Source organism: Methylobacter sp. (assembly GCF_004322395.1).
In the GTDB taxonomy this organism is placed as follows: Bacteria; Pseudomonadota; Gammaproteobacteria; order Methylococcales; family Methylomonadaceae; genus Methylobacter_A.
Genome location: NZ_SCTW01000101.1, coordinates 1 through 57,671, shown reverse-complemented (window position 1 = coordinate 57,671; position 57,671 = coordinate 1). Strand labels below are relative to the sequence as shown.

Sequence of the window (57,671 nt, the reverse complement as noted above, 5' to 3'; positions counted from 1 at the left end):
CCCCAGTCGTAACCTGCCCTTCTTCGGCTGTTACTGAAAATAAACCCATACAAGATATTGCATCCACTGAACATAAATTCGAGATCAGCCCCGACATCTTTAACATCGAGAATAACTCAACAGAAAATAATATTCTTTCCAATCCTCCGGAAATTAAAAGCGCAACTGAAACCGCACCCAATGCTGCGCCCAACCTAATTAACGCCCAGCAGGCAGAAGACAAGCCAGCGGATGAAAATATGTTGCAACAACAGCTGGCAAAAACAATCGATGAGTTCGGCCTTAATAAGGCTGTCAATATAAAAGTCACTCAAGGCTATGCTCAGCTTGAGATTCAGGATAGCGTATTATTTAAATCTTCGGAGGCAGATCTAACGGCTTCTGGAGGTGTCTTACTCAAACGCCTTATTCCTTTGCTAAAGCAAGCGGTCGGCCTAATTCTGATTGAAGGGCATACTGACAACATCCCTATTAAAACTGCCCGGTTTACTTCTAACTGGGAACTGGGAGCATCCAGAGCCACAAGCGTTTTACACTTCCTGGTCTTGCAGCAGTTGGACAGCAACCGTTTACGAGCCATCACTTATGCAGATACGATGCCTATTGCCGACAATTCAACACCGGAAGGAAGAGAGAAAAATCGGCGCGTTAATATTTTAATAAAACTCTCAGAACAATGAGATTCGTTCGTTTCGAAAAATTTGTTACCTGACCGTAAATTGCCGCAATAAGTCGAGCATGGCTGCCGCCTTGTCAAAACTTTCCTGGTATTCGTCTTCTGCTACGGAATCATTAACGATGCCGCCGCCCGCCCAGAAACGGATGGTACCTTCAGAATGTACCAGCGTTCTGATAGCAATATTAGTGTCCATATTGCCGTTAAAACCGATGTAACCGATAGCCCCGCAATAAACGCCGCGCCGGTTGGGTTCGAGTTCTTCTATGATTTCCATGGATCTAATCTTCGGTGCACCGGTAATCGACCCGCCCGGAAAGCAACTTTTTAATAAATCCAGAGCATGCCGATTATCCGCCAGTATGCCGGTTACCGTGCTAACCAGGTGATGTACCGTGGCGTAGCTTTCCACGTCGAATAGCACCGGCACCTTGACTGAACCGCTTTTGCAGGTTTTACTGATGTCGTTACGGAGCAAATCGACAATCATCAGGTTTTCCGCCCGGTCTTTATTGCTGGCTTGCAGGTTTTTTATTTGTTGCTGATCTTCCGCATAATCCTGTTTTCTTGGCCGCGTTCCTTTAATTGGCTTGGTCTCGACAATGTGATCAGTCAATTTTAAAAAACGCTCTGGAGATGAGCTTAAAATTTGCACTTCGGGCAAGTTAAGATAACAACCGAACGGAGCGGCATTTAATTTGCGCAAGGTTTGATAGGCCGTCCACGGATCGCCCTCGCAATCGGCTACAAACCTCTGAGCTAAATTCACCTGATAACAATCGCCTTCCTTGAGGTACTGTTTGATCCGGTTAAAGGCATGAACATAAGTATCCTTGTCCATGTTGGAGTTAATCTCGCTGACGACTCTAAACGATTGATAATCAGACCTTGCCGGCAATTGGCTGAACTGTTTGATTAAGTCTTGCCATTTTTGCTGAGTACAATGCCCTATCAGGTAACTTTTTTGCCGACGATGGTCTACGATGACTGCCCACTCGTAAATCCCTACCGCCATCTCGGCGATATGCTCTGCATCTTCGGCCATAGCCGGTAGAACTTCCAGTCGACGGGCTAAATCATAGGCAAAATAGCCGATAGCTCCTCCGTTAAAGGGCAATTCATCAAAATCTTCCAATTTAAAGCTTGGGATCGAACAAAGCTGTTGCTTGACCAAATCAAACGGATTTTCAGTTGATGTGATTGTCATGCCGTTACTGGTAATCTCGGTAATCTCGCCATGCGTGACAAGGGTACACAAAGGCTCAGCCGCAATAATATCGTATCGGCCCTGATTGCTTTCGGGAAAACCGCTATCCAGAAAAACGGCCCAAGGCTTATCTGCACACACCGAAAACAATTCTGCACTATCGGGAAAATAAGGTAGAGGAGCGATAAGTTGAGTCGGTGACGGCATTTTTGTGAAGGGGCTTGAAGCGTTTTGTATTAACAATCCAAAGTAAATCAGGATTGTCCAAATAACTAGGCTGTAGAGGGGGCTATCCTTTCGTATCAGGCAGCCCTTCTACAAAATTATATTAATGACTCATAATCATTTGCCCATAAACTGCCCAAATGCACGGCTGCCTTCGCCGGTTTGAATGGTATCGATCACTTTCAGGGTTCGGGCATCGATCACTGAAACATTGCCATCGAACCAGTTAGCTACGTAGACATGCCGATCATCCGGATGGGTACTGATACCTTCTGGCTTGGTACCCACGGTAATCAGGGCAATTTCCTTTAAGGTTTCGGTATCGACAACAGAAACCGAACCATCATCCTGATTAGTCACTAGCAGGCGGCTATCGTTAAGCGCCAGCGCTGTTGCATAAGGCAACATATTGACCTTTACTGTAGCAATTGGCTTCATCCTTGCTGTTTCCACAACCGTTACATCGTCACTTTTTACGTTGGCGACATAAATGCGTTCACCTCTGGCATCGATGGTAAGTCCAAAGGGATGTGTTCCAACCTGCGCAGTTTTCTTGACGGTCAGTGTCTTCAAGTCGATCTGGGAAACTGAATTACTGATCCGGTTGGCGACATATAACCAACGATTATCAGGACTGACCACTAAACCTGAAGGCGATTCACCGACGCCAATCGTTTTAATTATCTGCAGACTGTCTGCATCAATAGCCGAAACGGTATTTTTATACCAATCCGCCACATAAATCCGCTTGCCATCCGGCCCCACGGCAATACCTAGTGTGCCGTCATTTACAGCAACGCTGGCAATAACTTCGCGTTTTTTTGTATCGACAACAGCGAAGCCTTTGGCCTCCGGCGTACTGACATAAACTCTATTGCCGTCAGGTGCAACTGCAATCCCGGCCGGTTTACCGGCAACAGCAATCGTATCGATTACGCCGCCCGTTGCTGTATCGATAACAGACACGCTATCGCCCAATTGATTGCTAATATAGGCAAAAGGCTCGGCCGCAAGCGGTGCAGATAAAAAGGCTGTAGCGATGCAAATCGCTACAGCCTTATCGCCAAGGATGGTGTGTATGCCGCAAACCAGCCGGGAGCTGGTGCGGCGGTAGTTCACTGGGAACACTTGCTAAGCCTTACTTTTCAGCCAATTTTTTCAGGTTAATCAATCCTGTTTCCAAAACGGCCTTCACTGCTGTATTAGCCGCTTCTTCGTTCATTTCTTCAGGCGGATTATTGTTCATGTAAGCGCGGTAATAACCGGCTTTCCAGGAAACTTCAGTTTTACCGCCTTTGTCGGCCAATTCGATGCTTGCTGCGTAATCATTTACCGGTAACACAGGGACTTTTTCTTCGGCACCGGCATGAGTGATCGTTTTAGAAGAACTCATTTCAGTGATTTTGTAAGCATAAGACATTTTCTTGTCGTCATACTTTTTTAATTCTTCGGTAATCGTACCGCCGTCTTTTAAGGTCAGAACACGGATTGCGCCTTTTGTGTTATCGCCTTTAACTGTTGTATTAAAAATATCCGGATGCCAAGACATATCGCCGTAGTTCTTAACAAGAGCCCAAACTTTTTCTGCAGGTGCGTCGATAGTGATTTTCTCTTCGGCTTTTTGACGCACTGGGCCGTGAGCGCTGACTATTGAAGTAAAAAAGAACAGCAAAACTGAAACGAACAAAATGATTTTCTTCATATTAACTTTCCTTCTGGGAACATAAAAAACTAAAACATGTATTATATGATAACCAGCCGCCGCAAGCATCTGCTTAGCGTTTTAAAACACAATATTAGAAAACAAGTCCGATAAATCTCTGCGTCGGCTTTTATTTCGCGCCGTTATTTTTGTTCTTACTATGAACTACGGCTAGTGGAGGTTATTCAAAAAAATTAGGAAGGAGAGCTGAATTTTAGATTCTCTCGCAGCCTTATATCATGGCTGCAAGAGAACTTTAGATGATAGTTATTTCAAATCAGGACAATCGGCATAAGTAGGATGAACGGTAACCATAGATACTACCCGATGATTCTGATTACGAGTATTATCTGGTCCTTGCGCTTCACCCAGAGTTTTTATATGCAGTTGATCCTTTCTGGCGCCATGCTTGACCAGCATGTTGCTGACAAAGGATGCTCTTCTTTCAGATAGATTTTGATTGCTTGATGCGCCGCCAACGGTATCGGTATAAGCGGTAACTTCGGCAGTAACTTCGGGATGGGTTTCCAGATATGTGCCTAAAATAGCAATTTCATGTTGCTCGGACTTGTAAGGTATCGCACTACCATCCGCGAAAAATACGGCGGTATGTTGAGCCGAAACAGGCCCATCCTGAAGATGGTTTTGACTATGAACCTGTGTTAGCCACTGACATAGTTCTTTTTCCGATGCAAGCCGATGATCGGCTGCTGATTGAGCGGCATCTTTGGCTTTTTGCTGATCGTTAATATTCCAATAATGATTGTTTTTCCAATGCGCTAAAGCTTTATCGGCTTCGGCTAATTTTTTCTCGGCTTCCTGCTCATGCATGATAGATTGGCGGTAGTGACCGGCATTTGCTGCGTCTATTCCCGAACTTAACCCAGAAATATCTTTCTCTGGTGTCGCACTACAGGCTGCAAGAGTCGCAACTAATACGGCAAAGGGCACGTAAGTATATTGTTTGTTCATAAATTTATCCTTTTTCAATCCTAATCACACGCCAATTTCTGGCGAATGAATGCAACGATTATTTAATGGGTCGAAAGGGCTTATTCGCCGTCATCTAACGGTCCGTAAGTAGTCCAATATCCTGGCAGATGACGACCAAAATAACGGCTATCCTCACTAAAACGATCCCATACATAAGCCGGCGTAATAAAATCACTGGTCGGGATAGGAGCAGTAATAAGCTCTGCCGCGCCTACAGTTGTTCGGCTGACAGTTTCCAAAACTCCACGTAGTAACCCCCACGACATTCCAACAAAAATATTTTGCTCATGAGTGATGTTAATAATATTTTTCGGTATTTCAACAACACCAGTCGCTGCATTAGCAAATCCCTGGCTTAATTTAGAGCCTACACCGGATAGATAGCTGCGCTCACCCGCATAAACCGATCCAGTTGACAACAATGCGCTGCAAAGTACACAGGCAGTAAAGAGGTTCTTCTTATTCATTATTGATTCCTCATTAAATGTTTAATCTGCTGAGCTGCTTATAATTCAAATCAATTTGATTATAAATCCGACCCAAAGCACTAGCTAAGAGACCGCAAATCTTAAAATTCCCTTAACGAATTAACATTAACTTAACAAATATATATTGTCAAACATCTACCGTTTTCAATTTACATATTTGAAATACACCGCATAATAATTGGTATTCAATCACAATTTTTAATTATTAATCCATTGCAGGTAATACCCGATTTAGACCGGTTTAATTAGCAAGCTTGTGCCAAAGATTTATTTTCAATAATAGCCAGTTTGTCAGATTCAATCCCGAGTAATAATTCTCCTTTTAATAATCCTACCAATTCCCTGCCAGCCATTTTAAAACGCCATCCGTGCAATAGAGGACACTCGTCATCGTCATTAAACAACAACACTTCCAAATCCTTACGCGTTGCAAGAATAACTGGATTTAATGAGTTCTCTTCGGCGCGTATTCTGACCAGTGCCGTTAGAATGTCCAGTATTGCTTCCTGTTGCTGTGTTTTTTTAGCGGGCCGGCCTTTTTCGTTCAAGGGTATCGGAGTGCGATTTTTGGCAGCAGTAATTAATTGACATAGCTCTGCGCCATAACGATTAACCACACGTTCATTAATACCGCGAACATTCGCTAATTCAATCACTGTTTCCGGCTGCAGCTTGGCTATATCGAACAGCAGCTCATCACGCAACAGCCAGCTCTTGGGACGATCCTCAGACTGCGCAGTTTTTTCCCGCCATTCGGCCAAGGCTTGAACTATTGATAATTGCCTACCGGTCAGCTTATTTTTACCCTTAATTTTCAGCCAGGCTTTTTCGGGCTTTACCTCATATAAATCAGGGCTTGCCAGTTCAGTGAAGTCGCGCTCCAACCAATCAGCCCGGCCCAATTCGGCTAATTTCCGCAACATCATTTGATAAATCTTGCATAAATAAATTACATCATCTGCCGCATATTGAATTTCCGCATCTATCAACGGACGTTTGCTCCAATCCGCACGGGTGTGCGCTTTGTTTAAGCTCACATTTAACATGCTGGAAACAAGCATTGCATAGCCCGGATTCTCCTGAAAACCCAATAACGGTGCGGCGATTTGAGTATCAAACAGCGGCTCGGGAATTTTTCCGGTTAATTGATAAAAAATTTCTAAATCCTGCCTGCAGGAATGAAATACTTTAACGATTGATGGATTGTAGATGACCTCAAAAAGGCAATCCAAAGAAGGTAATGCTATAGGATCAATACAAGCCACCCATTCCGGTGTCGCTATCTGCAACAGGCAAAACTTCGGATAATAGGTTTTCTCCCGCAAAAACTCCGTATCAAGAGCCAGCCACGGTTCTTTTTTTATTTGTTCACACAGATCAGCCAGCTGATCGGGGGTGTTTATGTACTGGATTTTTGTCATATTAAGTTAAACGAACAGTCATTAAAATTAACCTTAAAACTTATGCGCTTTGCGGTTAATGGTGGTTTTTCATTTTAGTGATAAAATTGATCTTTTGTCTTTACTTGCACATGCGATTTTGTATTATTACCAGTTACAGCCTATCAACAGAATTGTTCCTTGCTGATTTGCGAGCAGTCCAACAAAGCGGCTATCGTTGATCCTGGCGGCGATGTTGACATAATCCTAAAAACTATCGACAAGGAAAATGTGTCGCCTGAATCGATATTGATCACCCATGGACATCTTGATCATATCGGCGCTACTGCTGAATTAGCGGCCCGGCTTTCCCTTCCTGTTATAGGTCCTCATCAAGACGATCAATTTTGGATTGACGCCATTCCCGAACAGTGCCGAACTTTTCGTTTTCCGGCCAGCGATTCATTTACACCATCACGTTGGTTAAGTCAGGGCGATATTGTTAAGGTTGGCGAAGAGGTGCTGGATGTTTTTCACTGCCCGGGCCATACACCGGGACATGTGGTTTTTGTTCATCGAAACACAAAACTAGCCATAGTCGGCGATGTGTTATTTAAGGGTTCAATCGGTCGAACCGATTTGCCAAAAGGAGATTTCAATACCTTAATTAATTCAATCAAAAATAATCTATGGCCTTTGGGTGAAAAATTTAGTTTTATTCCCGGTCATGGCCCGATGTCCACTTTTGGAGAGGAAATGCGTAGCAATCCCTTCGTTAGTGCTTAATCCTTGTATCTGTTCGATTAGACTAGCCGCCGCTGACTTGATTAGGCCCGCCATTATCAGGCCGCGGAGTGCGCTGCCTTCCGCGTCGATTATGGCTGTTGCCACGTTTTTTATTACGTACCTTTACCCGCTTTATATCCAGTTTATGTTGCTTAATTTCTACCGATTTTAAATGCAGAAATATATCTTGCGGCATTTCATCGGGTAACTCAACCAGAGTGTAGTCCCCTTGGATATTTATATTATTAACATTGTTTTTATCGACTCCGGACTCTTCAATCAGCACTTTTTTAAGTTCTTCTGGAGTAATTTGATGTTTACAGCCCACGTCCAGGCGATAACGAACCATTTTAATGCCCGGTTGAGCTATCACTGTTCCTGCTGATTTTACATCCATGCCGCCGTGTTTATTTTTGCTCATCCCAACCCTCCATCTTGAAAGGCTAACAGCGCCGCTTTAAAGTCTGTCCTGATATATTTCCACAAACGCCTCATCGCGCAATCTGCGCACCCAAAGCTCTGTCTCTTCTTCAATTTTCCGCTTACGAATAGCATCCCGCACCAAGTTCTTTTTAAACTCCCTACTATCATCCTTATTTTCCCGGCCCAAAACCTGAATGATGTGCCAACCAAACTGGGTCTGTACAGGCTCACTCACTTCATTAATGCCGAGGTTTGCCATGGCCTCTTCAAACGGTTTAACCAAATCACCAGGACCTACCCAATCAAGCGAACCTCCTTTCAATGCCGAACCTTTATCATCGGAATGCGCCCGTGCCAATGAGGCAAAATCATCACCATCGGCAATGCGGCCTTTTAGTGCCACCAGCCGTTTTTTTGCTTCGGCATCATCAACCAACTCATTGGTTTTGACTAAAATATGCCTAACTTTGGTTTTGGTAATCGTATGATTATCCATGCCTTTCAGCTCTAACATTTTAATGATGTGAAAACCGCTCGGACTGCGTATAGGCTCTGATATATCGCCCTGCTTCATTTGATGGACTTCATTAACAAATAGTGTAGGTATTTCACTTGGAGTACGCCAACCCAAATCACCACCTTTTAGAGCATTTGCATCATCTGAATCGCTAATCGCTGTTTGGTTAAAATCCTGCCCCCCCCGCAATTTCATGACCAGATCATCGGCTTTGCTCATCGCTTTTTGTATCTCTGCCGATGACGCGCCTTCTTTAACCGCAATCAAAATATGACCCAGATGATACTGCGTAGCCTCTTCGCCGATTTTATCCTGAGTTTCCAGGTAGTGATCAACCTCCCTGTCAGTCACTTTAATGCGGCCGCCTATCTCTCTACCGCGTAATTGATTAATAATAATTTCATTACGCATATTATCTAAAAAGCTTTGGTAGCTAATGCCCTGTCCTTCCAACTCTATTCTGAATTGTTCGACATCCATATTGTTTCTCCGGGCTATATCTGCGGCCGAACTGTTGAGCATTTCTTCACTGACAGTAATCCCGGCTTTTTCCGCTAACTGCCTCTGGAGCTTATCAACTATCATTTTTTCCAGCACTTGTTTACGCAGCACATAAGTAGGCGGAAGCGTGGCGTTACCTTGTTGTATTCTTTGCTCAATAACGGCTACTTCTCTTTGTAATTCCCGCTCAAGGATAACGTCATCTTCAACCACAGCAACAATGGAATCAAGAATTTCAGCATGCACTAAAAAGCTGCCGAATAACAAATTACATAGCAACAAAACTAAAATGAATCTTTTAGTATTTTCTTGTTTAATCATTTTTGAGATGCCCGATAACCATAAATTTGCTTTTCAAAAAACTGATCCAGTTTTTCCCCGACACCGGTTAATCCTTTAAGTTCCACCTCAACAAATACACCTGTCTGGGGTATACCTGTGGCTGTAGTATCGATAGCAAGGGAATTTTGAATATTTGGGTTTGTATTAAGGTTTACACTGTTAATCCAACGCCGTCCAATAAAACGAAAAGTCCAGCAACAATTTTCTTTTTCCACGCCCAAAAAGCTTTCCTGAGTCGAATTATTCAGCAATGAGTATGTCCAGCGCCCAACCGCAGACCAATCATTATAAACCGGCCAGTGAAAAGAAGCGTCGCTTTGAATAATGTCATAAAGTCTCTGTCCCGATGTATCTGGAATTATTGTGTTCTTTCTATAGCGATAGCCAAGATTAACAATCTCACCCGGCCTATTAATATCAGGCTTATTAAGATAATGCAGCCCGCCGGCGTACCTGACAATATCGTTCAGATGAGGGTTCCATTGCATCCCTGAGCTAAGCGATATATGATCCGTCAAGCCGGCATTGAGTTCAGCCACCAAATTTGAAAACCTATCGGTATTTGGGAAATAGCCCGGCAAAGGTTCCTGATAGCCCGGCAAAATAACTTCTCTATCCTGAAAATAAACAGTTTGTCCTACACTAAGTTTTAGCTTTTCTTTGCCGGATTTAGTTTCAACCAAACGCGTTGTTATAGCTGCCGTAAGTTGATTAGCATCCCCTACTCGATCCGAACCACTAAAGCGGTTTTCCAAAAACAAACTATTGAATGAAGGATCGTAGAACGAGGTATCGAATATCGGAAAATTGTTCTGATTTACCGTGGGTATATACACATAAAACAATCTGGGCTCAAGAGTATGCAGATAAGATCTATTGGAAAGGATCAGGTCTTTTTCCAAAAACAAACCGGTATCCGTAGAAAAAATCGGCAAGGTTCTTGACAAGCTATCGGAGGTTAGTGGTGCTGTGCCTTTTGGATCGCTTAACGAATATTGAGTATGCTGCAAAGAAATTTTGGGCGTTAAAAAAGCGCTCGCTGTTTGCAGCGGTAAACTAACCGACGGCTTAACATTGGTGCGTTGCCCATTCACTAATGTATTATGCTGAAAAAACACATATTCTGCATCCATTAATGTGTTTAACGGCATAAAATTGAATGAGTGGTTCAAATTCAGATTAACTTGAGGCAACCTTCGATACGGTAATCCTGCCGAGGTTATCGCCGGATCGATCGATTGATAATTGTCAACATGGCCTCTTAAAGAAACCCCAGTGTTTTTATAAGTGTTTGCATAAATAAGATTAGCCTGACTTAAAAGATAACTACTGTAGGTAGATGTACTGAGCGCATTGCCTAAATCAGAAAAATAATATTTATCCGATACATAATTTAAATCCAGATTTGAACTGATATGAGGCGAAAATTGGGTGATATTTTTAACTCCTGCCAAATACCGGGTCTTGTTAAAAAGACTGTCATGGGGCACAAATTCCAGATTTGTAGATCCAGATGACCTCTCAGTCAAATAACGGAAACTTCCTCCTAATATAATGCCCCTATCTGAAAGATACCGTGGACGAAGGGTGGCATCATAATTGGGGGCTATATTCCAGTAATAAGGCGTCGACAGGCTAATCCCCCCTCGCTGGGTACTACCAAATGACGGCGCAAGAAAACCGGAAAGCCGTCTATCGTCTATCGGAAAAGAAAGGTAAGGCGAATAAAACACCGGCGTACCTTTAAACTCAAGCCAGGCATTTTTAGCGGCGCCTTGACCGGTAGTTTTATTCATCTTCAGCTCTGTTGCATGCACAACCCAGTCCTGATTACCGGGACGGCAACTGGTATAAGCAACATCTTTATACCGGGACAAAGTGTTACTCTCCCGATAAATCGTTTGCGCACGGCCTCTAAGCGGCGCAGCCGGAGAAATAAACAACGCATCCCTCAACCTGGCTCTATCTGTGGCCAAGTTAAGAGACGCTGATTCACTGTGTAACGCTAATTCATCTTCGTTATAATAAACACTACCCTGTAAATCCAGTGTCTCCGAAACAGTGTCATAACTCGCTTTATTAGAGACTGAATGCTGATCTGCGCGGACCATTTCAACATTACCGGTATAACTATATATTTCATTATCGAATATTTCTGCATAATCGGAATTAATATCCAGAGGCGACACTTCTCTCAAATCCTTCTCAGGCACAAAGCCAGGCTTTGTGCCGCTGGGCGCTGCGCAGTTTTGCCAGGGATCGTATTTTAGCTGCGATTTAAGATTGCTAAAGGTTTGCTCTTCATTTTGGTCAAATGCCGGAGTGAGTAAGCTAATGCCGGATTCATATGTTTCAATAACCCGCGCCTGCCCTTTAGGATCGTTTCCCACCAGTTTACAATTCCAATTTTTATCTGCCGCCTTGGAATCGCAGGTCCAGCCTGGATGATTGGCTTCAGTTTGAAGTAGTTTTGTTTGGGTGGAATCAACCGGCACTGAAGGAGCGGGTTGCTTAGGCTCAACATTCGCTTGCTGGATGTCTTTATCAGTCTTAGTGCTGACAGGGAGCTTAGGCGCAATTGGCTCCACCTCGGCATTTTCAACAGGAGCCGGGGAAGGTTTGGCAGTCTCAGGCTCTGCTACATTGGGTTGAGTGCTTTCAACAGCCTCGACGGGCGCCGGCAGCACTTCTTTAACAGGCTCAGCAGTAGCAGAAGCCTTTATCTCACCGGTTTTATCTACAGGTTTTTTTTCGCCTACGCAAACCCACTCTTTGCTATCCTTATTTTGTGAACAATTCCAAAGCGCCTCATTGGCAATACTGACAGGTACATAAACACAAGGTAAAAAAAGCAGAAATAAACGGCGGCGCATAGAGGGTATAAGTTTAGTAGCGTAATAGATCATAAATCGAATAGAATGCCGGACGCTTATTTTACCCCACTACTACAGTATTATACTAATCTATCCTGATCATCATGATACCTGAAGACTTAAGAACAATATCCATGTTCGATTGGCTTGAAAATGATTTATTACTCACTATCACCCATTGCGAGCCCGCTTCCAGTGATGCCAGTTTTCGACGTTACTTTAGAGTCCATGCATCGGACGACTGTATAAGAGCAGGAGGTATCATAGCAACGCAGGGAGCAGTTGCCGAACAACAATTTATAGTCATGGATGCGCCGCCTACTAAAGAAAATATTGAACCTTTCATTAGAATTGCCAAACTGCTGGCACAGTCCGATATCAACGTCCCGACTATTTTTCAGCAAAACCTGGCTGACGGTTTTTTATTACTGGAGGATTTTGGCAGCCAGTGTTTTCTGGATCGGCTCAATGCATCGACTGCTGACGATTTATATCAAACCGCTTTCGACAGCTTATTTAAGCTGCAAACCCAAACACCTGAGCAAAACTCCGGATTGCCCAATTACGATGAGCCGCTCCTGCAAAGAGAATTAACTATTTTCGAGGAATGGTTTTTAGGCCAGTTTTTGGACATTGAAATCTCCACCTCTGTTTGGGAGACAGTTAGCGCCATTCTCATGGCATCGGCGCTGGAGCAACCCCGTACTTTCGTGCACCGGGACTATCATTCCCGCAACCTGATGGTTTTAGATAACGACTCCCCCGGAGTCATCGATTTTCAGGATGCCGTCATTGGCCCAATTACTTACGATCTAGTGTCACTATTGCGCGACTGTTATATAGCATGGCCCGAACAACAGGTTCGGCAATGGCGGCTTAACTATTTTGAACGACTCCAGCAAGCAGGCCTGATTAATTGCAGCTCGGCCCAATTTAACCGTTGGTTTGACCTGATGGGATTACAGCGTCACCTTAAAGCTATCGGCATTTTTTCCCGCCTGTACTTGAGAGACGGAAAGCCCAATTATTTAAATGACATACCGCGCACCTTAAACTACGTCACCACTGTTTGCTCGGCTTACCCTGAGCTTACCAAGTTCAATGATTTCCTGCACCAGCAAGTGCTACCTGCCCTTCGGCTACGCTCAGGGCAAGTACCGAACAAAGTCGAAGTATGAAAGCGATGATCTTAGCAGCAGGGCGCGGCGAAAGAATGCGCCCTTTAACCGACTACACCCCCAAACCTTTGCTTTTAGCCTTCGGCAAACCGCTGATCGAATATACAATTACGCAACTGGTTTCAGCCGGTTTTAACGATATAGTTATTAATCATGCCCACCTGGGTTTGCAAATAGAAACTCGGCTAGGGAACGGCAATCAGTTTGGTGCAAACATAAGCTATTCGCCGGAAGGCGAACAGGCGCTGGAAACGGCAGGCGGCATTATTAACGCCATGCATCTATTAGGTAACGAAGTGTTTTTGGTAGTCAATGGCGACATCGCCACAGACTTTCCTTTTGCCGAGCTCAAAAACCGGACTGTCGATTTAGCTCATTTGGTTTTGGTCGATAATCCGGCGCATAATACACAGGGTGACTTCGGCCTGGATAGTACCGGCTTGGTGGTTTCAAACAGCAACGAACAACTTACCTTCAGCGGCATCGGACTGTATCGTCCTGAACTATTCCGCGATGTACCGGCCGGACCCAGCAAATTGGCCCCTTTATTGCGCAAAGCCATCGCAGAGCGTCGGGTCACAGGGCAGAAAATGAACAGCTTTTGGATGGATATAGGCACACCGGAACGGCTGCAAGAACTGGATTCTTATTACTCACACCAGAGGTAAAGATCATGACTGACCATGTTTATAAAAAAGTAGAGATAACCGGATCATCAACCGTTGGCATGCAACAGGCTATTGAAAATGCTGTCAATAAAGCCGCGAAAAGTATCGACAACATGCGTTGGTTTGAAGTTATCGAGACACGCGGACATATAGAAAACAACAAAATTGCACACTGGCAGGTTACTGTAAAAATTGGCTTTACACTGGCGGAATAAAACATTGCCATTCAAAACTAGCGCAATCATATGAATAAACAACCGGACAAAAGCCCCGATACTGTATGGCACCGCGCCACTGTCACACGGCAACGACGCGAACAAAAAAATACGCATAAGTCGGTAGTTCTCTGGTTTACGGGCCTGTCCGGTTCCGGAAAATCCACACTGGCCCATGCTGTAGAAGAACAACTACATCAGAATGGTTTAAATACGTTTGTTTTGGACGGCGACAATGTGCGCCACGGTTTGTGCAGCGATTTGGGATTTAGCGATAAAGACCGGAAAGAAAACATCCGCCGCATCAGCGAAACCGCCAAACTGCTGCTTGAAGCCGGTATAATTACGCTTACCGCGTTTATCTCGCCGTTTAAAGCGGAGCGCGCAGCAGCAAGAAGCTTGATGCCGCACGGTGATTTTATTGAAATTCACTGTTTTTGCCCGTTAACAGTTTGTGAGCAACGGGATGTCAAAGGACTGTATAAAAGAGCGCGGCTGGGCGAAATAAAAGATTTTACCGGAATATCCTCGCCTTACGAAGAGCCGGACAACCCCGAGTTAAGAATCGACACCAGCCGACTTTCGCTCGAAGAAAGCGTACAGTTGGTTATCTCAATATTGCGCGCCAGAAACATTCTGTCTGTCTAGGAATAAAAATCATGTATTTTGATGTCTTCAATGGCGATGCCGACGGAATCTGCGCATTGATTCAACTGCGTCTGGATCAACCGCTGACAGCGAAGCTGATTACCGGTATTAAACGCGATATACAATTATTGGATAAATTTACCGTAAGCTCCGGCGATCACATTACGGTGCTGGATATTTCTTTGCAAAAAAACAGTGCTAAGGTTAATGAGTTTCTAAGCCAAGGAGCTCATATTTTTTATGTAGACCACCACCAGCCCGGCGACATCCCAAATCATCCTCACCTAAAAGCGCTGATTAACACCGACAGCGCGATCTGCACCAGCCTACTCGTTAATCAGTACCTGAACGGCAAATACCCGTTATGGGCGATTACCGCTGCTTTTGGCGACAATATAAACCACAGCGCCGAACAGCTGGCCGCTTTCCTAAATCTAAGCCAAACAGATATTGAAACGTTGAAAGATCTGGGCATCTACATCAATTATAACGGCTACGGCAGTTGCATTGATGACCTGCATTTTGCCCCTGATAAACTCTATAAGGAAATGGCGGAGTTCCAATCCCCTTTTGACTTTATCAAATACAACCATGAAATTTTTGAGCAACTGAAACAGGGCTATGAAGAAGATATGGCGAATGCCCAACGTATTGAGCCGGAATATCAAAGCAACGCCGTCGCCGTGTTCATCCTGCCTGATACCGCTTGGGCAAGACGCGTTAACGGTGTCTTCGGAAATTTTCTGGCCAACCTTAATCCAAACAGGGCTCATGCTGTCATTACCCATAACAAGGATAACGATTACCAGGTTGGCGTCAGAGCGCCGCTATCCAACAAAACCGGCGCTGACGAGCTATGCTCCGCCTTTCCAACCGGCGGCGGACGTAAAGCTGCGGCAGGCATCAATCATTTGCCCGGCGACCAACTGAATATTTTCATCAAAAAGTTTGAGGATTTTTATTCGTGAGTAGCTGATACAATAAAAGCTTATATAACTCCTCTTTTTCAAAGAGGGATTAACAAAACTTATACACTATTACATAAACCTTTGCCCTAGCCGCCAACCAAGACTGCCGGAACCCACACGCATGAGCTCATTTACCAACCAATCCCCCCTTAATCCAACCAATTCGAAACGACTGGAAGAATTGCAACACATCAACCTGCAACTGGCGGCGCTCAGCCAACCAACTTGTGAAGTGGAAGACGACCCGCAATACCTTAAGATTGCAGGAGGTTTATTAAAAAACTATTCCCAACAGCGTCGTTTGCTGGCATTAACTAAATACCGTTGTCCGGCCGATCAACGCATACAGGATTTTCTTAACAGTTACTTGAATGAAAACGGTATAGACGTGGCTGTCAGCTTACCGGGCGAAACCTTCGTGCTAGAACAAAAAGGACTAGCAAGGGAGTTATCCTTGCCTTTCCAGCATAATGAATTTCATTCGGCTTATGTCGATTCTTACCGGATACAGCAAGGTGTGTTGCATAATCCGAAAAATGACCGGCGTACTACCAAAGGCGTGTTTCACATTGCCGCGGGCGGTCTTCCGGTTCCGGCTGATAAAAACGAAGTACCGGTAGAGGCTTATGCGGCGTTGCTGCGTACAGCCCTGACGCCTCCCGACGACCTGTTGTCCCTACCTTTTACCAGCGCCCAACCGAACAGCGCAAAACTTTGGGTATCATCGCTGATGAGACCTATCGTATGTCCGGAAGTTTCCGACACTATGCCGGTCAAAACCATGGAAGTCCGGTTTTTCGCCCCAGGCGGACTGGTCGCCAACCTGGATTTTGTCGAATCTATTTTCGGCAACGCGGGCGACCCGTTCCTGCCGGAAAACGACGCCGCATTGGATATTGACCATTGGACCGGTCATACCGGCTGCATTATTCTTGCCTCGCACCTGGTTCATTGCCGGAAAAAGGATCTCGGCCTGCCGCATTTTGACGATGCGACCGAGCGCCAACGCAAGGACGGCATGTGCTGGCAACAGGAAGACGAACTCTACAATAACGGCCAACCCTTTAAACTGGTATGCCGCAATATGCAAGGAGTGATTGTTACGATCATTGCCGATAACTATTTCGGCTACAGCAAAAAGGAAATAAAATCCCATATCAGCTATTCAGCCAATTTATATGGCGGTGCTGAAGAAGAACATTCAGGAGGCGCGCTGGCTTTCCCGAGAGTCATCCTCGGAGAAATCTTTTTGCCGCATACTTCTTATATCAGCGAGCATTATTCTTTCGACAAAGTCTGCCGTCAGTTGGCTCCTGTAATAGAGCCTAAAGACGAAGGCTATGCTGTTGATAAGCACTATCCCGACATTATTTATATCCCCAACTCGGCGAAGTTCAACATTCAACAGCAGCAAATCAGCTGGACGCATAACAGGCAGACGCATACACTTAAATTGCTGTTCGGCCACACTTATATTTATCCTAACGGCTTTAAAATCCATATGGAACGCCACCCTCATGCGCCCAGCTGGCGCTTAATCGGCACTCATCAGGAAGGCACTTTCTGCCACAAGCCGAGCACAGTATCAGGAGGCGGCAAATCGGAAATTTCCAAATCGATTGCCGGAGCTATTATTTCCGGCGCTATCTTTGTCGATGATTTCGACAAAGATATGGATATAGTCACCGATATATTCGAACGCGATTATTCCACTCGGTTTCGCAATCCGGCCCTGCATGGACTCGACCAACGCCGCCTACTCAGCAATGAACGCACCTTGGGCTCGGTTATCAAACTACTGACTCCATCTGAAACCGAATTTTCGGATACCCACAACCAGTGGCTGGCAACAATACCCCAGCATATATTGGCTGTGGCGCTGATGATTAAACGTTTTTACAAGGAAGAATGGGGGCAGGATTGGAGGAAACATTTTTCCGTCGATATGGTCAACAGTTATCCTGGTAACGAATTGAAGTTTCAAGGCCGCAAACTGATAGCCAGTTATCTGCGCGTAGGCTTTGATGAAAAAGGCGCGTGGCGGGTTTTTAAACTACGCCAGGATTTTATCGCCTCAGCAAAAATTCAGTTGGAAGACGATATTTCCGCATCCACCGTCGTGCCGGTGCATTACCTGACCGGGCTTAATCCCGATTATAAAAATCCCAGCGTTAAATTGGTCGATAACTGCGAGCAAAGCTTTTTTCAACGTCCTGACGATGCGGTTCACCGAGGCACCGATTTACAGACCGAGCTGGATTTTTCGCGCACGGACAACTTTATCTCCAATTTCCAGCCGCTTAACGCACAAGACGCTCGCGAATTCATTGAAGATGTCATTCACTTCGACGAATTCAGCGAGCCGATGCAAAACGTCATCCATCAAGCAGTCAACGGCAAGGATGGCGAGTACTTCGTCTCATCGGCTCATCCCCGTCTGGTTGACGGAAAACCCAGCCTCAATGTCCGCTACCTGCAACTTCGCCCTGATATAGCCAACCCCAAAATGCGCTATATTGCTGAACAGTCCACCCGTTTAGCCCGTGGACTTAATGCCGATCAAACCGTTTATTTTCCGGTTAACGAAGTATTAACAGGACGGCGCAACAATCCGGCCGATCTTGAAGCAAATATCCGGCCGCTGGCTATCTATAATCCGATCCACTATCAGGAGTTGCCTGAACTGTTTATGGATTTTATTTGCAGCCTAACCGGAAAATCGCCCTCCACAACCGGTGCCGGTTCCGAAGGCGCACTGACCAAAGGCCCGTTCAATGCAGTATCCGCCACCGCCGACCTGAATACCGCGCTGGTTTCCTTTATCCTGTGCGGCTACGACGGTTTTTCCACGGCCGCGGGTTTCATCGGCTCTAAACGTCGAATCGATCATGACATCAGCCTGCTAATCCCTGAGATATGGTCGCGCTTGCCGGTAGCCCAGCGCGACCCGCAATATTTGATTGAAAAAGGACAACTGGAAAAACTGGAAGATTTCGAATACGAAGGCCGTACCGTATTTCAAAGCCGCTTGGGTTATCGCATTACCGAGCGGTTTGTACATACCAATTTCGGCAAGATGTTCGATTACCCAACGGCGGTATTTGACGAAGCTATGTTGAGACCGGAAACGCAAGATCTGCCCAGCTATGTTGACGGTATCGACAATGTTTATGAAGCACAGCAACGAGTAGCGCTGCTGTATTTTCAGGACGGTTCCATTGATGATGCCTGCCCGCCTTTAAAAGCGCTGCTACACATTATGGCCCACGGCCAGTATGAAGGCAAAACCGCCAGCGCTCCTGATATTCGCGCCATGTTCACCCGCGACTACTTACTCCAAAGCGACTGGTATCAACAGCGTCTTGAAATCAAACAGCAACGCGACAGTGAGCTTTGGCAACAACACAAAGCTTATATTCAACAGCAATTGAGTAAAACGGAACAGAATGATTCCGCTAACCGCGCCGAATTAAGCCAGAAACTTGAAGCGGTTGGGCGTAAACTGGTCGAAATCAATGATCCGGCCTATCTGCACCTGCTGCAAGGCACTTTAGGGGCGGATTGGGTGCATCAATAGGCTTGACTAAACGTTTGCGAAAACGGGCGCTACTTCAGCGTCCCCAGCGACCGGAAGCGAGTAACCTGCATCGCTGACTTTCAAAAAGTCAGCGATGCAGCGTTAAAAAAATAATCTGTACTTTGAATATTTCCCCAATCTCTTCAGACTGGACCTGAAGGGGGTGCTTTGGCGAGATTATTTTAAGGCCCGCCTGGATTCGGCGTTACAATAGTATTTATGAATACTAATCTCACTCCTTTTTCAGCGCTGACTCCCGACATTATCTTGAATGCGCTCGACCATATGGGCCTGCACGGTGATGGTCGGCTACTAGCGCTCAATAGTTATGAAAACCGCGTTTATCAAGTTGGCATGGCGGATGCGTCTTTTGTAGTTACAAAATTCTACAGGCCCAATCGCTGGACTACAGCCGCCATTCTTGAAGAGCACGCATTTACTCAAGAATTATCAAAGTCTGAAATTCCCGTTGTACCTCCAATACCGTTTGGCGATAACCAGACCTTAATCCATTTCAATGGCTTCCGTTTTTCTGTATTTCCAAGGCAAGGCGGCCGAGTACCTGAGCTTGTAGGGCGAGAAAAGCTGGAATGGATGGGCCGATTTATCGCACGCATTCATGCGATCGGCGCACTAAAGCCTTTCAAAGAGCGCCCAACGCTTGATATTGAGGCATTTGGCGATGAACCGAGAGCTTATCTGCTGGCCAATCATTTCATACCCGCTGACCTTATAGAGGCTTACAGTAGTGTAACTGAACATGCGCTGGATGGCGTAAGGCGCTGTTTTGAATTTGCCGGAAAGATAAAAAGCCTGCGCCTGCACGGCGATTGTTATCCCGGCAATATTTTATGGACGGATGACGGTCCGCATTTTGTCGATTTCGATGACAGCCGAATGGGGCCTGCAATACAGGACTTATGGATGCTGCTTTCCGGAGATCGCGCCGAAATGACCGTCCAGTTAAATCATCTACTGAACGGCTATCGGACTTTTTACGATTTCGACAGCAGAGAACTATATCTTATTGAAGCCCTGCGAACTCTGCGTTTAATTCATTATTCTGCCTGGATAGCGCGTCGCTGGGATGATCCTGCGTTTCCAATGGCGTTCCCATGGTTTAATACGCCGCGTTATTGGCAAGATAGGATTATTGAACTTCGAGAGCAGATCGCATTAATGAATGAAGGGCCGCTTGAGTTGGGTTAATTATTTCGTCCACGAAAAACACGAAAAGCACGAAAATTTTCAAAAGGGTAGCAAACCGTAGACCGTTACCCAAAGAGTGAATAGCTAAATTTCGTGTCTTTCGTGCTTTTCGTGGACAAGATTAATATCTTCCCAGCCGCATCAGCATGGACTTTACCGGGTTGAATGTTCTTCGGTGTATGTCCAAAAAACCGAACCGCTCGATTTCGGCCAAATGCTGTTTGGTACCGTAGCCTTTATGCACATGAAACGAAAACTCAGGATAGAGTTGATGATAGTCGACCATCAGTTTATCCCGCTCGACTTTTGCCAATATAGACGCAGCACTGATCGCCTGCACTTTACTGTCGCCTTTAACGATAGCCTGGGCAGGCATGGACAGATCGGGAAGGCGGTTGCCATCCACTAAAACCTCGTCCGGCTGGATAGGCAAGCCTTTTACAGCCCGTTGCATTGCCAGTAGCGTTGCTTTAAGGATATTAAGTTCATCAATCTCTTCAACACTGGCTTGAGCAATCGACCAGCTTAAAGCGGTTTCTTTGATGAGACTGTAAAGACTATCCCGCTTGCTTTCGCTAAGGGTTTTTGAGTCGGCCAATCCGGCTATCGGCCGTATTGGATCCAGGATAACTGCGGCAGCGAAAACCGGGCCTGCGAGTGGTCCGCGACCGGCTTCGTCAACGCCTGCAAGCATTAATCCTTGTGAGATTTTTATTGAAAATTCGTCATCCATAACTGCATCGCTCCTAACGATTTAAGCCGTAATTAACGCAATATACCCCGGCTTACATTGCGCAAAAAGCTGACCATATCAGACAATTCTTTACTTTCACCTGCTAAATCTTCCATTTGATCAATGGCATCTTCCAGACGCAGATTAGTCTTGTAAATTATCTTGTAAGCTTTCCTGATTAACCTGATGTCTTCAGGAGAAATGCCGTTGCGCTCCATGCCGACTGAATTGATGCCGTGCGGTCTGGTAGGCTTACCGCCGACCATAACAAACGGAGGGATGTCCTGGGTAATTGCGCTACCCATAGCAGCAAAGCTGTACTGCCCTATTTGCGTGAACTGATGCACCAGGGTAAATCCGCCCAAAATAGCGTGACTATGCAAATGCACATGCCCGGCCAATGAAGCCCCGTTTGCCATAATCACATGATTGCCGATAATGCAGTCATGCGCCACATGGGTGTACGCCATAAACAGGTTGTCATTGCCAATCTTGGTAAGGCTGCGATCCTGTTTGGTTCCCCGGTGCATGGAAGTATATTCGCGTATCGTATTTCTATCGCCGATTTCCAGCTGGGTTATCTCTGCGGCGTATTTTTTGTCTTGGGGATCTTCGCCGATCGAAGTGAATTGATAGATGCGATTATCTTTGCCTATGGTAGTAGGCCCCTTAATAACAACATGGGATCCTACTACCGTACCGGCGCCGATTTTTACACCCGCACCGATAACGGAATAAGGGCCGATAGATACGTCATCGGCCAGCTCAGCCTTACTATCGATTATCGCTGTTGGATCGATCAAATTAATTTACCACGGCCGCACATCTGATTTCAGCACTCGCGACGAACTCACCGTCAACTTCCGCTTGACATTCAAATGCCCAGATATTGCGCTTGCTTTTAAGAAATTTTGCTTCCAGCATCAACTGATCCCCGGGCACAACGGGTCTTTTAAACTTGACTTTGTCGATACCGACCAAATAATAAATCATTCCGGCCAGCTCATCGCCTGCTGTTTCCGATGCCAATAATCCTGTGGATTGAGCCAAGGCCTCTAAAATCAGCACGCCTGGCATAATGGGTTTTTGTGGGAAATGTCCTTGGAAAAACGGTTCGTTATAAGTTACGTTTTTCACCCCTAATAATCTAACGCCAGGTTCGCACTCAATAACCTTATCAACCAATAAAAAAGGGTAACGATGCGGCAAGAATTCTTGTATTTGTAAAATATCTAATTTAATGGACATATTTGAGATGCTTTTCTTAAAAGTTGATGACTATGCGATTAAATAAAAACCCGTATGTAATTATTCCGGCATGGCTGACAACTTTTGTTGAACTTGACTGGTTACGTCGATTTTTTCACTGGCATAAATAACACCGTCAGTCAGTAATAAGTCAAAATTTTGGTCTTTAGCAATTTCCCGTATAGCTTCAACAATACGCCGTTGTAATTTTCCTAATTCTTCATTACGACGCGCATTAAAATCCTCGCTAAACTCCTGTTGCGCTCTTTTTGCATCTCTTTTCTTATTTAAAATGTCTTTTTCCAAATTTGCTCTTGCCGACTCACCCATTACGGCGGCATCTTTAGTCATTTTTTCATCCATGTTTTGAATTTCTTTTTGCTGAGCGACTAATTGCTTATCACGCGGTGAAAACTCCTGCTCCAGGCGTTTTTTGGCTTTTTCTGCCTGGGGCGCTTTCTCAAGAACGGCTGGTATATTGACAAAGCCAATCTTTAAATCAGCATAGCTCACATTAGCAGCAAGCAACAATCCTAAGAATAAAGCAATTTTTGTTTTCATTGTTAAACAGATCTCTGGTGGAGTTAAAATAAATAATAATTAAAATACGGCTATTTTGTTGAATTATAAACGTAGGGACTACCTGCCCGGTAGCCCCTACAATAAAAACAACTTCTTCTAGAAATTCTGACCGAAGTTGAATTGAAACATCTGTTTTTGATCCCCTGTAATAGTGCCGTCTGCTGCCGTGGTTGTAGATTTAGCATTTAATGGCAATGCGGCACTAACGGATAAAGCGCCGAACGGCGACAACCATTCGCCTGAAATCCCGGCAGAATATTTCATATTATCCACTTTAAAGCCATTGTTGATTGCTCCAGCATCAAAAAAAGTGCCTAACCTGACTGATTTTGTCTCCGGCATAAAAGGCACCGGGAAAAACACCTCGGCATTACCGATAATTTTGCTGGAACCGCCAAGCGGATTGCCAAAGGGGGTATCTCTCGGTCCAACGGTATTATTTTTATAACCGCGAATAGACCCTGTCCCTCCGCCGAAATAGTTTTCAAAGAACGGTAAGCCATCCGTTTTTCCATAACCGTCCCCGTAACCTACTTCACCCTGCAGTCTGAACGTAAAGTCTTTAGCCAACGGAAAATAAAGTTGATGTTTATAGCTGATTTTATAATATTCCAGGTCGCTACCAGGAACTGTCGCCAATGCAGAAAAGCGCTGTTGTTGTCCCTTGTTAGGAAAGATTGCCCTGTTAAGCGTATCGTGAGTCCAGCCCACTGCCGGAGACAGGGTTAAATAACTATTGCCTTCCTTATTAATAAAAGCCTGAATTTCATTGGATGTAAAGTCAGTTTTGGTCAACTCAGTATGTTTCACATCAACATCAAAACGCAAACTGTCGAACTCATTCAACGGTATGCCGAAATTCATCCCCGCATTCATCACATTGGTTGAATAATTGGCGATATTCACTCGTCCGGCATTTCGTTTGGTATAGCCCAAATTGTAACCCTGGCTTACTCCGTCCACTGTGAAATAAGGATTAAAAAAACCGAACTGGTAACTGGTCGCATAATCGCTATTATTGAAGGCAATATTCACTCGTTTGCCAGAACCGAAAACGTTATCCTGAGCAATATTGGCATTCAACACTATCCCTTGGGTTTGAGAAAAACCGATACCTGCCGACAAGTTGCCGGAGGGTTTTTCTACTACCGTATAATTGACGTCAATCTGGTCGGCAGTACCTGCAACCGGAGGTGTCTCAACATTCACCTCTTCGAAATAGCCCAAGCGTTCAAGACGCGTTTTCGACCGTTCTATCTTTGAACTCGAAGCCCAACTGGACTCCATTTGCCGCATTTCCCGACGCAGCACTTCATCACGGGTTTTGTTGTTGCCTTTCATGTTAATGCGTCTGACATAAACGCGTTTGCCAGGATCGACAAAAAAAGTCATATCAACGGTTTTTTTAGCTTCGTTGATCTCCGGTACCATGTTGACGTTAGCAAAAGCATAACCGTCATCGCCCAAACGGTCAGAAATTGCTTTAGATGTTTCAGTAGCATTTTTTCTGGAAAAAATCTCTCCCGGGCCGACCTTCACCAGCTTAATAAGTTCTGGAGGGGCGACCACCAGATTACCGGCTAGTTTGACTTTTTCCAGCGTATAAACATCACCCTCTTTAACGTTAATAGTGACATAAATATCTTTTTTATCCGGGGTGATAGCTACCTGCGTGGACTCGATATTAAAGTTGATATAACCGCGATCCAGGTAATAGGAACGCAAGGTCTCCAAGTCCGCTTGCAATTTTTGTTTGGAATACTGGTCGTCCTTGGTATAAAACGACAACAGATTAGAGGTGTTCAGTTCAAGATTACGCAACAGCGTTTTATCATCGAAAACATTATTACCGACAATATTGATCTGCTTGATCTTGGCTACCCTGCCCTCTGAAATCTTGATATGAATACCGACCCGGTTGCGTGTCAGATTGGACACATCCGTAGTGATCTTCAAGCCGTATTTGCCGTGACTGAAATATTGACGACTTAATTCTTGCTCGACTTTATCCAGCACCTGCTGGTCGAATACCTTGCCTTCAGCCAATCCGATTTTCTTTAAGGCTTTAGTCAAATCGTCCTTACTTAAATCTTTATTGCCTTCAAAAATGATTTTCGCAATAGAGGGACGCTCTACCACATTAACAATCAGTGTTGATCCTTCTCTTTCCAGAGAAATATCTTTAAAAAAACCGGTTTTAAATAGCGCCTTGATTGCCGGGCCAACATTATCCAATGAAAACCTTTCTCCCACATTAATAGGAAGATAGTTATAAACGGTACCTACGGAGATACGTTGCAAGCCTTTGACTTGAATGTCCTCAACAATAAACTCTTCATCGCCTTTAGCCACCTGGGAAACAAGCAGAAACAGCAATAGCAAGCGAGAAAAATTATTTAATTTCATGTAGGAGTCTAAAAATAAAACAGCATTGCCTAATGTTTAAAAACTGCCGGATTATATCACAGTAAATATTTAAACGAGCTTAAGCGCTACGAATAGAAAAACTAAGCACATTATCAATGGAAGCGCTATCAGACAATAGCATCAACAAACGATCCAAACCTACAGCCACGCCCGAACATTCCGGCAATCCCGATTGCAGAGCTGCAATAAGACGTTGGTCTTTAACGGCAGACGGCTGTTTATGTAAGTGCCTGATAGCCAATTCTTTATCAAAGCGCCTACTCTGCTCTTCTGCATCGGTCAGCTCGTAATAGCCATTGCCAAGCTCAATGCCATTAATAAATAGTTCAACCCGCTCAACGATCTGCGGATTATCTTCATTGATTTTTGCTAACGACGACTGACAAGCGGGGTAACCATAAACCATGCACAAAGCATTTTCGCCCAAATGCGGCTGGACTTTATGGCTGAATATAAAATCCAGCCACAAGGCATGGTCTTGTCCGCAAATACCTACTGCCTCAGATAATTCGCATTCCCTGGCAAAAGCGCAGTAATCCTGATACGAAAATATCAGGGGATCTAAACCGGTAAACGAAACAAATACGTCCTGGTAACTGACTCGTCGTGTTTCTTTTAACGGCTTACCACTGAATAGTCCTTCGATCAGCTCAGCGATTTCATCCATTAACTGGGGCAAGGTAAAGCCGACCCGATACCATTCAAGCATGGTAAATTCAGGATTGTGGAAACGCCCCGACTCGCCGTTCCTGAATGCCTTGCCTATCTGATAGATGGAACCGCTGCCGGCTGCAAGCAGCCGTTTCATTGCAAACTCAGGCGATGTTTGCAAAAACAGCGTTTGCCGCCGTGGCGGCAACCAATAGTCAGCAGTAAAAAAATCCAACTGCGGATCTGTTCCGATACAGTGTCCAAGTAAAGGCGTCTCCACTTCCAATACCGATCTATCAGCAAAAAACTTACGTATCTCGGCAAGCATCTGCGCTCTTAAGCGCATCAGCTCTAAAGAGCATGTTGGTCGCCAGTCTTGCAGCACTATTCTTTTACGCGCGAAACGTATTCGCCGGTACGGGTATCGACCCTGATCAATTCACCAATTTGCACAAACAAAGGCACTCTGACTACCGCACCAGTCTCCAAAACCGCCGGTTTGCCGCCGCCGCCCGAGGTATCGCCACGAACACCGGGATCGGTTTCAGTAATAGCCAAATCGACAAAATTGGACGGTGAAATCGCAAGAGGCACATCATTCCATAAGGTTACAGTGCAAGAGTCTTGGTCTTTAAGCCATTTACCCGCATCGCCGACAATTTTTTCATCAGTTTGATACTGCTCGAAAGTGTCCGGCACCATAAAATGCCTGAATTGACCGTCGTTATAGAGATATTGCATCTCGACATCGACAACATCGGCGCCTTCCAGAGACTCGCCCGATTTAAAGGTTCTTTCAATCACCCGGCCGGTTTTTAAATTCCTGATTTTTACCCGGTTAAAAGCCTGACCTTTTCCGGGTTTTACAAATTCATTTTCAATAATTGCACAGGGATCGTTATCTAACATAACTTTTAACCCGGCTTTAAACTCATTAGTGCTATAGACAGCCATTTTATCCTCAAATATGACAAACAATGTAAACTCAGCCATTATAATAGAGGCAACAACTGATAGAAACTTTAATAATTCCTGATGCTCGAGCCACAATCCGAAATACAGCACTTTACTAAAAACTGGCAACAACAACTTGCTGAAGCTTTTAATAACATTGAAGTCCTTTGCCGTTACCTGAATTTATCACAAGACGATTTGCCGATCTCAGCCGCGGCAGCTGAAAACTTCTCTTTACGCGTTCCTTTAAGTTTTGCGGCCTGCATCGAAAAAGGCAATCCGCATGATCCTTTATTGCGCCAAGTATTGCCTATTAATGATGAATTGTCGGCCTATCCGGGTTTTAGCAATGATCCGGTAGGCGATCTTGCATCAGCTACCCAAAGTGGTATTTTGCACAAGTACCATGGCCGGGTTTTGCTTATCAACACCGGCAGTTGCGCTATCAACTGCCGATACTGTTTCCGCCGTAATTTTCCATATGCTGATTTACAAATTAATAGACAAAAAGAAAATGCGGCCATCCAAACCATACAGAACGACACTGATATTTCGGAAGTTATTTTAAGCGGAGGGGATCCATTGCTATTAAGCGACTCAAGATTATCGTCGCTCATTCAGCAATTGAACAATATCGAGCACGTGCAACGCATTCGAATTCACAGTCGACTGCCTATCGTCCTGCCCTCCCGAATAACTGATGCCTTTATTAACATCCTTAAACAAAGTCCCAAACAAATTATCATCATCACGCATTGCAACCATGCTAATGAAATCAACAACCGTGTTATTGCAGCCTGCAACTCGCTGAAAAACAGTGGAATTACCTTGTTTAATCAAGCAGTACTTTTAAAGGGTGTAAATGATAATGTGGAAGTCCTATACGAACTGAGCGAACAACTATTCAGACACGGCATTATTCCTTATTACCTGCATTTACTGGATAAAGCGACGGGAACGGGACATTTTGAAGTTCCTGAGGCAGAAGCTCTGGCGCTTATCCGACAAGTTCAAGCCATCCTACCCGGCTATTTGGTGCCAAAGTTAGTCAAAGAACAGGCGGGAGCTTCATCAAAACAGACTATTTTATAGCTTAATCTTTCCGGTTAATTATACCGTGTGGCACATGCGCAGCAGCGACATGCCGGGCAGCAGATTCACAATGGCCTTTTTGATCGTCAAAGAAAATATCTGCGCCGAATGCTCTCAAAAAAGCGCCCTTGTCTATGCCTCCCAGAAATAGCGCTTCATCAATGCGGATCCCCCAGGCTCTTAGCGTGCGGACTACCCGCTCATGAGCCGGAGCCGAGCGAGCGGTCACCAATGCGGTTCTTATCGGTGACGCTTGCGGGTCAAACTGCGTTTGAATGTAATGCAGAGCACTCAAAAAATCCTTAAACGGCCCGCCGGATAAGGGCTTTTTGGCTTCGTTACGCTCATTTTCGCTGAACACATCCAGGCCGCGCTGTTGGTAAATCCGTTCAGACTCATCCGAAAACAGCACCGAATCACCATCAAAAGCAATACGCAGCTGTTTGGAATGATAGGTTATGGAAGGACCGCAAAGAATAGTTGCCGCCGCAAACCCCGCATCCAAAGCCTTAGCGACATCATCGGCATTGGCCGATAAAAACAGATGCGCACCGAATGCAGGAATATAACCGTATGGAGATGCGCCGCTGGTAAACGCCGCTCGGATAATCTTCAACTGATGATGGGCAATAGAATTAAAGATTCTTAAACCCGTATCTGCACTATTTTGTGATAACAGAATAATTTCAACCAGCGGATCATCGGGGCAACTGTCATTCAAGCTCAGAAACTTCTCAACCAGGGCAAAACCGTACCCCGGCTCCAAAACTTCATCTTCATGCTCTATTTGATAGCGGCAGAAAGCTTCCCTGCCCTGTGTTTCAAATATCGTATGCGATTCATCCAGATTGAATAACGCTCTGGATGATACCGCTACAACCAGTTTTTTCTCTCTCATCGACAAAGTTCTAGTTATCGCTCACCCAAACCGAATCCAGATTAAGCGCTTGTTTGATTTTAGCCGTATTTGCATTCGCTTCTGCTTTGCTCTTGAACCCTCCGACTCGCAACCGGTACATTGTCATATTCTTTTCATGGACGGGTATTACTTCGGCAAAAACACCAAGGCGCGCAAATTCAGCGGCTTTGCTTTTGGCAAACCATTCCTGTTTAAACGCAACCAAATTTATCCCCCATTTTCCGATAACGGCTTGTTTGATTGCCTTTACTGGTTTCTCTTCGACAATAACTTGTTCGGGAACTACCGGTTTAGCCGCTGCCACTTCAGGTTGAGGTTTCGATTTGACAGGAGCCGTCTCATGCTTAGTTTTCTCTTTGGTTGGAGTTTGCTCATGTACAGCTTCTTCTTTGGTTGATGCAGGCTCATGCACCGCTACTTCTGCTACTTCTTTTGCATAATTATGTGCAGATGCCTCTTTAGGATCGTGAAGATCGTGCTTATCTATGCTTTTACCATGCTCATGCTCTGGCGTAATTTTAGCTGACGCAATCTCATGTACATTTTCTTCTTTTATAGGCGCAGGTCCAGGGGCTACTTCGACCTTAGGTGGTTCAACAACGGATGGCGCGGAGGGCGTTGAAGATACTTTCTCTTCCAAATTACCTACTTTGACCTGCAACATATCAAGCGCCTTGCTCACCATATCCTGCTTTGCCACAATATTAGGGACTTTGTTATTTAACAAATCGACGGGAAACTGAGAATTTCCTTTCAGCTCGGTTATAAAACCATCGACCTGCTTATTCAACAATACAACCGAATTTCTCATAGCATTAACTTCTTCGCTAGGGCTGTTTGCAGCGCTTTTTGCCAAGTTAGCCTCAAGAGTTGTAACTGCTTCGGTTAATCTTGAAACCTCCGTTTTCGCCCCATAAGTCATCACACCTAATCCGGCGGCCGTACTTAAGGCAACAGCTCCAAAGCCCATCGCCAAATAGCTGTAACGCTTAGCCTTTTTAACTTTATTTTCAGCATCTTCCAGTTGTTTTTTTAAATCTTCATACTCAAAATTAAATGGGCTTAACTTTACATTTTCAATATCTTCTGTCGCTGTATCGGCCGCTTGTGCCGGAGTGGGCTCGGCAACTGTGTCTTTAGCTTCCGGTTTCAGCGCCGGAGTTTCCGGCTCGAAAGTTTGCACAGCTTCATTTTCGTTCAAGAAGTTACTGCTATCAAAAGCGTCGGAGAACTCACGTTCTTCAATTTTCGCATCAGCAAGCGTATCGGAAATTTCTGTATCGGCAGTAATATCAAAATCAGGTAAAAGAAAATCATCTTCTTGTTCATCCTGAGTTGATGTTTTTCCGCTCTTTGTTAACTGCGCATCTTCAGTCTGTCTGGAAAAAATGTCGTTATCATCATTCGATTTAAAAAAATCATTAATTTCGTTTAAATCTGTATCGTCACCAAACTCTTGTTCTTTCCCTTCCACTTGTTCTAACGCATTCTCTTCACCGAAATCGGCATCCGCAAATAAAGCATTAAAGCTACTTTCGTCATCCTGCACATCATTGACTGATTCTTCAATTACCGCCCCCAACTCTTCATTAGCTGCAGCTGAATCCGCCGAAGTTTCAACTTCATTATCCTGAATCAGATCTGATTCATTAAAATTGTCGCTAAAGCCGGAAAAATCATCAACCTCATCCGGCAGACCTGCATCATCAATGAGTGCATCGTCCTTCTCGTCTGCCTGTTCCAATATATCCTCTACATCAGAATCGGCGTATGCAAATAGAGCGTTAAAGCTGCTTTCGTCATCCTGAACATTATTAACTGATTCTTCAACTGCTATCGGCAGCTCTTCATCAGCTACAACTAAATCTGCCGTAGACCCAATCTCATCGTCTTGGATCAGGTCTGACTTATCAAATTCATCGGCTTCGTCAACAATTTCGACTGTTTGTTCTAAAGCATCCTGTGCATCCAAACCGTCATTCGGAGACAAGCTGTCGATGTCGACAGTGTTGTTATCGTCGAATGATTGCTCAATTACTGCTTTCTGGTCTTTATCGGCTTCGACCAAATTCGCCGAAGCCTCAACGTCATCATCCTGAATTATATCCGATTCGTTAAAATCCACGCCAAAGCCGCCAACATCTGAAACATCATCAAACTCTTCCGGCAGATTGCCATCATTTGCAAGTGAGGATGAATTATCCATAACCAGCTCTGGTTCCTCGATTTCGACTTCAGAAATTATGTCCGGCTCATCGAAATCACTAAAATCAGAAAAACCATCCAGCTCTTCAACTGCATCAACATCCTTTTCTTCACCTAAGGCGTCTTCTGCGGACACGTTTAAATCTAGTGCAGCCGGAACTGATGCTTCATCTTTATCGTCTTGAATTAGATCCGATTCACCTAGATCATCATCGAATCCGTTAAAGCCGGAAAAGTCATCGATCTCGTCCGACAGGCCGGTATTGTTAATTGTTGAGGATAGGTTCTCTTTGGGCTGTTCAGGTTTCACGACTTCTTCGACTGCCGGAATGATGTCCGGTTCATAGAAATCGCTAAAATCCGAGAATTTGTCCAACTCTTCAACCCCATCTACATCTTCTTCCTTATCTGATTCTTCAACTATTACTGGCGTAATTAATTTCGCCTCAGCTGAAATCGAAGCATCGACCTTATCATCTTGAATCATATCCAATTCATCAAAATTATTGATCAAGCTGAAATAGTCATCCAGTTCTTCCCGTGGCGCCGTATCACCCTGCTCATGTTCATCGGCTTTGACTCTCGAAACTATTTCCGACTCATCGAAATCACTAAAGTCAGATAGGCTGTCCAACTCTTCAGGCATCTCAACATCACCAGCCGCTTGCTCCGGCTCATAGTCTGCATCAAGAGCAGCGTTCATCACTAATCTGTCAAGGTCATCTTCATCATACTGCGCTTCATTTAACGAAGTAAAAGTTGAATTTCCAGCAGTTTGCTCTAACCCTGCAACGGCCGACTGTGCCTTTTCCGGCTTGTTAAAATTCTTCTCAAAGCCGTCAAAATTTAAAAAATCATCCAGCTCATCATGCAGTCCAACATCTTTTTTCATTAACGCATCATCTGCATCAAAATCGGCATTCATCAGCAACCTATCAATAGCATCTTCTTCATCCTGAAGCTCATTGATCGGAATAAAAGAAGACTCCGCCTCGTCCAGCATAGCATCCAGATCGACAGCGAGATTATCGCTCTTTTCTTTTGATTTTTTATCTGTTGAGTCAGTCATATTCAGGCTCAGTAATGAGAATTAAAATAACCACAAAGTTTAAATGTAGTGTTTGGTATTTATTGGAAAAAAGCGAATTTTTTATCATTTTAGTACCAAATAAACTTAATGTTCATAAAGTTTCGCCTGTTTGATGCTAAACTCTCAAAAAAACTTTTAAGAGACAAAATGCAACTAGCTATCACTGCCTTAGGCAATCATCAGATTAATTTTATTGCCGAAATATTACCCGCCATACGCGACTGTAAATGTACTATTTTGGAAATAAGGCTGTCCCGTCTCGCTCAGTCTACTGCCGCATACCTACTTATTTCCGGCAACTGGAATCAAATTGCCAAATTTGAAAGTACTCTGGACATTATACAAAGAAGACTGGATATCAAAGTTCACACCTTACGCCCCGAACAAAAAGACAAGCCCAAGGAGTGCGTCCCTTATTCATTGGAAACCATTTCTCTGGATCGCGATAATGTCACAGAATCAATTACTTCTTTTCTGTTTGACAGGGAAATAGACATTGAGGAAATAACCGGCAGCTGTTATCAGGCGCCCTATATTCAAACCTCAGTCTTCTCGACCAAATTTGTAATTTTGATCCCGCCGCAACTTCATCTTCTGTCGCTACGTGAGGAGTTTTTGGATTTTTGCGACCGATTAAATATAGATGCCATTCTTGAACCTATAAAACGGTAACCTTGATAATGATAACTCTTGGCAGCCCCATACCCGATTTTGAAGCCCTATCTACTGGCGATAAAACAATAAGATTAAGTGACTATCAAGGTAAATATCTTGTTATTTATTTTTACCCTAAAGATAACACGCCAGGCTGTATTCAGGAAGGTCAAAGTTTTCGCGATAACATTGAAAAATTTACTGCGTTCAATACCGTTATAGTAGGCATATCCCGTGACACTATTCGCGTTCATGAAGGCTTTAAATGTAAACAGGAATTTCCCTTTGATTTATTGTCAGACCCCGATGAAAAACTGTGTCAGCTGTTCGACGTCATCAAAATGAAAAACATGTACGGCAAGCAGGTTCGAGGAATCGAACGTAGCACCTTTTTGGTCAATCCTCAAGGTGTGCTGGTTCGCGAATGGCGTAAAGTAAAAGTCAAAAGCCATTGTGACGAGGTCCTGCAATTCTTACATGAGCTCGCAGGCGCTTAACTATGAATATTCAAACGTCGTCGGATAAAAAGCTGTTTGTCTTGGACACCAATGTGCTGATGCACGATCCAACCTCGATCTTCCGCTTCAAGGAACATGACATCTTTATCCCGATGATTGTTCTGGAAGAACTTGATCATGCAAAAAAAGGCCTAACCGAACTGGCGCGCAATGTAAGGCAGGTCAGCCGATTTCTTGATGAATTAATTTGCGACGCTAACCAGCAAACCATTAATGACGGCCTACCGCTGTCGAGCATAAAACACAGGCCGAATACCGATACAACTGACGCCGGACGTTTATATTTCCAGACCAGCGCTATGACTGCGCTGCTACCGGAAAGCATGCCCGGCAATATTGCCGATAATTCAATACTCCGCATCGTGTTGGCGTTGACCAAAGAACTGCCCGATACCACTGTTATTCTGGTATCGAAAGATATCAACATGCGCATCAAGGCTGCAACCTTGGAGTTGCTTGCGGAAGACTATCATAATGACCAAACCCTTGATGACATCGACTTGCTATACAGCGGCGCAATGGCGCTGGAAAAGGATTTCTGGGAAGTACACGGCACCAAAATGGAGTCTTGGCAGGAAAAAAACCGCACTTTTTACAAACTGGACGATCCGCTAGTCGCCGAATGGTATCCCAACCAGTATTTGTACATAGAAGACGAAACCAATTTTGAAGCCATCGTCAGATCTTGCGACGGACAGATTGCGGTATTGGAACTGGCAAAGGATTACCGTGCAAAACATAACAATGTCTGGGGCATAACGGCAAAAAATCGGGAGCAGAACTTTGCGCTCAATGTCTTGCTAGATCCCAACATTGATTTTGTTACTTTATTAGGCACGGCAGGTACCGGCAAAACCCTACTGGCGCTGGCTGCAGGACTTACATTAACCCTGGAAAACAAAGCCTACCAGGAAATTATCATGACCCGCGAAACCGTGCCGGTCGGTGAAGATATAGGCTTTCTGCCCGGAACGGAAGAAGAAAAAATGGCGCCGTGGATGGGCGCATTAATTGATAACCTTGAACTGCTGGGCCAAAATGCGGAACACGGCGAATGGGAACAAAGCGCTACCAGCAATATTATTATGAACCGGGTCAAAATCAGGTCGCTTAACTTTATGCGCGGACGGACGTTCCTCAACCGCTACCTGATCATTGACGAAGCTCAAAACCTGACTTCAAAACAAATGAAAACCCTGATAACCCGTGCAGGGCCTGGAACCAAAATCATCTGTATCGGCAATCTTTCGCAAATAGACACGCCTTATTTAACCGCGACTACGTCCGGATTGACTTATGTTGTAGACCGTTTTAAAACTTGGCCCCATGGAGCGCATATCACCTTGCGGCGCGGCGAGCGCTCACGCTTGGCTGATTACGCCTCAGATACTTTGTAGATGAACTCGTTATGTTTTTCGTGAAGAGCGTGCCGAACCATGAACGTTTTAGCCAGATCATCTAATCAAAGAGTAGATCTGGCTTTCAATGGACTCTAAATTTCCTTAGCTAACTTTTTAGCGTAACCGATATAACTACGCGGAGTCAGCTCCAGCAAAACTGCTTTGGCATCAGCGGGGATTTCCAGTTTTTCAATAAACGCCTGCATTTGTTCGGTAGTAATGCGCTGACCGCGGGTGAGCTCTTTCAATTTCTCGTAAGGTTTTTCAATCCCGTAACGACGCATCACGGTTTGAATCGGTTCAGCCAACACTTCCCAATTGGCGTTAAGATCGGCCTCAATCGCTTCAATATTGATCTGTAATTTGGATATACCTTTCAAACTGGCCTGGATAGCGATAGAAGTGTGAGCAATACCGACACCGATATTTCTCAACACCGTTGAATCGGTTAAATCCCTCTGCCAGCGCGATACTGGCAATTTTTCCGCTAAAAAGCCGAATATCGCATTGGCTAATCCTAAATTACCTTCCGAGTTTTCAAAATCAATCGGATTGACTTTGTGCGGCATGGTAGATGAACCGACTTCACCGGCGATGGTTTTCTGCTTGAAGTAGCCTAAGGAAATATAGCCCCAAATATCACGGTCAAAATCCAGCAAAATGGTATTGAAGCGGGATAGAGCATGGAAATACTCGGCAATATAATCGTGCGGTTCAATCTGGATGGTGTAGGGGTTAAATTGCAGCCCCAGGGATTCGACAAAGCTTTGCGCAAATTCCGCCCAATCCACATCGGGATAAGCTACGCAGTGCGCATTGTAATTACCCACTGCTCCGTTTATTTTGCCCAATAATGCGACAGCTTGCAGTTGATCTTTCTGGCGCTGCATTCGAGCGGCGACGTTAGCGAACTCCTTGCCGGTTGTGGTAGGCGTAGCGGATTGCCCGTGGGTGCGCGATAACATCGGTTGATCCGCAGTTTCTACGGCAATGGTTTTGATCGCCGCAATGATGTCATTGATTTGAGCCAATATCACTTCACGGCCTTCTTTGAGCATTAACGCATAAGACAGATTGTTAATGTCTTCTGAAGTACAGGCAAAATGAATGAACTCACTGACTTTTTCCAGTTCAACGCAACCGGCAATTTTTTCTTTCAGTAAATATTCAACAGCTTTAACGTCGTGATTCGTGGTTTTTTCAATGTCTTTAACGCGCTGCGCATCGGCCTCTGAAAAATCGCCGACGATATTATTTAACAGTTGCGTCGCCGCGTCGCTAAACAGGCTGACTTCGGTAATTAACGGATGATTAGCCAAGGCTTGCAGCCAGCGGACTTCAACAAGCACACGAAAACGAATCAGGCCGTATTCACTGAAGATAGGACGCAATGCAGCCACTTTATCAGCATAGCGGCCGTCGATAGGAGAAATAGCGGTAAGAGCAAAATTAGTCATGGAGTTATCCGAGTATTTTAGTGTTTGTTGTTATTCGTTAGCTTTGCCTACAAGACAAAAGCTTTGGATTCAATAATCCCGCCGCCCAAGCATATTTCACCCTCGTAAAAAACGACGGATTGACCAGGTGTAATGGCTCTTTGCGGTTCGTCGAAAACAGCTTTGCATCTATCTTCGCCTACCGGTTCTAAATAGCAGGGCTGGTCCGCCTGACGATAACGGGTTTTAGCGCTACAGCGTATTGGTTTAGTCAACGGCCTATTGTTGCACCAATCCAGTTGACTGGCTTCGAGCATGTTATGCAACATCAGCGGGTGATCGTGGCCTTGGCCGACAATCAAAACATTATTTTCCAAATCTTTTTCCAGTACATACCACGGCTCATCCGGCGCATTTTTAACGCCGCCTATGCCCAAGCCTTGGCGTTGACCCAACGTGTAGTACATCAAGCCGTGATGTTTGCCGATATACTGCCCTTCTGGGGTTCGCATTTCACCCGGCTGAGTAGGCAGATAGCGTTGCAAAAATTCGGTGAATTTGCGCTCGCCGATAAAGCAGATGCCGGTGCTGTCTTTTTTACGGCTATTGGCAAAACCGGCTTTATCGGCCATGGCCCGGATTTCCGGTTTATGTAAATGACCTATCGGAAACAGCGTGCGCGACAATTGTTTTTGTCCAAGCGTATAAAGAAAATAACTTTGCTCTTTATTCGGGTCCAGGCCTTTTAACAAAAAGAACTCTCCATCTCTTTCGTCCACACGCGCATAATGCCCCGTAGCTATATATTCCGCCCCCAAGTCTTCAATCGCATAATTCAGAAAGGCTTTGAACTTAACATGTTTGTTGCACAAAATGTCCGGATTAGGCGTGCGCCCTGCTTTGAATTCAGACAAGAAAACTTCAAAGACCTCATCCCAATATTCGGCGGCAAAATTCACGGTTTTTAATTCTATGCCTAATTTATCGCAGACTTGCTGGGCATCAGCGAGATCTTCCATTGCGGTGCAATACTCGGTACCATCGTCTTCTTCCCAGTTCTTCATAAACAAACCGGTAACTTGATGACCTTGCTCCAAAAGCAGCAAAGCAGTTACCGAAGAATCGACACCGCCGGACATACCGACGATTACTTTTTTACTCATGGTCAAGATCGATAAATGATTTAAGCAAAGATAAGGGGTGGCGTTGCCCGCTGAGATAGTCGTCTATACTAATAAGCACCAGCGGACTACGCAAGCGATGCCGCTCAGTTTCGATTTCATCGCGCGTTAACCAGTGAGTTGCAACTATGCCTTCATCCAGCTGCTGCATCGGGTTATGAGAATGACAGTGACCGGAAAAACACACTCTGACAAAACTGGGGGAATCAGGACTTTTTCGCCAAAGCTGGATGGAAACGATGTACTCAGGTTCAAACTGCCAACCGGTTTCTTCCTGCACTTCACGCTTAATCGCGGTAATTAGATCTTCGCCCTCTTCAAGATGCCCTGCTGGCTGATTGAATTGAAGCCCGTAGGAAGTTTCTTCTTCTACAACTAAAAAACGTTTGCCTTGTTCAATAACTGCGGCAACTGTAACATGCGGTTTCCAAACCATTACTGAGTTCCAACTATGAAAGCTGATATTTTACTAGATTTGACAATGTTATGTTGGTAAAAAGACACTATAAGAAAGAGCCTCGTGAATCTTTCGCACACACTTTGTTTATTTTGTTGCAAACATAAGAGTTGAAATTCGCCAGAATTGGCACTATGTTAAGGCTAAATATTTCACTACTTTAAAACTATGTCCGATTCCGATCCCTTTAAAGACAAAGATGGTGGTTTGGCTATTCAAGAAGCTAAGCCAAAATTAAAGAGACCGCCTTTATACAAGGTTATCTTGTTAAACGACGACTTCACGCCTATGGATTTTGTGATTGAAATTTTAATGGATTTTTTTGACATGTCTGAAGAAAAAGCAACTCAGGTGATGCTGCAAATACATATACAGGGGATTGGGGTGTGCGGGATGTATTCTAAAGACGTTGCTGAAACCAAAGTATATATAGTTAACGACTATTCCCGAGAGCATCAACACCCGCTGATGTGTTCGATGGAAGAAGTTTAGGTTGGAGAGTTTATGTTAAGTAAAGAACTTGAAATTACGTTAAATAACGCCTTTAAAAATGCTCATGATAAACGCCATGAATTTATTACGGTTGAGCATTTGTTACTGGCCTTGCTCGAAAATGCTTCGGCACAGCCGATTTTGATAGCATGCGGTTGCGATATTAAGGCGTTACGCGGCCAGTTAACGCAATTTATCGATGAAACCACTTCGCTAATTCCGATAGGTATCCAGCGGGAAACCCAGCCTACTTTGGGATTTCAGCGAGTGCTTCAACGCGCGGTTTTCCATGTGCAGGCATCCGACAAAAAAGAAGTTTCCGGCGCCAATTTATTTGTAGCCTTATTCAGCGAACAGGATTCCCATGCTGTTTATCTGTTAAATAAACAGGATATTTCAAGATTGGATGTGGTTAATTACTTAGCTCATGGCATTTCAAAAATCGACCCTGAAAATGACTCTTCAAGTAACCGTTCGCCGGAATCCAGCAATGGGGACTCTGAAGCTGCCGGCAGTCCACTGGATAAATACGCCACCAATCTGAATGAAGAAGCCTTAAAAGGTCGAATCGACCCATTAATTGGCAGAGACTCCGAAGTTGAGCGCACTATTCAGACACTTTGCCGCCGCCGCAAAAACAATCCTTTGCTGGTCGGTGAAGCGGGCGTTGGTAAAACGGCAATCGCAGAGGGCCTGGCGAAACGGATTGTCGAAGAGCAAGTGCCGGATGTATTGATGAACAATGTGATTTATTCACTGGATTTAGGTGCGCTGGTTGCCGGCACTAAATACCGGGGAGACTTTGAAAAGCGCCTTAAGGCGCTATTAAGTCAACTTAATAAGGAACCCGATTCTATCCTGTTTATTGATGAAATTCATACCATTATCGGAGCCGGCTCAGCTTCCGGCGGCGTGATGGATGCGTCCAATTTGATTAAACCGGCACTGGCTTCCGGCCAATTACGCTGCATAGGTTCCACCACTTACCAGGAATATCGCGGCGTTTTTGAAAAAGATCATGCCTTAGCCCGAAGGTTCCAAAAAGTTGATGTACTTGAACCTTCCGTTGAAGACACTATCCTGATTCTAAAAGGTCTTAAATCGCGTTTCGAAGAACATCATGATGTTAAATATTCTTCCGATGCATTACGTGTAGCGGCAGAGTTGTCGGATCGCTATATCACCGATCGGCATTTGCCCGATAAAGCCATTGATGTGATTGACGAAGCCGGTGCAAAACAGCGTATGACGGCTGAGGCTGATCGCAAACAGCTTATTGATGTTGCCGAAATAGAAGAAATAGTCTCAAAAATAGCCAGAGTGCCTGCAAAATCGGTATCGTCCAATGACATCGACAAGCTGAGTAATCTGGAAAAGAATCTGAAAATGCTGGTCTTTGGACAAGACGAGGCAATTTCGGCGCTGGCATCAGCCATAAAATTATCACGTGCAGGTCTAAGAGATTCGCAGAAGACTATCGGTTCATTTCTTTTTGCGGGCCCTACAGGTGTAGGTAAAACCGAAGTGACGCGACAACTAGCCAAGGTGTTGGGAGTAGAGTTAATTCGCTTCGATATGTCAGAATACATGGAGCGGCACACCGTTTCCAGACTGATCGGTGCGCCTCCAGGGTACGTGGGCTTTGATCAAGGCGGTTTATTAACCGAACAGGTAACCAAGCATCCTCATGCAGTCCTGCTGCTGGATGAATTGGAAAAAGCCCACCCAGATGTATTTAACCTGTTATTGCAGGTGATGGATCATGGCTCATTGACCGATAATAACGGTCGCAAGGCGGACTTCCGTAACATTATTCTGGTAATGACCACCAATGCTGGAGCGGAAGAAGGCAGTCGCGCCTCTATTGGCTTTACACATCAGGACCATGCCACCGACAGCATGAAAGTTATCGAAAAAGGCTTTTCACCTGAATTTCGCAACCGTCTTGATGCCATTATTCAATTCAAACCATTGGATATCTCGATTGTCGGGCACGTGGTTGATAAATTCATCTTTGAATTGGAAGCCTTGCTGGCAGACAAACATGTAACGCTTGCATTGGATCCTGAGGCCCGGTTATGGCTCGCTGAAAACGGCTGCGACCCAAAAATGGGAGCGAGGCCGATGGCGCGACTCATTCAAGAGAAAATCAAAAAACCGCTAGCTAACGACTTGCTGTTTGGCGATTTGGCGCACGGTGGACATGTGCGAATTTACGTGAAGGATAATGAACTGAACTTCGCTATAGAAAGCGCTGAGTTGATTGTTCCTGAAGCCAATTTTTAATACGGACCCGCTGCGGCTAATCAAGAAACTTGCGTTAATCCTGTTATTAACAGGATTAACGCATACGGAATGTAATGCGGCCTTTGGTTAAATCGTAGGGCGTCATTTCAACTTTAACACTATCCCCGGTAAGAATACGAATATAATGTTTGCGCATTTTTCCTGAAATATGTGCTGTGACGATATGGCCGTTTTCCAGCTCGACGCGAAACATAGTATTAGGAAGCGTGTCAATTACCTTCCCTTCCATTTCAATTTGATCTTCTTTAGCCATCTATAATAATCCTGGTAAGTTAAAATCGCTTATAATAGCATAAGTGCGCTTTTAACAACAGAAGTGTATAAGGGGACCAGCAATCTCGTTATGGGAAAATATTTTAAGTCGACGATATTGTTATTACCATAATGAGAATTGCTATTGGAAGAAGCTTCATATACGGAAAAGAGACTCCGGCTTAGTCTAGCTTGCGCAATACAGATGCTATGAATTTCATGAATGGCATGTTATTTTTGCCTAACTTTAAATTCCGTTATATTAAAACAATACAAAACGATGAAAAGACTGAGAGATAAAATCCGTGACATACCTGACTTTCCAAAACCTGGTATTATCTTCAAGGATATTACACCACTAGTAAAAGATCCCGCCACATTAAGACTCACTGTCCATCAATTGCTACAGCCTTTTTTAGGCAGAAACATTACCGCCGTTGCAGGTATGGAGGCGCGCGGTTTTATTTTCGGCTCTTTGGTCGCCTGGGAGCTGGGACTTCCATTTATACCGTTAAGAAAGCCAGGAAAATTGCCTTATGATGTGCAGAGTGTATCGTACGACCTTGAATATGGCTCAGCCACATTGGAAGCGCATATCGATGCCTTTAATGCAAATGATCGTGTTTTATTAATTGATGATCTGTTAGCTACCGGGGGAACAGCCAAAGCGAGCTGTGAATTAGTTGAACAACTGGGAGCAAAAGTAGAGGCGTGTGCCTTTGTGGTGGAGCTGGATTTCCTGGAAGGAAAAGAAAAACTAAGGAATTACGAAATCCATTCTTTATTGCATTACTAGAGGGCGAAAAGGGAAAGGCGAAAAAATAAACTTCAAATTAGACCGCTCTTTCGCCTTTCCTTTAGATTCTTTATCTATATTTTTTGGATTTTTTCAATTTATCCAACTTGCTACTGGCATCTTCAAACGATTTGGAAGTATCATTAAAAGATTGAGCAACACTACTAAATGAATGCGAAGCTTGTCCAAACTCTTTAGTATCTGCATCCAGGCGCAAAGCAAACCCTGACTTAGTGCTTGTGTTGGCTTCGCCAGCTAAAGCTTGTCCGGAAACTGCGTTTTTATCGCCACCAAGAGACTCGTCTTCAAAACCATCAACATCCGTAGAAGCTTCCGCTTTTCCATCCGTAGCTAAATTATTACGCCATTGCAAAAAAGATTCGCGCGTGAATACATAAGGGTCTAGTGCGGCTTCATCGATAAATTTCAGTGCACCTTCAGCGCTGGCGCGCGAATTCAGCATAGACACCAGTTGTACAGGCATACCTACGTAACTGGCGGGATTTGCCGCCGTATCAAATACTGCGCCAGGAATACCGCGGGCAGTTGAGGGTCCTAGAAGAGGAAGCACCAAGTAAGAACCCTGAGGCACACCCCATACCGCCAAAGTCTGATCGAAATCTTCCTCATTTTGTTCCAGCCCTACATGCTTGGCAACATCAAACAAACCACCCAAACCTACTGTTGAATTAATTGCAAGCCGTCCGGTATCTTCCGCGCTTTGAGCAAATTTAGCCTGTAAAACATCATTGATCACCACGTTTACATTTTTCAGGTTATTAAAGAAATTGAAAACACCTGTCTGCATGAACTGTGGAGTTATCCATTTATAGGCATTTGAAATAGGTTCGGCTACATAATTATCGACTTTATCGTTAAAACCGAACATCTTTCTATTGAAGTTCTCATAAGGATCAGCTTTATTTGCTACAGTTTGCGACTCAACATCGCCTGTTGTTGCACAACCGCTCAATCCGATGGCAATTCCGATTAGCAAACCTGAGAATGTATGTTGCATTTTAACGCTTCGATTGCCGTTATATGGTTTGTTCATTAGCATAAAACCTATTGTTTTGAATAATTGTCAATTTTTTCGTTAATCTTATTTATTAAAGCGTCAAAGCCTTCTCGCTGTAGAATAGCCGTGTATTCCGATCTTTTCAAGGCCAAGTCACTCACCCCATTGGCGATAATATTGATGATGCGCCAGCTGTTACCCTTTTCCTTTAGCATGTAATCGAATTTCACTGGCTTGTCGTCAGGAATGACAAAATGAGAATGCACAACAACACCGCCTCTTGTTGTTTCTTCTTCTGAATCAAATACAAACGATTCTCCCGAATAATCTTTAAAGTTGTGCGCATAAGAAGCAATACTTAACTTGCTGAATACATCGACCAGCTTTTGTTGCTGTTCTTCGGACAATTTCTCCCATTCCTTACCGACAACAATACGAGCAATTTTTGTCAGCTCGTGGCTGTTTGAAACAGGATCTTTTAATTTTTCATATCTTCCGGCATATCCCAGTTTTTTGCCTTCTTTCATCACGGCAATAAGATCGGCCTGAAATTTCTCTACAACTTGTCTTGCTGTTGCCCCGCCTTCATCTATAGCAAAAGCATTTATCGTCCCTAATAAAAGGATCATAAAAACAACAGCTAACTTCAATTTTTTTAAAACCATAATCAAAACCTCATAAAACCAATACCTAATTAAATCAGGCAAAAGGCGCAAGGCGAAGACGAAAAAATTTGGGCTCGTCTCCAGCGCCCCTCTCGTCTACACCCTAAGCAGCCAGCATGAATATATTTTAATCGACAACTTCTACTCTCACAGGAATTCCTGCAATCGTTGATGAAAGCTCTTCTCTTGCATACTCGGGATTGGCCTCAGGAACCATTTCTCCCTCGGTTCTTGGGCCTTTAATTGATATTAACAATCCTTTCAACGGATGACTTAGCATATCTTCAACAGCTGTCGCTTCATAACCGCAATGCGCCATGCAGCTTGCACATTTAGGATTATTAACAGTCCCGTATTTATCCCAGGGTGTGGTATCCAAAAGCTCCTGAAAAGTTGAAACATAACCTTCATCAGCCAGTAAATAACAAGGTTTTTGCCAACCAAACACGTTACGGGTAGGATTGCCCCATGGCGTACAATCGTAATTTTGGTTACCGGCCAAGAAATCAAGATATAACGATGAATGATTTAATTTCCAGTTACGGTTTTTACCTATTTTGAAAATACCCCGGAATAAGTCTTTAACATCGCTCCCTTTAATGAATACATCCTGCTTAGGCGCATGCTCATAGCTGAAACCCGGGGCGATGGTCACGCCTTCAACACCTAACTCCATCGCATAATCCAGGAAATCGGCAACTTCCTGGGCTTGCTCGCCCTGAAACAGAGTGCAATTCACGGTAACTCTAAATCCCTTTTCCAGCGCCAATTTTATGGCTTCAACAGCTCGTTCAAAAACACCTTCCTGGCAAACAGACGTATCATGCCTTTCGCGCATGCCATCTAAATGAATTGAAAATGTCAGGTAAGGTGATGGCTTATAATCGTCAATTCTCTTTTTCAATAAAAGTGCATTAGTGCACAGGTAAACGAATTTCTTCCGCGCAATAATACCTTCAACAATTTGCGGCATTTCTTTGTGGATAAGCGGCTCGCCCCCTGGAATCGATACCATGGGCGCATCGCATTCGTCTACAGCCTGCATACATTCTTCAAATGAAAGCCGCTTGTCGAGAATATCATCTGGATAATCAATTTTACCGCAGCCCGCACAGGCTAAATTGCAACGAAACAAAGGCTCAAGCATCAGCACCAAAGGATATTTCTTAACCCCTTTCAACTTCTGCTTAATTAAATAACTACCTACAGTCAACTGCTGACGTAAAGGAACACCCACAAGCAAACCCTCCAAAAAACCCAATAAAATCTAATGACGCCCATATAAAAAATGACCGTCCTGAATCCGCATACGCTACGGAATGACAAACCTGTATCAATAAAGCAACAAACAAACTATGTTCACAAAAATACAACTATTTACTATTTTTTAATAATGGAAACCAATAAATATCAATAAGGCTATTATATAATACAATCGCTTATCTATTGTTGACTAGAATACTATCTTTTAACTTATGACTCCAGTTTTACAGTTAAATATATATAATTTTCCACTCTAACCACTACTTCATGCATCTAGCGTAAACTATGAAGTAAAATAGATAACCATTTATTTTTATTAAAAATGTTTCGTTTTATAAGACTATCCGCTGTGCATATTTGCAACAAAACAACATTGCTTTGCAAAATACCAACAAACAGTCTATTATTGCTATTTATTAACTTAAAACTTACCTTTCAGGTCAACATTAAAAAATAATATTATGAGTGAAACTCAAATATCTTTGGACAACCCAAAATCACTCAGCAAATTGTCTGATGATGAATTTCAGGCACTGTTACTTGAGGGCGTCTCCAGAACATTTGCGCTGACCATTCCTCAGTTACCGGAAAAGTTATACAGCGTAGTAGCCAACGCTTATTTGCTGTGCCGCATTGTCGACACTATAGAAGATGAAGTTTCCTTATCTTCCGAACAAAAAAAATATTTTTGTTCGGAGTTTATTCATATCGTAAAAACAGGAGCAAATTCTGAGCCGTTTGCTGTAGAACTTGCACCGCTGCTTTCCGAGCAAACTATTCCCGCCGAACACACTTTAATTCATGTGTTGCCGCGGGTAATTCAAATCACCCATAAGTTTGAAGTCGATCAAGTTGAGGCGCTGGCTACCTGCGTAGAAACTATGGCTGAAGGTATGCCGATTTTCCAAGCCATGGACCTGCATGGTGGTCTTGCGACACTCGCCGACATGGATAAATACTGCTATTACGTTGCCGGTTGCGTAGGAGAAATGCTAGCCAAGCTTTTTTGCCATTATTCGGCGGAAATCGCACAGCACAAAGACGAACTGCTTACACTCTCAGTATCTTTTGGTCAGGGATTGCAGATGACCAATATATTGAAAGATATTTGGGATGATGCCGGGCGAGGCGTTTGTTGGTTACCACAGGATATTTTTACGGAAACAGGGTTCGACCTTAAAAACCTGACAAGAGAAGCCCATTCCGAAAATTTTAGAAAAGGCTTAGAGCATTTGATCGGCATCGCACATAGCCATTTGCACAATGCACTAAAATATACATTATTGCTCCCCTCTCATGAGGTCGGCATACGCAACTTCTGCCTATGGGCATTAGGCATGGCCATTTTGACTTTAAAAAAAATCAAGCAAAATCTGAATTTCAACAATTCCGACCAAGTCAAAATCACTCGCAACAGTGTGAAAGCTACTATTCTTGTGACCCGGTTAACTGGACGCAGCAACGCTATGCTTAGTTTCCTTTTCAACTTAACAAGTCGTGAGCTCAAAACGCCCGACTGGACATATTCAGCACCATCCTCAGAAGCCCCGGTAAAACTTTAAGGACGTAACTTATGTTTAACGAAGCAAACTCAGAGATAAATATCGGCACTATTTCGAACTCATCGAATACTGCTAACAATTTTGCCCACAATCTCAATCAAGCCATTAACAAAGCTCAAGAGAAATTATTAAGTCTGCAAGATAAAGATGGCTATTGGGTATTCGAACTGGAAGCAGACTGCACGATACCATCAGAGTACATCATGATGATGCACTACTTGGGTGAAATCGATGAATCGCTGCAAGCTAAAATTGCCAATTATTTAAGACCCCGCCAATCTGAAGACGGCAGTTACCCGCTATTTACCGGCGGTGCGGGCGATCTTAGTTGCAGCGTTAAAGTCTATTTCGCTTTAAAAATGGCCGGGGATGCTGTCGACGCCCCACACATGACCCGGCTAAGAAACTATATCCTCGGTCAGGGCGGCGCGGCAAAAGCCAACGTGTTTACACGTATTGCGCTAGCAACGTTTGAGCAATTGCCTTGGCGCGGTGTACCGTATATTCCTGTTGAAATCATGCTGTTTCCCAACTGGTTTCCTTTTCATTTGGATAAAGTATCATACTGGTCAAGAACCGTTATGGTGCCGCTGTTTATTCTTTGCACCTTAAAAGCGACAGCGAAAAACCCTAATAACATCAATATACTGGAGCTTTTCATCACCCATCCCGATGAAGAAAAGCATTACTTTCCAGAAAGAACGCTGTTAAATAAAATCTTTCTGGGCTTGGATAAATTGGGCTTGGCCACTCGCCCGTTAATTCCGAAAAAGGCTCATGAATTGGCTATCAAAAAAGCCAAAGACTGGTTTATTGAACGCCTGAACGGCGAGGACGGCTTGGGCGGGATTTTTCCCGCAATGGTTGGCGCTTATGAAGCCATGCTGCTACTGGGCATGCCTGCCGATCATCATCATGTTGTTACTGCGCGTAAAGCTATAGACAAACTACTGGTCATCAATGAGCATGATGCCTACTGTCAACCCTGTTTATCTCCGGTTTGGGACACAGCACTTGCCGCGCTGGCTTTACAAGAAGCCGACAAAATCAGCAACAGCCAAAGCCTGACTCGCGCTTACGACTGGCTGAAAAGCAAACAATTATCAGACGAACCCGGTGACTGGCGAATTTCCAAGCCTGACTTAGCAGGCGGCGGCTGGGCATTTCAATTTGAAAACCCGTATTATCCCGATGTCGACGATACGGCTGTTGTGGCTTTTGCGATGGCGGAGTCAAGCTTGCCCCATTTGGACGAATCGATACATCGCGCCACCCGTTGGATAGTCGGTATGCAATCTAAAAACGGCGGCTACGGTGCATTCGATGTCGATAACACTTATTATTACCTGAATGAAATTCCGTTTGCCGATCACGGAGCGTTATTGGATCCGCCGACATCCGATGTCAGCGCGCGGTGTGCGATGCTGATGGCTAGAGTGGCGCAGGATCACGCAGAATATTTACCTGCGCTAGAGCGCACTGTCGAATACATTCGTAGTGAACAAGAACAGGACGGCTCGTGGTTCGGTCGTTGGGGTACCAACTACATTTACGGCACTTGGTCGGTATTGCTTGGCCTGGAGCAAACCAGCCTACCCAAAACCGACCCGTTGTATACCAAAGCCGCAAAATGGCTAAAAAGCGTACAACGCGGCGATGGCGGCTGGGGTGAAGACAACTACAGCTATCACGATGTTAGCCATAGCGGCAAATATCATTTCAGCACTGCGTTCCAAACAGCCTGGGCTGTTTTGGCGCTAATGGCGGCCGGCGAGGCTCACAGCCATGAAGTAAAAGCGGGCATTGACTTCATCTTACGCAACCAGAAAACCGACGGCGTATGGAATGACGAATGTTTTACCGCGCCCGGCTTTCCGAAAGTTTTCTATCTTAAATATCACGGTTACGACAAGTTTTTCCCGCTTTGGGCCTTGGCTCGCTATCGTAACGAGCTCAACAACAAGTGATCACTGGCATTGTCGTCGCTTTACCGGAAGAAATCAGCACCCTGACCTCAAAAAAAATTGATAAAGGGCGCTGTGTTTTTATTACCGATAATACCGTTCTCGCCTATTCCGGCGCAGGTGCCGACAATGCACGCACAGCATCCGAGTTATTGATCGCACAAGGCGCTACCCGATTGATTAGCTGGGGTTGCGCCGCCGCCCTCATCGAAACATTAAAACCGGGCGATCTGGTCTTGGCAGATACCCTGATAGATGTTGAGAGTAATCAAATCGGCATTCGCTCCGACTGGCACAGCCATGCCGCAAACTTACTTTCAACCTCTCTAAAAATCCACCTCGGCAGTTTAGCTGAAAGCAAAAACATCGTAGCTACCGGCAACGATAAAAAGCATCTGCATACACAAACCGGCGCTGTCGCATTGGATATGGAAAGTATCGCCGTAGCCAAAGTTGCCCGGCAACACAATGCGCCTTTTCTAGCTATCCGGGCCATTGCCGATCCGGTTAGCATGGATTTACCCAAAGCCATCAATCACTCGCTTAACAATGAGGGTGACATCATACTCGGTAAATTGTTATTATTTATCGCGCTACATCCTGCCGAATTACCGGGACTTATAAAACTGGGCCTGCATTTCAATAACGCAAAAAACACGTTAAAATTGGTCGCTAAACAGCTCGGCCATTTGACCGTTTTACCCAGCCAAGACCAATAAACAGCATGTCATCTTTTTTCAACACCCTTATCGGCTGGTGCGAACGCCAAATCATGCGCTGTCCGTGGACGCTGTTATTGTTATCTCTGTTGCTCTGTGGTGCGACTTTGCACTACACCCTTAAAAATTTGGAGATTAACACCAACACTGCTGAAATGCTGTCGCCTAACCTGCCTTTCCAGCAAAATCAGGCACACTTTAACCAGGCATTTCCCGAGGATGCCACTACCATTATTTTTGCAGTTGAAGCCGAAACGCCGGAAGAAACGTCCTTGGCTGCCGGCAAACTTGCCGAACAGTTAAGCAAAGCAAATGATCGCTTTGACTCCGCCTACATACCCACTGACAATGCTTTTTTCAGGCAACAGGCCCTGCTTTATCTCGATCAAAACGATCTGGACCATTACGCCAAAAAACTCACTGATGCCCAGCCTTTTATAGGGCATCTGGCACAGAATTATCACCTCGAAGGCCTATTCGGCATTATCGGCCAAGCACTTAACCGGCATGACAACGCCCTGCCTATGGACTTAAATCCGATACTTATTGCTATCGACGATGTTCTGAAAAATCAGTTATACGGTCAATCGCACTATTTGTCCTGGCAGAACATACTTTCCGAAAATAAGCCGAACAACGATAAAAGCGCAGACGCACAACCCCAACTTAACCGGACTATCGTCATCGCCAAGCCTAAAATGCATTTTAATGAGATGCTGCCCGCTGATGTCGCACTATCGGCAGCTCGAGAAATCAGTCATGCCATGATGGCAGAAAATCCGTCGCTGAAAATTCGGATGACCGGCGAAACCGCGTTGGAACATGAAGAACTTGAGAGCGTCACCAAAGGCGCCACTTTCTCAGGTTTGTTGTCGTTGATTTTAGTATTCGGAGTCCAATGGATAGGCCTGCGATCAGTAAGATTACTGATTACAACCTATATCGTTCTGGTTATGGGCTTAATATTCACAGCCGGGTTCGCGGCCATTACTGTAGGGCATTTAAATGTTATTTCGATTGCCTTTGCCAGTTTATATATTGGTCTTGGCGTTGATTACGCGGTTCATATTTGCCTGCATTATCGAGAAGGCAAGGCGGACGGCCTATCGAATAGTGAAGCCATTCTGATCAGTATCAGAGATGTCGGATCATCATTGTTTTTATGCGCCCTTGCCACAGCAATCGGCTTTTTTGCGTTTATACCGACCGATTATGCAGGGGTATCCGAATTGGGCGTTATTTCAGGCGGCGGCATCTTTATCGGCCTGATTATTTCACTAACCGTATTGCCGGCCTTATTCTGCGTTTTTCCTGTCGATAACGCAAAGCCGATACGCTCGCCGTTAACTCCGGCATTTATAATCACTTTCCCTTTTCGCTTTTCAACGGGCATTAAAATCGTCTCCATATTGCTAGGCATCGGCGCCTGCTTTGTATTGACCGATCTTACCTTTGATTACAATCCTATCAACCTTAGAGACCCAAACAGCGAATCGGTCGTAACTATCAAAGAACTGCTAACATCCAAAACCGATTCTCCTTTTGCCCTAACCGCTTTGGCAAGCAGTCTTGAAGCGGCCGGAAAAATTACCAGCCAACTGGCGCAACAGCCATCGGTACACGAGTCCATCACTTTGGCGAGTTTTGTCGCTAAAGATCAAGACGAAAAACTGGCAACAATTGAAGATTTAAATCTTATGCTGGGCGGGCAACTTAAAAACTTCGATAACACGCTCGATACTGCAAACCAACGGGACGCATTGGTCAAATTCAATGAAGAACTTAAAAAAGCCATCATTGAAAAATCCCCTAATGTATCGGAGCAAACTTTACAGCAGTTACAACAGCGCATCGAAACGTTTATCCAACGTGCGGACGGCGCTCAGACTCCGGCAGCCGGTTACATACAATTGGAAAAAAACATCTTAGGCTTGCTGCCATTTACCATAGAACGCCTTAGAACCAGCTTGACAGCCATACCGTTTGGGCTGGACGATTTACCGTTGGAGATAAGATCGCACTGGATCAGCGCTACCGGCTTGTATAGAGTCCTGATCATGCCAGAAAAAGATCAAAACAAGCCGGACAATTTGAAAGAATTCGTCACCGAAGTGCAAACCGTTGACAGTAATGTGTCGGGGCTTCCGATTATCAACCAGGCCGGAGGCGATGCGATAGTCAAGGCATTTATTAAAGCCTTTAGCGGTGCTTTTGTTGCCATTGTGGTGTTATTATTGCTAATGTACAGAAGCATCAGAAAGACCCTATTGATCATCATGCCCTTATTGCTTGCCGCTATGCTGACCGGCGCAACCAACGTGTTACTGGATAACCCTTTCAATTTCGCTAATATCATTGCCCTGCCCTTACTGCTCGGCATGGGCATCGACAGCAGCATCCTTATCATGCACAGGCACCATTCCTGTTCATGTGAAGATGAAAATTTACTGCAAAGCAGCACCACCCGAGGCATTATTTTCAGCTCCATAACAACCTTGTGCAGTTTTTCAAGCCTTGCTTTCACCGCTCATCAGGGTATGGCAAGCATGGGTTTAGTATTGGCCATAGGCCTTACTTTCACAGTGATGTGTTCTTTAATAGTCCTGCCTGCTTTCAGCGGCAAAAGCATTTAATTTTTTGAGGTACCTAATGTCATTCAGCATCGCCGAACTTTTTTCTCAACACAGCACTGACAAATTCGATCTGCACGAACAACATTTGAACAATCAAATGGTCAGGGTGTTAAAGACCATAGGCTATGACCGCCACTATCAAAAAGCTGTCGGACAATATCTCTACGACCAGGAAGGCACGGAATATCTGGACTTATTGAGCGGTTTCGGCGTATTTGCGATCGGCCGCAATCATCCGGCCGTTATCAGCGCATTAACAGAAACCTTAACGCTGGAATTACCTAACTTGGTGCAAATGGATGTATCGGTACTCAGCGGATTACTGGCCCAGGAAATCCTGAAAACCACACCGGAAAACCTGAACAAAATGTTCTTTTGCAATTCCGGCACCGAATCGGTAGAAGCGGCAATCAAATTTGCCCGCTATACCACCAAACGCGAAAAAATCGTCTTCTGCGAACACGGCTATCATGGTCTGACCATGGGGTCGCTGTCATTGAACGGCGAAAATATTTTCCGCGAGGGTTTCGGACCGCTACTACCCGGTTGCAGCGCTGTTCCTTTCAATGATCTTACCGCACTGGAACAAGCTTTAAGCGACAAAGACGTGGCCGCTTTTATCGTCGAACCTATTCAGGGCAAAGGCGTTAATGTACCGGATGACAATTATTTGCCGGAAGTCGAACGCTTATGCAAAAAATACGGCACTTTGTTTGTCGCCGATGAAGTCCAAACCGGCTTAGGGCGCACCGGAAAATTCTGGGCCATCGATCACTGGAACGTCAAGCCTGATATGATCTGCATGGCCAAAGCCCTGTCCGGCGGTTTTGTTCCGGTCGGCGGGGTCGCGATGACACAGAAAATCATGGATACTGTTTACAACCGCATGGATAGAGCTGTCGTGCATGGTTCCACTTTCTCCAAAAACAATATGGCAATGGCTGCCGGACTTGCCACGCTGCATGTTATGGAAGATGAAAAACTGGTGGAAAACAGCATGAAAGTGGGCACCGACATTATCGACAGCCTGAATGCGATGGCCGGGAAATACGAATTCCTTAAAGAAGCGCGCGGCAAGGGCATGATGATTGCGATTGAATTCCAGTCGCCTAAGAGCTTGAAACTGAAAGCGGCTTGGGCAATGCTGGAGGCGGCTAATAAAGGCTTGTTCTGCCAAATGATCACTATCCCTTTATTTAAAGAACATCACATTTTAACGCAGGTTGCAGGACACGGCATGAACGTGGTCAAACTGTTGCCGCCGTTGAACTTAACCCAAAAAGACCGAGACACCATAGTCAACTCATTTGATAAAGCCATAGCCGATACCCACCAAATCCCCGGCTCCATCTGGGATTTAGGCAAAAATTTGGCTGGTCATGCTTTAAAAGGCAAAAAGTGATTAAACGGAGAAAGGTAATGAAAAAAATCATTTCAATATGTTTATTGTTCTTAGCATTGTGTCAGGTTCAATGGGCTGAAGCTCATGCGGTGATAACCGACTATTCCCTGAAAATCGCTCCCATTCATGCCAACACCCCGGCAAAAGTCGAACTGTCGTTTAATTCCCAGATTGAACTGGGTTTGTCGCAGATTTTCCTGGTTAGCAAAGGCGATAAACATCAATTGCTATCAACCTCCACCGGCAGCAAACAAGGCCAGATCATTATCCAGGTTCCGCCACTGGAGTCAGGCGATTATGCCCTCAGATTTAAAGTCTTCGCTGCCGATGGTCATTTAACAGAAGACGTTATTCATTTTTCCGTTTCTAAATAGGAGCTTGCAATGGCCGGCATAGCTGATTTTCTTGATTCCCTTATCGGCGGGTTTGACCTGATTTGCTATTCGCTAGCAATCGGCAGCCTGTTCTGGGGACTTTTTGTATTGCGTCCGTGGAATTACCAAGACGGGTATTCAGAGGTATTACTTCAAAAAACCATCGCTCTTCTCTATAAGGGTGGTTTTTGGCTCGCTGCCGCCCAGTTTTTTAAAATAATCCTTAAAGTTTGGTTAATGACCTGCGTACTTGAACGCTGGCCGTTTCCCGAATTTGCCGATACAACGCAGTTCATCGGCGGCATAATACGCACCATATTGGCTGTATTTTCGGCAGGTTACTGCTATCAATACCTCAGCAAGAATCCTTTTTCCAAGCAGCACTGGATAACAGCCGGCATCCTGGCTTTGCCGATGATTATTTCCGGCGCTTGGCTGGTGCATGGCGCGGGACGCTTTGAAAACCAGATTACCTTGATGTCGCTGACAGTCATCCATCAAGTAGCCGCGGCGGCCTGGATCGGCGGCATTTTCCAACTGGTCAACCTTTGGCTTTTACGCAGCAGCAATCAAGTTGCCGAGGGATTATGGCCTTTAATGCTTAAGCGCTTCACCAAGTTCGGCATAGCCTCGGTTGCGATGATCCTGATCTCGGGTTTGCCTATTGCATTGCAATATATCGATACCTGGAACGGCCTGATCGGCACCGGCTACGGCAATTTATTGACGGTAAAAATAATCTTAATGGGCATTGCGCTGGGATTTGCCTTCTTAAATAAATCCGCCGTATTAAAATTCGGGATTACCGGCAACAGTCACGCATTAAATAACCGCGTTCCTTATTACGTTGAAGCGGAAACCTTTGTTTTGGTCACCTTGTTATTTACCGCTGCCAGCTTGGCTTCCCAGCCCCCGGCTATTGATATTCCAAACCTGACCGCAAGCTGGCAGGAAGTTTTAAACACTTTTAGCCCGCAGATTCCAAGAACCAGCTCGCCCACGCATACCGATTTAATCGCGGGTGAAGCGGGCCGTGTGGCAATTGTCGGCCAAGTGCCTTCTCTAGCAGCCACCGAATGGTCGAATTATAACCATAACATCTCCGGCATTTTCCTGACTGTGATGAGTTTCTTTGCAATGCTGTCTTACGTGCAAAAATCCGGCTTTGAGAAATTCAAATACTGGCCACTGGGTTTTGTCCTGCTTGGCATTTTCCTGTTTTTTCGTAGCGATGCGGAAACTTGGCCTTTGGGTCCGATAGGCTTCTGGGAGAGTACTTTTAATAACGGCGAAGTATTGCAGCACCGGATTGCGACCTTACTGGTGTTTGTGCTCGGCATTATTGAACTGAGCGCCCGGATAACCAAAAACCCGGACAGCAAACTGCCTTTTGTTTTCCCGTTGCTGGCGGCTTTTGGCGGTTTAATGCTGCTTACCCATTCCCATGTAGGCTTTCAACCCAAAAGTGCCTTCCTTATCCAGGTCGGCCATACCATGATGGGGATTTTTTCCCTCATTCTGGCCAGCGGTCGTTGGCTGGAATTAAAACTGGACAGACCAGGCAAGGATATTGCCGGTTTTATTTCTGTTGCCGCCCTGTTTCAGATTGGCATCATCCTGATGTTCTATCGCGAACCTCTTTACTAATATGAATACATTACATAACTACCCTCTGCTCAAAGACATCAATACCCCTGCCGATGTGCGCAAGCTGTCGAAAAACCAGCTTAAGCCTTTGGCAAAAGAACTGCGCGACTATTTAACCCATACCGTGAGCATTTCCGGCGGCCATTTTTCCGCAGGTTTAGGTACGGTTGAGTTGACTATAGCCTTGCATTACGTATTCGATACGCCTTCCGATCAGCTGGTTTGGGATGTCGGCCATCAGGCTTACCCGCACAAAATTCTGACCGGACGCAAAGAGCGGATGACCACCATTCGAACCCGAGACGGGGTATCGGCATTTCCGAGCCGGGCTGAGAGCGAATACGATGCGTTTGGCGTCGGCCACTCCAGCACGTCGATCAGCGCAGCCTTAGGCATGGCGATTGCGTCCGAGTTAAAAGGCGAAGACAAGAAAATGGTCGCGATCATCGGCGACGGCAGCATCACCGGCGGCATGGCGTTTGAAGCAATGAATCATGCAGGCGCGCTGGATGCTAATTTGTTGGTGATCCTGAACGATAACGACATGTCGATCTCGCCGCCGGTCGGCGCGATGAATAATTACCTGAGCAAGATTTTGTCCAGCAAATTTTATTCCTCAATGCGCGAAGGCAGCAAAAAAGCTTTAAGCAGCATACCCAGCGTCTGGGAACTGGCGCGACGCACCGAGGAACACATGAAAGGCATGATTGTACCGGGCACCTTGTTTGAGGAACTGGGCTTTAACTATATCGGCCCGATTGACGGGCATGACATGGACATGCTGGTATCCACGCTGGAAAACCTAAAAGATATTACCGGGCCGCGCTTTTTGCATATCGTCACCCAAAAAGGCAAGGGTTACCCGCCTGCAGAAAAAGATCCGTTGGCCTATCATGGCGTACCGGCTTTCGATCCCAGCAAGGATTGCCTGCCCAAATCAGCGCCCTCCCCGCATCCGACTTACACTGAAGTATTCGGCGAATGGCTCTGCGACATGGCGGCACAAGACGAGCGTTTATTAGGCATTACTCCGGCTATGCGTGAAGGTTCGGGGCTGGTCAAATTTTCGGAGTGTTATCCAAAGCGTTATTTCGATGTCGCGATTGCCGAACAACACGCGGTAACGCTTGCCGCAGGACAGGCTTGCCAAGGCGCCAAACCCGTCGTAGCGATTTATTCGACATTCCTGCAACGGGCTTACGACCAGATGATTCATGATGTCGCAATCCAAAACCTGGATGTGTTATTCGCATTGGACCGCGCAGGTTTAGTCGGCCCCGACGGTCCGACCCATGCCGGTAGTTTCGATTACAGTTACATGCGCTGCATTCCGAATATGCTGGTCATGGCCCCAGCCGATGAAAACGAATGCCGGCAAATGCTCTATACCGGCTTTATGCATCAAGGCCCAGCCTCGGTGCGTTATCCGCGTGGCAAAGGCCCCGGCGCTGCGATCAACAAAACAATGACCGCATTGCCGCTGGGTAAGGCAGAAATTCGTCACCAAGGTAGCCGTATTGCCATTCTGGCTTGGGGCAGCATGGTAACCCCGTCTATGGAAGCGGGCAAACAACTCGGCGCAACCGTTGTCAACATGCGTTTCGTCAAACCTATCGATACCGAACTGGTACTTGAATTAGCCAAGAGCCACGACGTACTGATTACCGTCGAAGAAAACGTACTCGCCGGTGGTGCGGGCAGTGCCGTCAACGATTTCCTGCAAGCGCAACAAATCCTGATGCCGGTGTTGAATATCGGCCTGCCGGACAGCTTTGTCGAGCAAGGTACCCGAGAGGAATTGCTGTCGCTGTGCGGTCTGGATACCCAAGGCATTCTTGCCCGGATTGAGAAGTTTTGCGCGTAGAAGCGTTAGCGCAACGTCTCTTCTATAAAGGGTGATCGATCCGGTCGCCCTTGCATCAGGCATTTTAAGCCTTTATCCGATCCGGCAAATCATGTTTAGAAGCCCTATGTACATTGTAAAGTGCAACGGGCTGTAGGACGGTTTATTTTTTATCAGTGCGGAGGTTTTCGTTGACTACGGCTGTTTAATCTTCAGATTTTACATTATCTATCAATGCGTAATTTCTATCATAAACGACCTACCAAAAACCTACGCCTGTCCCTTGCCGGCTTTTTAACTACTCAATTATTTTTAGTTTTATTAAATGTACGCGTCGGCTATCCGCTCTAACGACTTCAAATCTCATTGAATCTACAACAAGGCTCTCACCTTTTTTCGGCATATGTTCAAGCTGACTGACAATAAAACCGCCAACGGTGTCATATTCATCCGTTGCCAGATGCGTGGAAAAGTATTCGTCAAACTCATCCATCGGCGTCAGCGCTTTAATCATATACTCACTTGAACTGCGCTGAAATATATAACCTTCGTCTTCATGCTCGTCGTGCTCGTCTTCAATCTCGCCAACGATTTGCTCTAACACATCTTCAA

The 57,671-nt window shown here is 45.0% G+C and carries 50 protein-coding genes (1 of these 50 running past the window's edge); 24 read left to right on the top strand and 26 right to left on the bottom strand.

Annotated features, from left to right (window positions below):
• Nucleotides 1–680, top strand: the 3' portion of a protein-coding gene (locus tag EPO18_RS14005; protein WP_292434215.1) for an OmpA/MotB family protein. Its footprint begins 229 nt before the window's first position; the window shows 680 of its 909 coding nt (coding positions 230–909); its start codon lies off the left edge, out of view; its stop codon occupies nucleotides 678–680.
• Between the two features lie 24 nt (nucleotides 681–704).
• Here the strand turns inward: EPO18_RS14005 and pabB are convergent, their stop codons facing one another.
• From pabB to rnd, 6 genes are all read right to left on the bottom strand, one after another.
• Nucleotides 705–2,090 carry an aminodeoxychorismate synthase component I gene (pabB, locus tag EPO18_RS14000; protein WP_292434213.1) on the bottom strand — a complete coding sequence of 462 codons (1,386 nt, stop codon included), beginning with the start codon at nucleotides 2,088–2,090 and terminating at the stop codon, nucleotides 705–707.
• 135 nt (nucleotides 2,091–2,225) lie between these two features.
• Complete coding sequence (locus EPO18_RS13995) at nucleotides 2,226–3,236, bottom strand: YVTN family beta-propeller repeat protein (RefSeq protein ID WP_472850900.1); 1,011 nt, start codon at nucleotides 3,234–3,236, stop codon at nucleotides 2,226–2,228.
• Between the two features lie 10 nt (nucleotides 3,237–3,246).
• Nucleotides 3,247–3,810, bottom strand: a complete 564-nt coding sequence (locus EPO18_RS13990) for an SRPBCC family protein (RefSeq protein ID WP_292434209.1) — start codon at nucleotides 3,808–3,810, stop codon at nucleotides 3,247–3,249.
• Nucleotides 3,811–4,077: 267 nt separating this feature from the next.
• Nucleotides 4,078–4,782: an OmpA family protein gene (locus EPO18_RS13985; RefSeq protein ID WP_292434207.1), complete on the bottom strand. Its 705-nt coding sequence runs from the start codon at nucleotides 4,780–4,782 to the stop codon at nucleotides 4,078–4,080.
• A gap of 80 nt (nucleotides 4,783–4,862) precedes the next feature.
• Nucleotides 4,863–5,270: an exosortase system-associated protein, TIGR04073 family gene (locus tag EPO18_RS13980; RefSeq protein ID WP_292434205.1), complete on the bottom strand. Its 408-nt coding sequence runs from the start codon at nucleotides 5,268–5,270 to the stop codon at nucleotides 4,863–4,865.
• A 266-nt stretch (nucleotides 5,271–5,536) separates the two neighbouring features.
• On the bottom strand, nucleotides 5,537–6,712 hold the full coding sequence (gene rnd, locus EPO18_RS13975; RefSeq protein WP_292434203.1) for a ribonuclease D: 1,176 nt from the start codon (nucleotides 6,710–6,712) through the stop codon (nucleotides 5,537–5,539).
• Between the two features lie 159 nt (nucleotides 6,713–6,871).
• Between rnd and EPO18_RS13970 the strand changes: the two genes are divergently transcribed.
• Complete coding sequence (locus tag EPO18_RS13970; RefSeq protein ID WP_472850899.1) at nucleotides 6,872–7,456, top strand: MBL fold metallo-hydrolase; 585 nt, start codon at nucleotides 6,872–6,874, stop codon at nucleotides 7,454–7,456.
• A 22-nt stretch (nucleotides 7,457–7,478) separates the two neighbouring features.
• Here EPO18_RS13970 and EPO18_RS13965 read toward each other — a convergent pair whose 3' ends face one another.
• The 3 genes from EPO18_RS13965 to EPO18_RS13955 are packed head-to-tail and all read right to left on the bottom strand — an operon-like array spanning nucleotide 7,479 to nucleotide 12,112.
• Nucleotides 7,479–7,877, bottom strand: coding sequence for a DbpA RNA binding domain-containing protein (locus tag EPO18_RS13965; protein ID WP_292434201.1), 399 nt, complete (start codon nucleotides 7,875–7,877; stop codon nucleotides 7,479–7,481).
• A 36-nt stretch (nucleotides 7,878–7,913) separates the two neighbouring features.
• Nucleotides 7,914–9,218, bottom strand: a complete 1,305-nt coding sequence (locus EPO18_RS13960; RefSeq protein WP_292434199.1) for a peptidylprolyl isomerase — start codon at nucleotides 9,216–9,218, stop codon at nucleotides 7,914–7,916.
• Nucleotides 9,215–12,112 carry an LPS assembly protein LptD gene (locus EPO18_RS13955; protein ID WP_292434197.1) on the bottom strand — a complete coding sequence of 966 codons (2,898 nt, stop codon included), beginning with the start codon at nucleotides 12,110–12,112 and terminating at the stop codon, nucleotides 9,215–9,217. The genes EPO18_RS13960 and EPO18_RS13955 overlap by 4 nt, the downstream gene beginning before the upstream one ends.
• Before the next feature lie 134 nt (nucleotides 12,113–12,246).
• Here EPO18_RS13955 and EPO18_RS13950 point away from each other — a divergent pair, with 134 nt between their 5' ends.
• The 7 genes from EPO18_RS13950 (at nucleotide 12,247) to EPO18_RS13920 (ending at nucleotide 20,575) form a co-directional block, all read left to right on the top strand.
• Nucleotides 12,247–13,290: an aminoglycoside phosphotransferase family protein gene (locus EPO18_RS13950; protein WP_292434196.1), complete on the top strand. Its 1,044-nt coding sequence runs from the start codon at nucleotides 12,247–12,249 to the stop codon at nucleotides 13,288–13,290.
• Complete coding sequence (murU, locus tag EPO18_RS13945; protein ID WP_292434194.1) at nucleotides 13,287–13,958, top strand: N-acetylmuramate alpha-1-phosphate uridylyltransferase MurU; 672 nt, start codon at nucleotides 13,287–13,289, stop codon at nucleotides 13,956–13,958. The genes EPO18_RS13950 and murU overlap by 4 nt, the downstream gene beginning before the upstream one ends.
• A gap of 5 nt (nucleotides 13,959–13,963) precedes the next feature.
• A complete protein-coding gene (locus EPO18_RS13940; RefSeq protein WP_292434192.1) occupies nucleotides 13,964–14,173 on the top strand; it encodes a dodecin in 210 nt (69 codons plus the stop codon).
• A 30-nt stretch (nucleotides 14,174–14,203) separates the two neighbouring features.
• The gene (gene cysC, locus EPO18_RS13935; RefSeq protein ID WP_292434191.1) at nucleotides 14,204–14,821 is read left to right on the top strand and encodes an adenylyl-sulfate kinase; all 618 of its coding nucleotides are present in this window, start codon (nucleotides 14,204–14,206) and stop codon (nucleotides 14,819–14,821) included.
• 11 nt (nucleotides 14,822–14,832) lie between these two features.
• Entirely contained in the window at nucleotides 14,833–15,789 is a 957-nt protein-coding gene (locus tag EPO18_RS13930) for a DHH family phosphoesterase (protein ID WP_292434189.1), read from the top strand.
• 121 nt (nucleotides 15,790–15,910) lie between these two features.
• On the top strand, nucleotides 15,911–19,366 hold the full coding sequence (locus EPO18_RS13925) for a PPi-type phosphoenolpyruvate carboxykinase family protein (protein WP_292434187.1): 3,456 nt from the start codon (nucleotides 15,911–15,913) through the stop codon (nucleotides 19,364–19,366).
• Nucleotides 19,367–19,585: 219 nt separating this feature from the next.
• Complete coding sequence (locus EPO18_RS13920) at nucleotides 19,586–20,575, top strand: serine/threonine protein kinase (RefSeq protein ID WP_292434185.1); 990 nt, start codon at nucleotides 19,586–19,588, stop codon at nucleotides 20,573–20,575.
• Between the two features lie 121 nt (nucleotides 20,576–20,696).
• On the opposite strand, the gene rnhB is transcribed toward EPO18_RS13920, so the two are convergent.
• The 7 genes from rnhB to efp form a co-directional block, all read right to left on the bottom strand.
• Nucleotides 20,697–21,308, bottom strand: a complete 612-nt coding sequence (rnhB, locus tag EPO18_RS13915; protein WP_292434183.1) for a ribonuclease HII — start codon at nucleotides 21,306–21,308, stop codon at nucleotides 20,697–20,699.
• Nucleotides 21,309–21,340: 32 nt separating this feature from the next.
• A complete protein-coding gene (gene lpxA, locus EPO18_RS13910; protein WP_363331514.1) occupies nucleotides 21,341–22,111 on the bottom strand; it encodes an acyl-ACP--UDP-N-acetylglucosamine O-acyltransferase in 771 nt (256 codons plus the stop codon).
• A gap of 1 nt (nucleotide 22,112) precedes the next feature.
• Nucleotides 22,113–22,556, bottom strand: a complete 444-nt coding sequence (fabZ, locus tag EPO18_RS13905) for a 3-hydroxyacyl-ACP dehydratase FabZ (RefSeq protein WP_292434180.1) — start codon at nucleotides 22,554–22,556, stop codon at nucleotides 22,113–22,115.
• Nucleotides 22,557–22,616: 60 nt separating this feature from the next.
• Entirely contained in the window at nucleotides 22,617–23,117 is a 501-nt protein-coding gene (locus EPO18_RS13900; RefSeq protein ID WP_292434179.1) for an OmpH/Skp family outer membrane protein, read from the bottom strand.
• Nucleotides 23,118–23,234: 117 nt separating this feature from the next.
• The gene (gene bamA / locus EPO18_RS13895) at nucleotides 23,235–25,544 is read right to left on the bottom strand and encodes an outer membrane protein assembly factor BamA (protein ID WP_292434177.1); all 2,310 of its coding nucleotides are present in this window, start codon (nucleotides 25,542–25,544) and stop codon (nucleotides 23,235–23,237) included.
• A gap of 79 nt (nucleotides 25,545–25,623) precedes the next feature.
• Nucleotides 25,624–26,601, bottom strand: a complete 978-nt coding sequence (gene epmA / locus EPO18_RS13890) for an EF-P lysine aminoacylase EpmA (RefSeq protein ID WP_292434175.1) — start codon at nucleotides 26,599–26,601, stop codon at nucleotides 25,624–25,626.
• On the bottom strand, nucleotides 26,601–27,170 hold the full coding sequence (gene efp, locus EPO18_RS13885) for an elongation factor P (RefSeq protein WP_292434173.1): 570 nt from the start codon (nucleotides 27,168–27,170) through the stop codon (nucleotides 26,601–26,603). The genes epmA and efp overlap by 1 nt, the downstream gene beginning before the upstream one ends.
• Before the next feature lie 81 nt (nucleotides 27,171–27,251).
• Here efp and epmB point away from each other — a divergent pair, with 81 nt between their 5' ends.
• Nucleotides 27,252–28,262 (top strand): EF-P beta-lysylation protein EpmB, encoded by a 1,011-nt coding sequence (gene epmB / locus EPO18_RS13880; RefSeq protein WP_292434171.1) that lies wholly within the window; start codon nucleotides 27,252–27,254, stop codon nucleotides 28,260–28,262.
• A gap of 1 nt (nucleotide 28,263) precedes the next feature.
• On the opposite strand, the gene EPO18_RS13875 is transcribed toward epmB, so the two are convergent.
• Nucleotides 28,264–29,160 carry a 5'-nucleotidase gene (locus EPO18_RS13875; protein WP_292434169.1) on the bottom strand — a complete coding sequence of 299 codons (897 nt, stop codon included), beginning with the start codon at nucleotides 29,158–29,160 and terminating at the stop codon, nucleotides 28,264–28,266.
• A 10-nt stretch (nucleotides 29,161–29,170) separates the two neighbouring features.
• Nucleotides 29,171–32,455 carry an SPOR domain-containing protein gene (locus tag EPO18_RS13870; RefSeq protein ID WP_292434167.1) on the bottom strand — a complete coding sequence of 1,095 codons (3,285 nt, stop codon included), beginning with the start codon at nucleotides 32,453–32,455 and terminating at the stop codon, nucleotides 29,171–29,173.
• A gap of 168 nt (nucleotides 32,456–32,623) precedes the next feature.
• Between EPO18_RS13870 and EPO18_RS13865 the strand changes: the two genes are divergently transcribed.
• The 3 genes from EPO18_RS13865 to EPO18_RS13855 are packed head-to-tail and all read left to right on the top strand — an operon-like array spanning nucleotide 32,624 to nucleotide 35,045.
• Nucleotides 32,624–33,148, top strand: a complete 525-nt coding sequence (locus EPO18_RS13865; protein WP_292434166.1) for a glycine cleavage system transcriptional repressor — start codon at nucleotides 32,624–32,626, stop codon at nucleotides 33,146–33,148.
• Between the two features lie 8 nt (nucleotides 33,149–33,156).
• On the top strand, nucleotides 33,157–33,627 hold the full coding sequence (locus EPO18_RS13860; RefSeq protein ID WP_472850898.1) for a peroxiredoxin: 471 nt from the start codon (nucleotides 33,157–33,159) through the stop codon (nucleotides 33,625–33,627).
• A 2-nt stretch (nucleotides 33,628–33,629) separates the two neighbouring features.
• Nucleotides 33,630–35,045: a PhoH family protein gene (locus tag EPO18_RS13855; RefSeq protein WP_292434161.1), complete on the top strand. Its 1,416-nt coding sequence runs from the start codon at nucleotides 33,630–33,632 to the stop codon at nucleotides 35,043–35,045.
• A 95-nt stretch (nucleotides 35,046–35,140) separates the two neighbouring features.
• Here the strand turns inward: EPO18_RS13855 and purB are convergent, their stop codons facing one another.
• The 3 genes from purB to EPO18_RS13840 are packed head-to-tail and all read right to left on the bottom strand — an operon-like array spanning nucleotide 35,141 to nucleotide 38,101.
• Nucleotides 35,141–36,505 (bottom strand): adenylosuccinate lyase, encoded by a 1,365-nt coding sequence (purB, locus tag EPO18_RS13850; RefSeq protein WP_292434159.1) that lies wholly within the window; start codon nucleotides 36,503–36,505, stop codon nucleotides 35,141–35,143.
• Between the two features lie 47 nt (nucleotides 36,506–36,552).
• Nucleotides 36,553–37,647 carry a tRNA 2-thiouridine(34) synthase MnmA gene (gene mnmA / locus EPO18_RS13845; RefSeq protein ID WP_292434157.1) on the bottom strand — a complete coding sequence of 365 codons (1,095 nt, stop codon included), beginning with the start codon at nucleotides 37,645–37,647 and terminating at the stop codon, nucleotides 36,553–36,555.
• Nucleotides 37,640–38,101 (bottom strand): NUDIX hydrolase, encoded by a 462-nt coding sequence (locus tag EPO18_RS13840; RefSeq protein WP_292434156.1) that lies wholly within the window; start codon nucleotides 38,099–38,101, stop codon nucleotides 37,640–37,642. Before EPO18_RS13840 ends, mnmA begins: the two co-directional genes overlap by 8 nt.
• Nucleotides 38,102–38,290: 189 nt before the next feature.
• Between EPO18_RS13840 and clpS the strand changes: the two genes are divergently transcribed.
• Both clpS and clpA read left to right on the top strand, forming a co-directional pair.
• Nucleotides 38,291–38,614 (top strand): ATP-dependent Clp protease adapter ClpS, encoded by a 324-nt coding sequence (clpS, locus tag EPO18_RS13835; RefSeq protein WP_292434154.1) that lies wholly within the window; start codon nucleotides 38,291–38,293, stop codon nucleotides 38,612–38,614.
• Nucleotides 38,615–38,626: 12 nt separating this feature from the next.
• Nucleotides 38,627–40,900 (top strand): ATP-dependent Clp protease ATP-binding subunit ClpA, encoded by a 2,274-nt coding sequence (gene clpA / locus EPO18_RS13830; protein WP_292434152.1) that lies wholly within the window; start codon nucleotides 38,627–38,629, stop codon nucleotides 40,898–40,900.
• Nucleotides 40,901–40,955: 55 nt separating this feature from the next.
• Here the strand turns inward: clpA and infA are convergent, their stop codons facing one another.
• A complete protein-coding gene (infA, locus tag EPO18_RS13825) occupies nucleotides 40,956–41,174 on the bottom strand; it encodes a translation initiation factor IF-1 (RefSeq protein WP_006889822.1) in 219 nt (72 codons plus the stop codon).
• Nucleotides 41,175–41,453: 279 nt separating this feature from the next.
• Between infA and EPO18_RS13820 the strand changes: the two genes are divergently transcribed.
• Entirely contained in the window at nucleotides 41,454–41,969 is a 516-nt protein-coding gene (locus tag EPO18_RS13820; protein WP_292434150.1) for an adenine phosphoribosyltransferase, read from the top strand.
• A gap of 70 nt (nucleotides 41,970–42,039) precedes the next feature.
• Here the strand turns inward: EPO18_RS13820 and EPO18_RS13815 are convergent, their stop codons facing one another.
• The 3 genes from EPO18_RS13815 to hpnH all read right to left on the bottom strand — a co-directional run bounded on the left by EPO18_RS13815 (nucleotide 42,040) and on the right by hpnH (nucleotide 44,889).
• Nucleotides 42,040–43,023 (bottom strand): MlaA family lipoprotein, encoded by a 984-nt coding sequence (locus EPO18_RS13815; protein WP_292434148.1) that lies wholly within the window; start codon nucleotides 43,021–43,023, stop codon nucleotides 42,040–42,042.
• Nucleotides 43,024–43,034: 11 nt separating this feature from the next.
• Nucleotides 43,035–43,652 (bottom strand): ABC transporter substrate-binding protein, encoded by a 618-nt coding sequence (locus EPO18_RS13810; RefSeq protein ID WP_292434146.1) that lies wholly within the window; start codon nucleotides 43,650–43,652, stop codon nucleotides 43,035–43,037.
• Nucleotides 43,653–43,779: 127 nt separating this feature from the next.
• Nucleotides 43,780–44,889: an adenosyl-hopene transferase HpnH gene (gene hpnH, locus EPO18_RS13805; RefSeq protein WP_292434145.1), complete on the bottom strand. Its 1,110-nt coding sequence runs from the start codon at nucleotides 44,887–44,889 to the stop codon at nucleotides 43,780–43,782.
• Between the two features lie 487 nt (nucleotides 44,890–45,376).
• Here hpnH and EPO18_RS13800 point away from each other — a divergent pair, with 487 nt between their 5' ends.
• The 8 genes from EPO18_RS13800 to dxs are packed head-to-tail and all read left to right on the top strand — an operon-like array spanning nucleotide 45,377 to nucleotide 57,080.
• Nucleotides 45,377–46,477, top strand: coding sequence for a phytoene/squalene synthase family protein (locus EPO18_RS13800; RefSeq protein WP_292434143.1), 1,101 nt, complete (start codon nucleotides 45,377–45,379; stop codon nucleotides 46,475–46,477).
• A gap of 11 nt (nucleotides 46,478–46,488) precedes the next feature.
• The gene (gene shc, locus EPO18_RS13795) at nucleotides 46,489–48,444 is read left to right on the top strand and encodes a squalene--hopene cyclase (protein WP_292434141.1); all 1,956 of its coding nucleotides are present in this window, start codon (nucleotides 46,489–46,491) and stop codon (nucleotides 48,442–48,444) included.
• The gene (locus tag EPO18_RS13790) at nucleotides 48,441–49,160 is read left to right on the top strand and encodes a phosphorylase family protein (RefSeq protein ID WP_292434140.1); all 720 of its coding nucleotides are present in this window, start codon (nucleotides 48,441–48,443) and stop codon (nucleotides 49,158–49,160) included. Before shc ends, EPO18_RS13790 begins: the two co-directional genes overlap by 4 nt.
• Nucleotides 49,161–49,165: 5 nt before the next feature.
• Nucleotides 49,166–51,793, top strand: coding sequence for an MMPL family transporter (locus EPO18_RS13785; RefSeq protein ID WP_292434138.1), 2,628 nt, complete (start codon nucleotides 49,166–49,168; stop codon nucleotides 51,791–51,793).
• A gap of 16 nt (nucleotides 51,794–51,809) precedes the next feature.
• Nucleotides 51,810–53,195 carry an aspartate aminotransferase family protein gene (locus EPO18_RS13780; RefSeq protein ID WP_292434136.1) on the top strand — a complete coding sequence of 462 codons (1,386 nt, stop codon included), beginning with the start codon at nucleotides 51,810–51,812 and terminating at the stop codon, nucleotides 53,193–53,195.
• 17 nt (nucleotides 53,196–53,212) lie between these two features.
• On the top strand, nucleotides 53,213–53,569 hold the full coding sequence (locus EPO18_RS13775) for a copper resistance CopC family protein (protein ID WP_292434134.1): 357 nt from the start codon (nucleotides 53,213–53,215) through the stop codon (nucleotides 53,567–53,569).
• A gap of 9 nt (nucleotides 53,570–53,578) precedes the next feature.
• The gene (locus tag EPO18_RS13770) at nucleotides 53,579–55,216 is read left to right on the top strand and encodes a copper resistance D family protein (RefSeq protein WP_292434132.1); all 1,638 of its coding nucleotides are present in this window, start codon (nucleotides 53,579–53,581) and stop codon (nucleotides 55,214–55,216) included.
• A gap of 1 nt (nucleotide 55,217) precedes the next feature.
• The gene (gene dxs, locus EPO18_RS13765) at nucleotides 55,218–57,080 is read left to right on the top strand and encodes a 1-deoxy-D-xylulose-5-phosphate synthase (protein WP_292434130.1); all 1,863 of its coding nucleotides are present in this window, start codon (nucleotides 55,218–55,220) and stop codon (nucleotides 57,078–57,080) included.
• 277 nt (nucleotides 57,081–57,357) lie between these two features.
• On the opposite strand, the gene EPO18_RS13760 is transcribed toward dxs, so the two are convergent.
• On the bottom strand, nucleotides 57,358–57,671 hold a 314-nt coding region (locus EPO18_RS13760; protein ID WP_292434129.1), incomplete at its 5' end, for a transporter associated domain-containing protein.

What these genes read in the sequence shown, in the direction of transcription:
- pabB (WP_292434213.1), bottom strand. Translation starts at nt 2,090, where the DNA reads ATGCCGTCACCGACTCAACTTATCGCTCCTCTACCTTATTTTCCCGAT.
- EPO18_RS13990 (WP_292434209.1), bottom strand. Translation starts at nt 3,810, where the DNA reads ATGAAGAAAATCATTTTGTTCGTTTCAGTTTTGCTGTTCTTTTTTACT.
- EPO18_RS13985 (WP_292434207.1), bottom strand. Translation starts at nt 4,782, where the DNA reads ATGAACAAACAATATACTTACGTGCCCTTTGCCGTATTAGTTGCGACT.
- EPO18_RS13980 (WP_292434205.1), bottom strand. Translation starts at nt 5,270, where the DNA reads ATGAATAAGAAGAACCTCTTTACTGCCTGTGTACTTTGCAGCGCATTG.
- rnd (WP_292434203.1), bottom strand. Translation starts at nt 6,712, where the DNA reads ATGACAAAAATCCAGTACATAAACACCCCCGATCAGCTGGCTGATCTG.
- EPO18_RS13965 (WP_292434201.1), bottom strand. Translation starts at nt 7,877, where the DNA reads ATGAGCAAAAATAAACACGGCGGCATGGATGTAAAATCAGCAGGAACA.
- EPO18_RS13960 (WP_292434199.1), bottom strand. Translation starts at nt 9,218, where the DNA reads ATGATTAAACAAGAAAATACTAAAAGATTCATTTTAGTTTTGTTGCTA.
- EPO18_RS13955 (WP_292434197.1), bottom strand. Translation starts at nt 12,112, where the DNA reads ATGCGCCGCCGTTTATTTCTGCTTTTTTTACCTTGTGTTTATGTACCT.
- EPO18_RS13950 (WP_292434196.1), top strand. Translation starts at nt 12,247, where the DNA reads ATGTTCGATTGGCTTGAAAATGATTTATTACTCACTATCACCCATTGC.
- murU (WP_292434194.1), top strand. Translation starts at nt 13,287, where the DNA reads ATGAAAGCGATGATCTTAGCAGCAGGGCGCGGCGAAAGAATGCGCCCT.
- EPO18_RS13940 (WP_292434192.1), top strand. Translation starts at nt 13,964, where the DNA reads ATGACTGACCATGTTTATAAAAAAGTAGAGATAACCGGATCATCAACC.
- cysC (WP_292434191.1), top strand. Translation starts at nt 14,204, where the DNA reads ATGAATAAACAACCGGACAAAAGCCCCGATACTGTATGGCACCGCGCC.
- EPO18_RS13930 (WP_292434189.1), top strand. Translation starts at nt 14,833, where the DNA reads ATGTATTTTGATGTCTTCAATGGCGATGCCGACGGAATCTGCGCATTG.
- EPO18_RS13925 (WP_292434187.1), top strand. Translation starts at nt 15,911, where the DNA reads ATGAGCTCATTTACCAACCAATCCCCCCTTAATCCAACCAATTCGAAA.
- EPO18_RS13920 (WP_292434185.1), top strand. Translation starts at nt 19,586, where the DNA reads ATGAATACTAATCTCACTCCTTTTTCAGCGCTGACTCCCGACATTATC.
- rnhB (WP_292434183.1), bottom strand. Translation starts at nt 21,308, where the DNA reads ATGGATGACGAATTTTCAATAAAAATCTCACAAGGATTAATGCTTGCA.
- fabZ (WP_292434180.1), bottom strand. Translation starts at nt 22,556, where the DNA reads ATGTCCATTAAATTAGATATTTTACAAATACAAGAATTCTTGCCGCAT.
- EPO18_RS13900 (WP_292434179.1), bottom strand. Translation starts at nt 23,117, where the DNA reads ATGAAAACAAAAATTGCTTTATTCTTAGGATTGTTGCTTGCTGCTAAT.
- bamA (WP_292434177.1), bottom strand. Translation starts at nt 25,544, where the DNA reads ATGAAATTAAATAATTTTTCTCGCTTGCTATTGCTGTTTCTGCTTGTT.
- efp (WP_292434173.1), bottom strand. Translation starts at nt 27,170, where the DNA reads ATGGCTGTCTATAGCACTAATGAGTTTAAAGCCGGGTTAAAAGTTATG.
- epmB (WP_292434171.1), top strand. Translation starts at nt 27,252, where the DNA reads ATGCTCGAGCCACAATCCGAAATACAGCACTTTACTAAAAACTGGCAA.
- EPO18_RS13875 (WP_292434169.1), bottom strand. Translation starts at nt 29,160, where the DNA reads ATGAGAGAGAAAAAACTGGTTGTAGCGGTATCATCCAGAGCGTTATTC.
- EPO18_RS13870 (WP_292434167.1), bottom strand. Translation starts at nt 32,455, where the DNA reads ATGACTGACTCAACAGATAAAAAATCAAAAGAAAAGAGCGATAATCTC.
- EPO18_RS13865 (WP_292434166.1), top strand. Translation starts at nt 32,624, where the DNA reads ATGCAACTAGCTATCACTGCCTTAGGCAATCATCAGATTAATTTTATT.
- EPO18_RS13860 (WP_472850898.1), top strand. Translation starts at nt 33,157, where the DNA reads ATGATAACTCTTGGCAGCCCCATACCCGATTTTGAAGCCCTATCTACT.
- EPO18_RS13855 (WP_292434161.1), top strand. Translation starts at nt 33,630, where the DNA reads ATGAATATTCAAACGTCGTCGGATAAAAAGCTGTTTGTCTTGGACACC.
- purB (WP_292434159.1), bottom strand. Translation starts at nt 36,505, where the DNA reads ATGACTAATTTTGCTCTTACCGCTATTTCTCCTATCGACGGCCGCTAT.
- mnmA (WP_292434157.1), bottom strand. Translation starts at nt 37,647, where the DNA reads ATGAGTAAAAAAGTAATCGTCGGTATGTCCGGCGGTGTCGATTCTTCG.
- EPO18_RS13840 (WP_292434156.1), bottom strand. Translation starts at nt 38,101, where the DNA reads ATGGTTTGGAAACCGCATGTTACAGTTGCCGCAGTTATTGAACAAGGC.
- clpS (WP_292434154.1), top strand. Translation starts at nt 38,291, where the DNA reads ATGTCCGATTCCGATCCCTTTAAAGACAAAGATGGTGGTTTGGCTATT.
- clpA (WP_292434152.1), top strand. Translation starts at nt 38,627, where the DNA reads ATGTTAAGTAAAGAACTTGAAATTACGTTAAATAACGCCTTTAAAAAT.
- infA (WP_006889822.1), bottom strand. Translation starts at nt 41,174, where the DNA reads ATGGCTAAAGAAGATCAAATTGAAATGGAAGGGAAGGTAATTGACACG.
- EPO18_RS13820 (WP_292434150.1), top strand. Translation starts at nt 41,454, where the DNA reads ATGAAAAGACTGAGAGATAAAATCCGTGACATACCTGACTTTCCAAAA.
- EPO18_RS13815 (WP_292434148.1), bottom strand. Translation starts at nt 43,023, where the DNA reads ATGAACAAACCATATAACGGCAATCGAAGCGTTAAAATGCAACATACA.
- EPO18_RS13810 (WP_292434146.1), bottom strand. Translation starts at nt 43,652, where the DNA reads ATGGTTTTAAAAAAATTGAAGTTAGCTGTTGTTTTTATGATCCTTTTA.
- EPO18_RS13800 (WP_292434143.1), top strand. Translation starts at nt 45,377, where the DNA reads ATGAGTGAAACTCAAATATCTTTGGACAACCCAAAATCACTCAGCAAA.
- shc (WP_292434141.1), top strand. Translation starts at nt 46,489, where the DNA reads ATGTTTAACGAAGCAAACTCAGAGATAAATATCGGCACTATTTCGAAC.
- EPO18_RS13785 (WP_292434138.1), top strand. Translation starts at nt 49,166, where the DNA reads ATGTCATCTTTTTTCAACACCCTTATCGGCTGGTGCGAACGCCAAATC.
- EPO18_RS13780 (WP_292434136.1), top strand. Translation starts at nt 51,810, where the DNA reads ATGTCATTCAGCATCGCCGAACTTTTTTCTCAACACAGCACTGACAAA.
- EPO18_RS13775 (WP_292434134.1), top strand. Translation starts at nt 53,213, where the DNA reads ATGAAAAAAATCATTTCAATATGTTTATTGTTCTTAGCATTGTGTCAG.
- EPO18_RS13770 (WP_292434132.1), top strand. Translation starts at nt 53,579, where the DNA reads ATGGCCGGCATAGCTGATTTTCTTGATTCCCTTATCGGCGGGTTTGAC.
- dxs (WP_292434130.1), top strand. Translation starts at nt 55,218, where the DNA reads ATGAATACATTACATAACTACCCTCTGCTCAAAGACATCAATACCCCT.